Annotated in this window: 45 protein-coding genes (1 of these 45 only partly in view); 23 read left to right on the top strand and 22 right to left on the bottom strand. The window is 63.6% G+C overall.

Translation table 11 applies throughout. From position 1 onward, the window contains the following. The first annotated feature begins 48 nt into the window (after window positions 1-48). On the top strand, window positions 49-1710 hold the full coding sequence (betA, locus tag ACFOSU_RS14970; RefSeq protein WP_380690743.1) for a choline dehydrogenase: 1662 nt from the start codon (window positions 49-51) through the stop codon (window positions 1708-1710). A gap of 309 nt (window positions 1711-2019) precedes the next feature. Here the strand turns inward: betA and ACFOSU_RS14965 are convergent, their stop codons facing one another. Both ACFOSU_RS14965 and ACFOSU_RS14960 read right to left on the bottom strand, forming a co-directional pair. Next, window positions 2020-3795 carry an SLC13 family permease gene (locus tag ACFOSU_RS14965; RefSeq protein ID WP_380690742.1) on the bottom strand — a complete coding sequence of 592 codons (1776 nt, stop codon included), beginning with the start codon at window positions 3793-3795 and terminating at the stop codon, window positions 2020-2022. 217 nt (window positions 3796-4012) lie between these two features. After that, window positions 4013-4402, bottom strand: coding sequence for a rhodanese-like domain-containing protein (locus ACFOSU_RS14960; RefSeq protein ID WP_380690741.1), 390 nt, complete (start codon window positions 4400-4402; stop codon window positions 4013-4015). A 193-nt stretch (window positions 4403-4595) separates the two neighbouring features. Here ACFOSU_RS14960 and ACFOSU_RS14955 point away from each other — a divergent pair, with 193 nt between their 5' ends. The 10 genes from ACFOSU_RS14955 (at window position 4596) to ACFOSU_RS14910 (ending at window position 19625) form a co-directional block, all read left to right on the top strand. Further along, window positions 4596-6287 (top strand): NAD-dependent malic enzyme, encoded by a 1692-nt coding sequence (locus tag ACFOSU_RS14955; RefSeq protein WP_380690740.1) that lies wholly within the window; start codon window positions 4596-4598, stop codon window positions 6285-6287. A 687-nt stretch (window positions 6288-6974) separates the two neighbouring features. Then, window positions 6975-7928: an IclR family transcriptional regulator domain-containing protein gene (locus ACFOSU_RS14950; protein ID WP_380690739.1), complete on the top strand. Its 954-nt coding sequence runs from the start codon at window positions 6975-6977 to the stop codon at window positions 7926-7928. Between the two features lie 54 nt (window positions 7929-7982). Further along, on the top strand, window positions 7983-9137 hold the full coding sequence (locus ACFOSU_RS14945) for an acyl-CoA dehydrogenase family protein (RefSeq protein ID WP_380690738.1): 1155 nt from the start codon (window positions 7983-7985) through the stop codon (window positions 9135-9137). After that, a complete protein-coding gene (locus tag ACFOSU_RS14940; protein WP_380690737.1) occupies window positions 9134-11296 on the top strand; it encodes an acetate--CoA ligase family protein in 2163 nt (720 codons plus the stop codon). The genes ACFOSU_RS14945 and ACFOSU_RS14940 overlap by 4 nt, the downstream gene beginning before the upstream one ends. Before the next feature lie 147 nt (window positions 11297-11443). Continuing rightward, window positions 11444-12334, top strand: coding sequence for a tripartite tricarboxylate transporter substrate binding protein (locus ACFOSU_RS14935; RefSeq protein WP_380690736.1), 891 nt, complete (start codon window positions 11444-11446; stop codon window positions 12332-12334). A gap of 26 nt (window positions 12335-12360) precedes the next feature. Next, window positions 12361-12816 carry a tripartite tricarboxylate transporter TctB family protein gene (locus ACFOSU_RS14930; protein ID WP_380690735.1) on the top strand — a complete coding sequence of 152 codons (456 nt, stop codon included), beginning with the start codon at window positions 12361-12363 and terminating at the stop codon, window positions 12814-12816. 45 nt (window positions 12817-12861) lie between these two features. Further along, window positions 12862-14349, top strand: coding sequence for a tripartite tricarboxylate transporter permease (locus ACFOSU_RS14925; RefSeq protein ID WP_380690734.1), 1488 nt, complete (start codon window positions 12862-12864; stop codon window positions 14347-14349). A 58-nt stretch (window positions 14350-14407) separates the two neighbouring features. Then, window positions 14408-15397 carry a YhdH/YhfP family quinone oxidoreductase gene (locus ACFOSU_RS14920; protein WP_380690733.1) on the top strand — a complete coding sequence of 330 codons (990 nt, stop codon included), beginning with the start codon at window positions 14408-14410 and terminating at the stop codon, window positions 15395-15397. Window positions 15398-15525: 128 nt separating this feature from the next. Then, a complete protein-coding gene (locus ACFOSU_RS14915; protein ID WP_380690732.1) occupies window positions 15526-17274 on the top strand; it encodes a SulP family inorganic anion transporter in 1749 nt (582 codons plus the stop codon). Between the two features lie 665 nt (window positions 17275-17939). Further along, a complete protein-coding gene (locus ACFOSU_RS14910) occupies window positions 17940-19625 on the top strand; it encodes an AMP-binding protein (RefSeq protein ID WP_380690731.1) in 1686 nt (561 codons plus the stop codon). Window positions 19626-19652: 27 nt separating this feature from the next. Here ACFOSU_RS14910 and ACFOSU_RS14905 read toward each other — a convergent pair whose 3' ends face one another. The 3 genes from ACFOSU_RS14905 to ACFOSU_RS14895 all read right to left on the bottom strand — a co-directional run bounded on the left by ACFOSU_RS14905 (window position 19653) and on the right by ACFOSU_RS14895 (window position 21476). Further along, a complete protein-coding gene (locus ACFOSU_RS14905) occupies window positions 19653-19982 on the bottom strand; it encodes a chaperone modulator CbpM (protein ID WP_380690730.1) in 330 nt (109 codons plus the stop codon). A 2-nt stretch (window positions 19983-19984) separates the two neighbouring features. Further along, window positions 19985-20929 carry a DnaJ C-terminal domain-containing protein gene (locus tag ACFOSU_RS14900; protein ID WP_380690729.1) on the bottom strand — a complete coding sequence of 315 codons (945 nt, stop codon included), beginning with the start codon at window positions 20927-20929 and terminating at the stop codon, window positions 19985-19987. Between the two features lie 82 nt (window positions 20930-21011). Then, complete coding sequence (locus ACFOSU_RS14895; RefSeq protein WP_380690728.1) at window positions 21012-21476, bottom strand: DUF4442 domain-containing protein; 465 nt, start codon at window positions 21474-21476, stop codon at window positions 21012-21014. Between the two features lie 145 nt (window positions 21477-21621). Between ACFOSU_RS14895 and ACFOSU_RS14890 the strand changes: the two genes are divergently transcribed. After that, a complete protein-coding gene (locus ACFOSU_RS14890; protein ID WP_380690727.1) occupies window positions 21622-21960 on the top strand; it encodes a hypothetical protein in 339 nt (112 codons plus the stop codon). Between the two features lie 37 nt (window positions 21961-21997). Further along, a complete protein-coding gene (locus tag ACFOSU_RS14885; RefSeq protein WP_380690726.1) occupies window positions 21998-22756 on the top strand; it encodes a TSUP family transporter in 759 nt (252 codons plus the stop codon). A 19-nt stretch (window positions 22757-22775) separates the two neighbouring features. Here the strand turns inward: ACFOSU_RS14885 and ACFOSU_RS14880 are convergent, their stop codons facing one another. From ACFOSU_RS14880 to dinB, 3 genes are read right to left on the bottom strand one after another with little or no spacing between them, the layout of a single operon-like run. After that, window positions 22776-23432, bottom strand: coding sequence for a thiopurine S-methyltransferase (locus ACFOSU_RS14880; protein WP_380690725.1), 657 nt, complete (start codon window positions 23430-23432; stop codon window positions 22776-22778). Beyond that, complete coding sequence (locus ACFOSU_RS14875; protein ID WP_380690724.1) at window positions 23429-24181, bottom strand: glutathione S-transferase; 753 nt, start codon at window positions 24179-24181, stop codon at window positions 23429-23431. Before ACFOSU_RS14875 ends, ACFOSU_RS14880 begins: the two co-directional genes overlap by 4 nt. A gap of 29 nt (window positions 24182-24210) precedes the next feature. Beyond that, complete coding sequence (gene dinB / locus ACFOSU_RS14870) at window positions 24211-25284, bottom strand: DNA polymerase IV (RefSeq protein WP_380690723.1); 1074 nt, start codon at window positions 25282-25284, stop codon at window positions 24211-24213. A 138-nt stretch (window positions 25285-25422) separates the two neighbouring features. Between dinB and purU the strand changes: the two genes are divergently transcribed. Then, window positions 25423-26280 (top strand): formyltetrahydrofolate deformylase, encoded by an 858-nt coding sequence (gene purU / locus ACFOSU_RS14865; protein ID WP_380690722.1) that lies wholly within the window; start codon window positions 25423-25425, stop codon window positions 26278-26280. Between the two features lie 36 nt (window positions 26281-26316). Here the strand turns inward: purU and ACFOSU_RS14860 are convergent, their stop codons facing one another. The 5 genes from ACFOSU_RS14860 to ACFOSU_RS14840 all read right to left on the bottom strand — a co-directional run bounded on the left by ACFOSU_RS14860 (window position 26317) and on the right by ACFOSU_RS14840 (window position 31718). After that, window positions 26317-27075, bottom strand: a complete 759-nt coding sequence (locus tag ACFOSU_RS14860; protein WP_380690721.1) for an SDR family NAD(P)-dependent oxidoreductase — start codon at window positions 27073-27075, stop codon at window positions 26317-26319. A 420-nt stretch (window positions 27076-27495) separates the two neighbouring features. After that, a complete protein-coding gene (locus ACFOSU_RS14855; RefSeq protein WP_380690720.1) occupies window positions 27496-27702 on the bottom strand; it encodes a hypothetical protein in 207 nt (68 codons plus the stop codon). A gap of 182 nt (window positions 27703-27884) precedes the next feature. Beyond that, window positions 27885-28907 carry a histone deacetylase family protein gene (locus ACFOSU_RS14850; RefSeq protein ID WP_380690719.1) on the bottom strand — a complete coding sequence of 341 codons (1023 nt, stop codon included), beginning with the start codon at window positions 28905-28907 and terminating at the stop codon, window positions 27885-27887. Window positions 28908-29093: 186 nt separating this feature from the next. Continuing rightward, entirely contained in the window at window positions 29094-30548 is a 1455-nt protein-coding gene (locus tag ACFOSU_RS14845) for an NAD-dependent succinate-semialdehyde dehydrogenase (protein WP_380690718.1), read from the bottom strand. A gap of 150 nt (window positions 30549-30698) precedes the next feature. Next, window positions 30699-31718: a D-2-hydroxyacid dehydrogenase gene (locus ACFOSU_RS14840; RefSeq protein ID WP_380690717.1), complete on the bottom strand. Its 1020-nt coding sequence runs from the start codon at window positions 31716-31718 to the stop codon at window positions 30699-30701. A gap of 200 nt (window positions 31719-31918) precedes the next feature. Between ACFOSU_RS14840 and ACFOSU_RS14835 the strand changes: the two genes are divergently transcribed. Continuing rightward, window positions 31919-33163, top strand: a complete 1245-nt coding sequence (locus tag ACFOSU_RS14835; protein ID WP_380690716.1) for a pyridoxal phosphate-dependent aminotransferase — start codon at window positions 31919-31921, stop codon at window positions 33161-33163. Window positions 33164-33260: 97 nt separating this feature from the next. Here the strand turns inward: ACFOSU_RS14835 and ACFOSU_RS14830 are convergent, their stop codons facing one another. Then, the gene (locus ACFOSU_RS14830; RefSeq protein WP_380690715.1) at window positions 33261-34580 is read right to left on the bottom strand and encodes a glycine cleavage T C-terminal barrel domain-containing protein; all 1320 of its coding nucleotides are present in this window, start codon (window positions 34578-34580) and stop codon (window positions 33261-33263) included. A 754-nt stretch (window positions 34581-35334) separates the two neighbouring features. Between ACFOSU_RS14830 and ACFOSU_RS14825 the strand changes: the two genes are divergently transcribed. The 5 genes from ACFOSU_RS14825 (at window position 35335) to ACFOSU_RS14805 (ending at window position 42390) form a co-directional block, all read left to right on the top strand. After that, window positions 35335-36231, top strand: coding sequence for a methylenetetrahydrofolate reductase (locus tag ACFOSU_RS14825; RefSeq protein WP_380690714.1), 897 nt, complete (start codon window positions 35335-35337; stop codon window positions 36229-36231). A 168-nt stretch (window positions 36232-36399) separates the two neighbouring features. Next, complete coding sequence (locus ACFOSU_RS14820) at window positions 36400-39015, top strand: GcvT family protein (RefSeq protein WP_380690713.1); 2616 nt, start codon at window positions 36400-36402, stop codon at window positions 39013-39015. Window positions 39016-39032: 17 nt separating this feature from the next. Next, entirely contained in the window at window positions 39033-39983 is a 951-nt protein-coding gene (gene folD / locus ACFOSU_RS14815; RefSeq protein WP_380690712.1) for a bifunctional methylenetetrahydrofolate dehydrogenase/methenyltetrahydrofolate cyclohydrolase FolD, read from the top strand. A gap of 14 nt (window positions 39984-39997) precedes the next feature. Then, the gene (locus ACFOSU_RS14810) at window positions 39998-40678 is read left to right on the top strand and encodes a 5-formyltetrahydrofolate cyclo-ligase (RefSeq protein ID WP_380690711.1); all 681 of its coding nucleotides are present in this window, start codon (window positions 39998-40000) and stop codon (window positions 40676-40678) included. Beyond that, window positions 40675-42390, top strand: a complete 1716-nt coding sequence (locus ACFOSU_RS14805) for a formate--tetrahydrofolate ligase (protein WP_380690710.1) — start codon at window positions 40675-40677, stop codon at window positions 42388-42390. Before ACFOSU_RS14810 ends, ACFOSU_RS14805 begins: the two co-directional genes overlap by 4 nt. Window positions 42391-42563: 173 nt before the next feature. On the opposite strand, the gene ACFOSU_RS14800 is transcribed toward ACFOSU_RS14805, so the two are convergent. From ACFOSU_RS14800 to ACFOSU_RS14770, 7 genes are all read right to left on the bottom strand, one after another. Then, window positions 42564-44111, bottom strand: a complete 1548-nt coding sequence (locus tag ACFOSU_RS14800; RefSeq protein ID WP_380690709.1) for a BCCT family transporter — start codon at window positions 44109-44111, stop codon at window positions 42564-42566. Window positions 44112-44337: 226 nt separating this feature from the next. Next, a complete protein-coding gene (locus tag ACFOSU_RS14795) occupies window positions 44338-44880 on the bottom strand; it encodes a sarcosine oxidase subunit gamma (protein WP_380690708.1) in 543 nt (180 codons plus the stop codon). Beyond that, entirely contained in the window at window positions 44877-47945 is a 3069-nt protein-coding gene (locus tag ACFOSU_RS14790; protein ID WP_380690707.1) for a sarcosine oxidase subunit alpha family protein, read from the bottom strand. The genes ACFOSU_RS14795 and ACFOSU_RS14790 overlap by 4 nt, the downstream gene beginning before the upstream one ends. Next, window positions 47942-48202 carry a sarcosine oxidase subunit delta gene (locus tag ACFOSU_RS14785; protein ID WP_380690706.1) on the bottom strand — a complete coding sequence of 87 codons (261 nt, stop codon included), beginning with the start codon at window positions 48200-48202 and terminating at the stop codon, window positions 47942-47944. Before ACFOSU_RS14785 ends, ACFOSU_RS14790 begins: the two co-directional genes overlap by 4 nt. Before the next feature lie 9 nt (window positions 48203-48211). Beyond that, on the bottom strand, window positions 48212-49465 hold the full coding sequence (locus tag ACFOSU_RS14780; RefSeq protein WP_380690705.1) for a sarcosine oxidase subunit beta family protein: 1254 nt from the start codon (window positions 49463-49465) through the stop codon (window positions 48212-48214). 12 nt (window positions 49466-49477) lie between these two features. Further along, window positions 49478-50827, bottom strand: a complete 1350-nt coding sequence (locus tag ACFOSU_RS14775) for an NAD(P)/FAD-dependent oxidoreductase (protein ID WP_380690704.1) — start codon at window positions 50825-50827, stop codon at window positions 49478-49480. 157 nt (window positions 50828-50984) lie between these two features. Further along, on the bottom strand, window positions 50985-51899 hold the full coding sequence (locus tag ACFOSU_RS14770) for a LysR family transcriptional regulator (RefSeq protein ID WP_380690703.1): 915 nt from the start codon (window positions 51897-51899) through the stop codon (window positions 50985-50987). Window positions 51900-52059: 160 nt separating this feature from the next. Between ACFOSU_RS14770 and ACFOSU_RS14765 the strand changes: the two genes are divergently transcribed. Beyond that, entirely contained in the window at window positions 52060-53379 is a 1320-nt protein-coding gene (locus ACFOSU_RS14765) for an aromatic ring-hydroxylating oxygenase subunit alpha (protein WP_380690702.1), read from the top strand. Further along, window positions 53379-54839 (top strand): aldehyde dehydrogenase family protein, encoded by a 1461-nt coding sequence (locus ACFOSU_RS14760; protein WP_380690701.1) that lies wholly within the window; start codon window positions 53379-53381, stop codon window positions 54837-54839. Before ACFOSU_RS14765 ends, ACFOSU_RS14760 begins: the two co-directional genes overlap by 1 nt. Window positions 54840-54927: 88 nt before the next feature. On the opposite strand, the gene ACFOSU_RS14755 is transcribed toward ACFOSU_RS14760, so the two are convergent. Further along, the gene (locus ACFOSU_RS14755; RefSeq protein ID WP_380690700.1) at window positions 54928-55998 is read right to left on the bottom strand and encodes a GlxA family transcriptional regulator; all 1071 of its coding nucleotides are present in this window, start codon (window positions 55996-55998) and stop codon (window positions 54928-54930) included. Between the two features lie 337 nt (window positions 55999-56335). On the opposite strand from ACFOSU_RS14755, the gene ACFOSU_RS14750 reads away from it, so the two are divergent. Then, on the top strand, window positions 56336-57671 hold the 5' portion of the coding sequence (locus tag ACFOSU_RS14750; protein WP_380690699.1) for an L-serine ammonia-lyase. Its footprint extends 35 nt past the window's final position; the window shows 1336 of its 1371 coding nt (coding positions 1-1336); the start codon lies at window positions 56336-56338; the stop codon falls past the right edge of the window.

Below are 57671 nucleotides of genomic sequence, written 5' to 3'. Positions count from 1 at the left end.
TCATGCAGAATGGAGACAGACCCGACCTTTCTTATTGGCAGATTTTCCATGACGCCCAGCAAACGCTATGACTATGTGATCGTCGGTGCCGGTTCCGCCGGTGCCGTGCTTGCCAGCCGACTCACCGAGGACGCCAATACCTCGGTGCTGCTGATCGAGGCCGGGCCGATGGACTACAGCATCTATATCCACATGCCCTCGGCGTTCGCCTATCCGCTGGCCGACGACAAGTACAACTGGTACTACGAGACCGACGCCGATCCGCATATGGACGAACGCCGCATGTACTGCCCGCGCGGGCGGGTGCTCGGTGGGTCGTCGTCGATCAACGGCATGGCCTATGTACGCGGCAACGCGCTCGACTACGAAGGCTGGGCCGACGATTTCGATCTGGCCGACTGGCGCTATGCCAACGTGCTGCCGTACTTTCGCAAGGCGGAGGATTTCGACCAGGGCGAGAACGACTACCACGGCGCCGGCGGTCCGCTGCACGTGACCACGGGGCCGATGAAGAATCCGCTCTATCACGCCTTCGTCGAAGCCGGCATGGCCGCGGGCTATCCCTATACCGACGACATGAACGGCTACCAGCAGGAAGGCGTGGGCCCGATGTTCATGACCACCAAGGACGGCGTGCGCTGGTCCACCGCCAACGCCTATCTGCGTCCGGCGATGAAGCGCGACAATCTGCACGTCGCCACCCGAACCCTGACCCGCCAGATCCGCTTCGACGGCAAGCGCGCGGTCGGCGTGGAGATCGAGCGCCGCGGCGAGCGTTCCACGATCAGCGCGGACAAGGAAGTGCTGGTCTGTGCCGGTGCGATCAATTCGCCGCAGCTGCTCATGCTCTCCGGCGTGGGTCCGGCCGACGAACTGGGCAAACACAATATCCCCGCCGTGCATACGCTCGACGGCGTCGGCCGCAACTTGCAGGATCATCTCGAAGTGTATGTGCAGTACGAGTGCAAGCAGCCGATCACGCTGTACGGCTCGCAGCGCTGGCACAACATGGCCAGAATCGGCGGCCAGTGGCTGCTCACGCGCACCGGTCTCGGCGCGACCAACCACTTCGAGTCCGGCGGCTTCATCCGCAGCGAAGCCGGCGTACGCTATCCCGATCTGCAATATCACTTCCTGCCGATGGCCGTGAGCTACGACGGCAGCAGTTCCGCGGTCTGCCACGGCTTCCAGGCGCATATCGGACCGATGCGTCCGGAGAGCCGTGGCCGGCTGACGCTCGCCGATGCGGACCCGAAGAGCGCGCCGCATTTCGCGTTCAACTACATGGGCACCGAGCGTGACCGCTTCGAGATGCGCGAAGGCATCCGGCATACGCGTGAGATCATCGCCCAGGCGCCGTTCGACCGCTATCGCGGCAAGGAACTGGGGCCGGGCGAAAACGTACAGAGCGACGCCGAGATCGACGCCTGGGTGCGCCAGGCCGGCGAGAGTGCCTACCATCCCTGCGGCTCGTGTCGCATGGGCTCGGGCGAGGATGCCGTGGTCGACGGCCAGGGCCGGGTGCACGGAATCGAGGCCCTACGCGTGATCGACGCCTCGATCATGCCGCGTATCACCACCGGCAATCTCAACGCGCCGACCATCATGATCGCCGAAAAGCTCGCCGACGCGATTCGCGGGCGCGCCTCATTGGCCGACACGCAGGCGCGATGGTATGAGGCGCCGGACTGGCAGAACCGCCAGCGTTGAATGTCCGCTCTCGGCCTGGGTTACGCCGTAACCCGGACGCTGCGACTGGGATCCAGACGCCCGTGCCAGGCTTTGTCGTGACTCAGTTGCCGCGCCGTCGGCCGACCGGGCTATGGTGCCTGCGGCGGCTGTGAGGTCGTCGGTTTTTCACCGTGGTTAATTTTTGATCAGTGTGCGGCAAAGCCTTGCCATGACCGCCTGTAATCCAGTTGTCACGCGGTTGTCCACAGCCTTGTGCAAGGGCAGTGTGCACAACTACACAGGGCCGTTCCGGTCGAGGGGCGTTGCACGCTCAAGCCGGGCCGTTATTCAGCCGCCAAGTGGCCAGACCAGCGGCACCAGCGCGATCGTCATCAGCCCGACCAGCAGGGTGAGCGGCAGCCCCAGACGCATGAAATCGCTGAAGCGGTAACCGCCGGGACCGTAGACCATGAGGTTGGTCTGGTAACCGATCGGGGTGAGAAAACTGGCCGAGGCGCCGAATACCACCACCACCGCAAACGGCATGGCATCGGCCCCGAGTGTGTTTGCCAGCGACACCGCGATCGGGAACATGATCACCGCCGCGGCGTTGTTGGTGACCACGGCGCTGATCAGCACTGTGGTGGCGAACAGGGCACAGAGTGCGGCGTACTGGGTCGGCCCGGCGAGACTGATCACCAGTTGGGCGGTGGCCTGAGCCAAACCCGTTTCCTGTACGGCTGCGCCGAGGCCGATGGCGGCGCCAATGGCGATCAGCAGCGACCAGTCCAGCGTCTTGCGCGCCGAGGCCGTGGTGCAACAGCGCAGGCACAGCATCAAGGCCGCGCCAGCCAGCGAGGCCTGGAGGATATCGATCATGCCGAAGGCGACGCTGAGTACCATGGCGGCCACGATCGCGATCGCGGTATAGGCTTTCTGATGTTCTGGGGGCTGCGAGTCCTCGATCTGGCTGACCAGAAAGAAATCGCGTGAATGTCGTTGCTGCTGTACGAAGGACGGGCGTGCCTCGAGCAGCAGGGTGTCGCCCGGCTGCAGCTCGATATCGCCGATTTTGCGCTTGATGCGCTCGCCGTCGCGGGCCACCGCCAGCACCACTGCGTTGTACTGACCGCGAAAGCCACCGTCACGGATGCTCTTGCCGATCAACGGACAGCTGTGCGAAACCACGGCTTCGATGAGCACGCGCTGGGCGCGCGGCACGTCGAGCTTGAAGATCTGCTCGGTGGCCGGCAGCAGCCCGCGGATCTTCTGCAGGTCGACCACCGAATCGACGATGCCGACGAAGATCAGCCGGTCCCCGCCCTGCAACGGCTCGCGCGGCGACACGGCCGCCAGGATATGACCGTCGCGCTCGATCTCGGCCAGATACATGCCCGGCAGCTGGCGCAGGCCGGCGCCTTCGATGGTCTGGCCGGGTAGCGGGCCGTCGACCGCGACCAGCATCTCGACGCTGTATTCGCGCGCGTTGTCGAGTTCGGTCAGCACCGCCTCGCGGCTGGGCAGCAACCAGCGCGCGGCCAGCACGATGAAAACCGTGCCCGCGATCGCCACCGGCAGCCCGACCCAGGCCAGCTCGAACATGCCCAGCCCGTCGCCGATGTCCTGTTGCACGAGCAGGCTGTTGATCAGCAGGTTGGTGCTGGTGCCGATGAGCGTGCAGGTGCCGCCCAGAATGGCAGCGAAGCTCAGCGGCATCATCAGCTGAGAGACCGGCAGCCGGTACTTGCGGCACCAGTCGCTGACCACCGGAATGAGCGCGGCCACCACCGGCGTGTTATTCAGAAACGCGCTCATCAGCGTGGTGGGGAGCATGAGCTGAAGCTGCGCACCGCGCGTGGAGCGCGGCGGCCGCAGCATATGCGTCGCCAGCAGCTGGGTGGCGCCGGTGTCGCGCAGCCCCGCGACCACGACGTACAGCGCGGCGATGGTGATCACGCCCGGGTTGGAGAAACCGGCGAATGCATCCGCGGGACTCACGATACCGGCGAGCAGCAATGCCACGAGGCCGCCCATGAGCACCAGATCGGCGGCCAGACGGGTCAACGCCAATGCACCCAGCACGCCGATGAGTACGGCCAGAGTCGCGAGTGCGCTCAGCGACATGGCATTGCCCGGGTATTCGAGGACTTGGATCTTGCGGCGAGGGCCACAAATCGGGCCGGTCGGAGCCAGGCCGGCGCATGCGGTGCTCGAGGCAAGCGGATCATGGACAAATCAGTAATGGGGTCGGGGGTGGGCGCGCGTGATCATAACGGCCACGGCCGGTCCGCGGTAGCCGGATCGTGCCCCGTCGCAGTGGATAACGGCGGTGATGACCGCCTCAGCCCGGTTCGACGTCGCCGATCTCGTCGCGCCAGCGATCGAAGCCACCGGCCATATGGGCGACGTTGTCGCAGCCCATGTCCTGCAGCGTGGCCGCGGCCAGCGCCGAACGCCAGCCCTTGTTGCAGTGAAGAATGAGGCTGTCGGCCTCGGCCAGCGCGGGCTTGTGGTACGGGCTGTCCGGGTCGACCCAGAACTCGAGCATGCCGCGTGGCACGTGCAGCGCCCCGGCGATTGCGCCTTCGCGTTTGCGTTCGCGCACGTCGCGAATATCCACCAGCAGCACGCCCGGGTCGCGGCGGCGCTCGACGACTTCGGTGGGTGACAGCGCGGTGATCCGCGCATTGGCGCGCGCCACGAGTTCCTGGGCACTGACGTTAACGGGCATGGCATTGATTTTCTGAGGGTTTGCGAATTTATAGCACGGTGGACGCCGGCAGTAGAAACGGGCGCGTGAACACTACGCTACGCGGCAAGCGAAAATACGCCTGTTCAGAGACTTGCGCCGCCGACTCGCGCCCGACAGCGCTAGCGGCGTTATCCTTTCACCCCGACTGTGTTTCCCGACTGCTGGATGTGCGATGACCCAGGACGCCAAACGACCACTTTATATTCCCTACGCCGGCCCGACCCTGCTCGAAATGCCGCTGCTCAACAAGGGCAGTGCGTTCGACGGCGACGAGCGCGTGGCCTTCAATCTGATCGGGCTGCTGCCGCAGAACGTGGAAACCATCGAGGAACAGGTCGATCGTGCCTATCAGCAGTACAGCAGCTGTACCAACGATCTCGACAAGCATATCTACCTGCGCGGCATCCAGGACGACAACGAGACCATGTTCTTCCGGCTGCTGGAGGATCATCTGGAAGAGATGATGCCGATCATCTATACGCCCACGGTAGGGCAGGCCTGCGAGGAGTTCTCGGCGATCTATCGCAATCACCGCGGCATCTTCGTGTCCTATCCGGACCGTCATCGCATCGACGACATCATCCGCAGCGCGACCAAGCCGAACATCAAGGTGATCGTGGTCACCGACGGCGAACGTATTCTGGGGCTGGGTGATCAGGGCATTGGCGGCATGGGTATTCCGATCGGCAAGCTGTCGCTGTATACGGCCTGTGGCGGCATCAGCCCGGCCTATACACTGCCGGTGGTGCTCGACGTGGGCACCAACAATCCGGACCTGCTCGACGACGACATGTATATGGGCTGGCGCCACGAGCGGATCGGCGACGCCGAGTACGCAGAGTTCGTGGACCTGTTCATCCAGGCCATTCGGCGCCGCTGGCCCGACGTGCTGCTGCAGTTCGAGGACTTCGCCCAGCGCAATGCAATGCCGCTGCTGGCGCGCTATCGCGATGACCTGTGCTGTTTCAACGACGACATCCAGGGCACGGCGGCGGTGTGTGTCGGCTCGCTGCTGGCGGCCTGCAAGGCCAAGTCCGAGCGCCTGAGCGAACAGACGATAGCCTTTGTGGGCGCCGGCTCGGCCGGTTGCGGCATCGCCGAGCAGATCATCGTGGCCATGATTGACGAGGGCCTGAGCGACGCCGAGGCGCGCGCCCAGGTGTTCATGATCGACCGCGACGGTCTGATCACCGACGCGATGAGTGGCCTGCGCGATTTCCAGAGTCGTCTGGCCCAGCCGCAGTCTCGCGTCGATGCCTGGCCCGACGATACCCGCAGCGATGCGTTGCTGACCGTGATCGAGAACACGCAGCCGACCGTGCTCATCGGCGTGTCCGGCCAGCGCGGTCTGTTCTCGAAAGCCGTGATCCAGGCGATGCATTCACACTGCGCGCATCCGCTGGTGATGCCGTTGTCCAATCCGACCTCGAAGGTCGAAGCCACGCCGCAGGAGATTCTCGACTGGACCGACGGCCAGGCGCTGGTGGCCACCGGCAGCCCGTTCGGCCCGGCGACCGTGGGCGACGAGCAGCGCCCGATCGCTCAGTGCAACAACGCCTATATCTTCCCCGGCATCGGTCTGGGCGTGATCGCGGCCAAGGCCCGCCACGTCACCGATACCATGCTGATGGCCGCCTCGCGGGCGCTGGCGGAGAACTCGCCGCTGGGCGTGGCCGGCGAGGGCGCCTTGCTGCCGCCGCTGAGCCGGGTCCGTGAACTCAGCCAGTCGATCGCCTTCGCGGTGGCCAAACAGGCCCAGAGCGACGGCGTGGCACTCAAGTCCACCGACGAGGCGATCCACAGCCGTATCCAGCGGCATTTCTGGTACCCGCGCTATCGTCGCTATCGTCGGGCGGCTTTCTGACGCGATCTGGATAGATGGCACGGTCGCCGTTCGTGAATGTTCATTGACAATAGCCGCCGCGCTGCGAGCCCGTTGGGCCGCGGCCAAGGCCCGCGTGCGGTGCCTGGTCTTCCACTCATAGTGCTCTGAACGAGGGCGTGCCGCAGGACGGTTGGTAACTCGGCTAGGCGCCCGGCTTGGCTCAAGTGCCCGTTCTTTTCGAGCCCGGTTTGAGTCTGGAATTCGAGTGGACGCGTCTCCTGTGAATACTTGATCTCAGCGCTGACGCGAGGGGCCGATCGCGGTTTTGGCTGAACCGGGTCAGCGGCCTATGAGTCCATGGATTGTCATCCGGCGCTCAAGGCCGCATCACCGGCGCGAGGCGCTGAGTTCGCGTTCCGATGTGGCTGACATGGTCGTGTGCGGACAAGGCCAGCGGCCTTTAGTCGAAGCCAAACTCGGCCTATACCCGATGGCTAGTCTTTTCGTCGAGTGGCACCGGATTGGAGTGCGTGTCTTTTACACGTCAAACCGGCGCACCTATCGGTGAATAAAACTCCAGTACGAATGAGGTGAATCGATTCGAGGATTTGTGATTTCTCCTTCCAGACAACGAATTCGACCCCCCATTTTCGCATCTGGTCGTATGGCCAGTATTGACACACTCGAGACTATTATCTATAAACGAAAAAGTTATCGGAAATAGAAATGACAGATAAATATCAATTACAAACTGTAGCGCGGGCCCTCGACTGCCTGGCGATGATCGAGAAATCGTCGGCGCCGATGTCCTTGACGGAGCTATCCGAGGCGATGGGCGAATCGACCGCCATCGTCTATCGCATGGTTTGCACGCTGGAGGCGAAGGGCTATCTCCATCGCCGGCCCAGTGACAAGCGTTATGCATACACGGGACGATCGATGGGCAGTGGCGCGGTGACGCGAGCCGTCGACTTACTGCATGCCGTCGCGGCGTGTTCGCCGGCAGGAAGCAGCGTTGCAGAGCTCGCCATGGCCGCTGAGCTTGATCAGCACGTCGTCGAAGAGTTGATCGAGCCACTGGCACAAAAAGCGCTGATCGAATCGGTGGGGACGACGGAGCGCTGGCGTCTGGGGTTGGCGCTTCTGCAGATCGCGCGGCCGCTGTTGAGCAATGACGATCTGATCGCGTTTCTACAGCCGCTCATGGAGCGGCTTCATGCCGATACAGGTGAGACGGTCTCTCTCTTCTATCGTGTGAACGCAAGTCAGATCGTTGCCGTCGCCATGCCGAGCACGCACCCGGTGCGTTACTCGCTGGACGTGGGGCGTGTGTTTCCTCTTTATGTCGGCGCGGCCGGCAAGGCGGCACTGGCCGCAATGGCCGAGGACGACGTCAATGCGGTGATAAAGGATGCCGGGTGGGCTTCATTCACCGCGCATAAGCCGGAAGAACAGAGTCTGCGTGACGAGCTGGAAATCGTACGCCGCAACGGCTACGCGATTTCCGCTGGCGAGCGAGTTGAGGGCGCCAGTGCTGTTGCGGTTCCCGTGCGCGACGCCAGCGGCATGCATCGCGCCGTGCTGGGCTTGATGATGCCGTCTTTCCGGGCATCCCGAGAAGAGCTCGAAGCGCTGGGCGAGCGGATGATTTCGGACTTGCGCTCGTTCTCCAGATTTTAGTCATCGGACTCAAACGGTCATTCAGAAGAAATTCGGAATAACAAAGGACAACAGATGATTCGCGACGAAGAGAGATTTAATGGTTTGCTCGATGGCGTAAATCAGTGGGTTCGGCAAATCGCGATTCCCAATGAGGCCCGCGTCGAGACGCTGGACGAAGTTCCCGAAGAGCTCGTACAGGATATGCGGGACCGCGGCTTCTTCGGATGGAGCATCCCGGAAAACTACGGCGGTCATGGCATGACCTGCGAGGAGCTCGTTCGCGCTGCCATGGAATTGTCACAGTGCGCCGTTGCGTTCAGGGCGCGCGTTGGAACCAACACCGGTATTGGATCCGAAGCGCTGGTGGTGGACGGAACGCCGGACCAGAAAGAGTGCTATCTACCGCGCTTGGCGTCCGGAGAAATGACCGGATGCTTCGCACTGACCGAGCCCGATGCGGGTTCCGACGCGACGGCTCTCAAGACGACCGCGATCCGTGACGGAGACGACTACATTCTGACCGGCACCAAGTGCTATATCACGAATGCGCCGATCGCCGATCTGTTCACGGTGCTTGCGCGCACGGACCCGGAAGATCATTCAAGCAAAGGTATAAGCGCCTTCCTGGTAGAGCGCGGCACGCCGGGTCTGGACGTCGGAAAGCCCTACCGGAAAATGGGACAGGCCGGCTCGCCGGTTTCGGAGATCGAGTTCAAAGGCTGTCGGGTGCCGGCCGCGAATCTGATCGGCGACCAGGAGGGACAAGGCTTCAAGACAGCCATGAAAGTCTTGAACAAACAGCGCCTGCATCTGAGTGCATTGTGTGCCGGCCCGGCGATTCGGATGCTTGACGAGGCACTCGCATATACCCGCGACCGCCACCAGTTCGGCCGACCGGTCGCAGATTTTCAGCTCGTGCAGGCAATGATTGCCGATTGCCAGGCTGAAATTCATGCGGCGCGCGCGTTGATCCTGGAAACAGCCAGAAAACGTGACCTCGGCGAAGATGTCTCGCTCGAGGCGTCGATTTGCAAATACTTCGCATCCGAGATGTGTGGGCGGGTGGCCGACCGCGCGGTACAGATGTTCGGTGGTGCCGGCTATGTCGCGGACTACAGCAGCATCGAGCGGCTGTATCGCGATGTGCGTCTGTTTCGGCTCTATGAAGGCACGAGCCAGATACATCAGCTCAATATCGCCAAGCTCACCCTGCGGCGTACGGCATGAGCAAGCGCAAGCAGGATATGACCGCGACGAACGGCGTCGGCGAGGGTGCTCGCGATCTTGCAACGCTATTCAGTCCTCGTTCCATTGCCGTTGTCGGCGCTACCACCAATGCGGCGGCGATCGGGGGACAGCCGCTCAAGCACTTGGCTGATCATGGCTATGAGGGGACGATTTACCCAGTCAATCCAAAGTACGCGGACATTGCCGGTCTGCGCTGTTATCCGGATCTTGTGAGCTTGCCGGAGACGCCCGATCTGGTCGTTGTGGCTGTTTCTGCCCATCTCGTCCCCGATGTGATTCGCGTGGCCGGGCAGAAGGGCGTGCCGTTCGCGCTGGTGTTTTCGTCCGGGTTCGCGGAAGTCGGCGGAGACGGAAAAGACGCACAATCCCGACTCCAGGCCGTGGCCGAGTCCGCGGGCGTCACCCTGATCGGCCCGAATTGCCAGGGGCTGATCAATATCAGCGACGATATACCCGTGGGCTTCGGTGCCCCCTACGGCCTGACGTATTCCGCCGGCGCCGTGAGCCTGACTTCTCAGTCGGGGGCGTTCGGCAATTCGCTGCTCATGGCCCTGAATAAGGAAGGGGTCGGCTTACGGCATTACGTGTCCACCGGCAACGAAGCGGCGACGTCCACACTGGATTTCTTTTCGCATTTCATCGACGACCCGCAGACCCATGTGGTTGCAGCGTATGTCGAGGGGTTTCGCGATGCGCGCAGCCTGCGCGTTATCGCGGGGAGGGCGTTGCTCAAACGCAAGCCTATTATCGTCTGGAAGGTCGGCAATACGGTCGAGGGCGCGAATGCTGCGTCATCGCATACTGCCAACCTTGCGGGCGGTTCTACCTATTATCGAGCGGCGTTTCGGCAATTTGGCATCATTGCGGTCAACGATATCGCCGATATGGCGGATTGCGCACGTGCCCTGTTGACCGGGCGTTTGCCCTTCGCCGGACGTGGTGTTGCGATCCTGTCAATTTCGGGCGGTGCCGGTATCGCCATGACCGACCGTTGTATCGAGCTCGGGCTCGACGTTGTCCGGTTCGGTGACGATACCAGCCGTCGATTGAAAACGCTGATGCCGGACTTCGGAAGCGCCGGGAATCCGGTGGACATGACCGCAGCTGCGATGACCTCTCCCGAGGCATTCGGTGCCGCCCTGCGTTCAATACTTGAGGACCCAGCGGTTCATATGCTGGGTCTGTGTCTGGCGGCGCTGTCGGGACAGGCGGCTGTCGTCGTGGCACTCGAGATCGTGACGGTCGCCGCCGAATACAGTGCGCCGATCCTGGTCGCGTGGAATGCGCCGCATGACCTCAACGGCGAAGCCTACGGCGTTCTGGCGGAAGCCGGCATACCCGTGTATGACTCGCCGGTGCGCTCGGCCCGTGGGCTGTCGGCGCTGGCCGAATATGCTGCGGCGGTCAAACGATATGACGCTGCGCCATTCGATTCGAGCGCGCAAGGATCGCCGGACGATGTCGACCTGCCAGTTCAGACGCTCAACGAATTCGACTCGAAGCAGTTGCTGGCCCGCCATGGCGTGCCGATCTCACGCGAGGCGGTTGCGCACGATCGTGAGCAGGCGGTCGGCCTAGCCGAGGAACTCGGCTACCCCGTAGTACTCAAGATCCTGTCGGCAGACCTGCCGCACAAATCCGATATGGGCGGCGTCCGCATCAATATCGCCGATGCCGATGCGGTGCGGCTTGCGTACGACGCCATCCTGCAGGCGGTGGAGCAATTCGACTTGCCTATTCAGGTCGATGGAGTGCTCGTTCAGGAAATGGCGAGCGCCGGCACGGAAGTCATTCTGGGCGCGGTAAATGATCCGGCATTTGGCCCGGCGATCATGTTTGGTGCCGGTGGCATTTTCGCTGAGATACTCGAAGACGTCGCATTCAAGATTGCGCCGCTAAGCGCCGACGATGCTCGAGATCTGATTGCGCAGACGCGTGTGGCACGACTGCTGGAGGGCGTACGCGGTCAACCGCCGCGTGATGTCGAAGCACTGGTCGAATGCATTCTGCGGCTATCCGATTTTGTGATCGCCGAATCCCATCGATTTGCCGAAGTCGATATCAATCCCCTGATCGTCTCATCACATGGCCATGGGGTGAAAATCGTCGATGCACTGATCAAGCTTCGCCAGATATGAAAAATCCGGCATCGACGATGCCAAGACTCGAGCCAGGAACGTACGACCATTTAATAACGCAAAAGAATCTGCGAGGAGATAGCAATGCTGAAAATACTAAAACCATATATCGCCGGCCTGACTGTGGCCCTGTGCACGATGGGCATCATGACCGTGGCGGCGGCCGAGGATTATCCCAGTAAACCGATCACGGTCATGGTTCCGTTCGCCGCCGGCGGCAGTACGGATCTGATGGCCCGTGCCGCGGCACAGGGGATGACCACGTTCTTCAAGCAGAACATCGTGGTGAACAATCGCGGGGGCGGCGCAGGCACGATCGGGCTGGCTTCTCTCGCGCGGCAGCGGCCGGACGGCTACACCGTTGGCATCGTGCCCGCCGCGCCGCTTGTAAACCAACCGCATATGCGCAGAACGCCTTATGGCCTGGATAGTTTCGATTACATCTGTCAGCTGTTCTTCAGTCCTCAGGTGCTCGCGGTCAAGCCGGGATCTCCGTTCAAGGATCTGAAACAGCTGGTCGCATACGCCAAGTCGCATCCGAACGAGTTGTCGTACGGCAGCCCGGGCCCGGGCACGCTGCCGAATGTGGCCATGGAGCAGTTCCTGAAAAAAGCGGGTATCAAGATCAAGCATGTGCCCTTTACCGGCTCTGCACCGGCAGCGACCGCGTTGCAGGGCGGCCATATCGATATGCAGGTCACGATTGCGAACGTCGCCGTCGACCGCGGTTTCCCGACGGTGGCCGTTTTCAGCAAGGAGCCGCTGGAGTCGCTGCCCAACGTCAAGACCGCGATCGCCCAGGGGTATGACATGACCGCATCGTGGTGGGGCGGCATGATTGCGCCGAAGGGTCTGCCGGAAAACGTCAAGAATCGTCTGACGCAAGGCTGTGAATCGACCACCCAGTCCGATAGTTATACCAAGACGCTTCATAACCTTGGATCGATGTCCAAATATCGTGACTCCAAAGATTTCGAGCAATATGTGCGGGATGTCTCGAAAACGAACAAGAAGCTGATTGACTCGGTCTTCAAGTAGACCTGTTCTCTGCTGGATCGCATCACATGAATTCCCGAAAACTGGATCTCATTTACGGGGGGACGGTCGTGGTGGCCGTCCTGCTCGTCTACTGGACAAGTACTCAGGGTGCTCGGCCTCCTGTTCCCATCGCCAACGACCCGTTCTGGTATCCGACGATATTGCTCGTACTGATCGGCGGCTGCGCTGTGGTCATGTCGCTGCAAGTCATCCTGGGCCAGCAAGTCGAGGCTCCGGCTCCAGTTCGCTGGGGCAAACTGGCTGTCGCCATTGGCTTCAGTGTCTTTTACTTGCTGACCTACGAGCGTATCGGGTTCGTTCTCGATACGTTGGCGCTGATTCCGTTACTGGGCTGGTTCCTCGGTTTCCGGCGTCCAATAATCCTGGTGATCGTGTCGGTCGGATTCACGGCGGCTGTCTGGTACAGCTTCGATTTATTGCTCCATATAACGCCTCCGGGTCTGGGGTTGCCGACGTTTTGAAGTCGGTCTGCGCTTGAGTACAGGACTCGCGGAGAGATATTTCTTATGATCGATTTAATTGCGGCAGTGCATATGCTGCTCTCGCCGGCCATTCTCGTGGCCGTGACATTGGGCACGATGGTCGGCATTGTTGTCGGCGCACTACCTGGTCTCGGTTCGCTGCTGGCCATAACCATGGCGTTGCCTCTGACGTTCGTCCTGGGGCCGAATGCAAGCATCGCGGTACTGCTGGGGCTCTATTGCGGATCCGTCTACGGTGGATCCATATCGGCGATCTTGATCAATACGCCGGGTACGCCGCAGTCTGCGGCAACGGTGCTGGACGGGTATCCCATGGCCCGGGCCGGGCGAGCCGATCTTGCGCTCGGCTGGGCGACCAGTGCGTCGGCAATCGGCGGCATCATCGCCACCGTAGTGCTCGCCGTGGCAGCGCCGTTGCTGGCTCGGTTCGGCTTGCGGTTCGGTCCGGTCGAGTACTTTGCGTTGGGCATGTTTGCCCTGACCTGCATTGTGACGGTTTCCCGGGAAGCTCTTTTCAAGGGGCTTATCTCCGGATTGCTGGGGCTGTTTCTTGCGGCGATCGGACAAGACCCACTGACGGGCTATCTGCGTTTCGACTTCAATTCGTTTCAACTGTCGGCCGGAATCGGACTCGTGCCACTTTTGGTTGGTCTGTTCGCATTGTCGGAGGTTTTCTGGCGGGCCGCGGAAAAACCGGACGAGGGTGAGGAGCGGGTCATGCAATGCGGATTCACATTGCCGCCCCTCTCGGAGTTTCGAAAACGCGGGTTCCATATCGTCAAATCGTCGCTGATCGGCACATGGATCGGTACGTTGCCGGGCATAGGCGCGACCGCGGCGTCGATGATCAGTTATGCGGAAGGGAAGCGCAGTTCGCCCAACAAGGCGAAATTCGGCACGGGCGAGCCGGACGGCCTGATTGCATCGGAGGCCGCGAACAACGCGGTGACATCCGGCGCGATGGTGCCTACGTTATCGCTGGGCGTACCCGGCGATCCCGTCACCGCCGTGTTGCTGGGCGCGCTCGTATTGCAAGGCGTCACGCCCGGGCCACGACTGTTCGTCGAGAACCAGCCCCTGGTTCTGTTCATCTTTTTAACGTTGTTTCTGGCCAATATCGTGCTTTTCGTCTGTGGTGCACTGATGGCGCCGGTGTTCTCGCGGATTCTGAGAATTCCCGAGCCTATTCTGATGGCATGTGTTGTCGTGCTTATAGCGGTCGGCACTTATAGCATCAACTCCAATTCATTCGACCTGCTCGTGGCGTTCGTCGCCGGTATTGTCGGGTATCTGATGCGATATAACCGATTTCCACTGGCGCCGCTGGTGATCGGTTTCGTGCTGAGTCCGATGATTGAACAAAGCCTTCGGCAGGGTTTGATCCTGAACAACAATAATTTCTGGCTGTTCTTCACCCATCCGATTGCATTGGCGCTGTTTGCGCTCACGGCCGCGGCGTTGTTCTTCCCGCTGCTGAGACCGGCATTGCGTTCTCTGGGTAAGCACACCTGAAAAATACGGCAACGAAGATCAGTTTGATTGATCACGAATTTTCAATGGATACGATGATATGAATGACTTCAAGGCATTAAGAGTCTTAGAGCAGGGTCGTTTCGGCAAGGGTTCCATAGTCGACACGAGCCTCGACGAGCTTGATCCAGGCGACGTGGTAATCAAGACATCGTATGCGGGCGTCAACTACAAGGATGCGCTCGCAGCAATGGGGGCCGGGCCCATCATCCGCCGGTACCCGTGTATCGGTGGGATCGAGGTTGTTGGGGAAGTGACGGATTGCGAGGGCACGCGTTTCAAACCGGGCGATCGCGTGATCGTGCATGGTCGGGGTCTGGGTGTCAGTCACGACGGCGGTTTTTCCGAGTATGTGCGAGTCCCGGAAGACTGGGTCCTCGAGCTTCCCGAGGGGCTCGATATGCGGGAGGCTGCCGCCCTCGGTGTGGCCGGGCACACAGCGGCGATAGCCATCGATGTGATGGAACACAATGGTTTGATGCCGGCCAATGGGCCAGTAGCGGTAACCGGGGCAACCGGTGGCGTAGCAAGTTTGAGCATAAACATGCTGTCCAATCTTGGCTACGACGTAGTGGCCGTGTCCCGCAAGCAGGATAGCCACGACTATTTGAAGAATCTGGGCGCCGCGCGAGTTCTGGCAGCGCCGGATAACAACGGTGACGCCACGATAAAGCCGCTAGAAAAAGGCGAGTGGGCCGGTGCCGTCGATTCCGTAGGCGGTCCGGTGCTGGCGTGGTTGCTGCGCTCGATGATGGATAGCGGTGTCGTCGCCAGTTTCGGCAATGCGGCGGGTATCGACGTTCAGACGACCGTTCTTCCTTTCATTCTGCGCGGCGTACGCTTGCTCGGTGTGAATGCCAATACCGCGATGCCTTATAGGCGTGCGATCTGGCAGCGCCTCGCGTCCGACCTCAAGCCGAGCCATGTTCAGGATATCGCGACCTGGATTGAGTTCGGTCAGCTGGAGCAGGCGATGCAGAGTCTGATTCAGGGAACCGCGCGCGGACGATACGTACTGGATCTCACCTGATCGAGACAGAGCAGGTGAACAAACCGTCGAGGGACAAACTGTCAATACGCTTGCGCCGGAGCGTCCAGGCAGCGAAACCTGCATTGATAGGGTGAAAGAGTCTTGACCGCAGACGCAGGCCAGTGAAAATGCGAGTCCGGCTGGGGCGTTACGCGCCGATTGTGCGCTGGTTTCCGAAATACACGCCGACGCTTTTCGTCAATGATGCGTTGGCGGCGGCGGTTGTAACATTACTGCTGATTCCGCAGGCGCTCGCGTATGCCTTGCTCGCCGGTATGCCAGCGCAGACCGGCCTGTACGCGAGCATACTGCCATTGCTCGCGTACGCCGTGCTAGGCACCAGTCGGACGTTGGCAGTGGGGCCTTTTGCGGTGGTCTCCATCATGACCGCGACTGCCGTGAATCAGGTAGTTGCCCAAACCGGCCTGGATTATATTTCTGTCGCCGTTCTGCTTGCACTGCTATCGGGGATGATGCTCATCGCGCTGGGAATCCTGCGGCTGGGATTTCTGATCAATCTGCTCAGCCGTCCAGTGATATCGGGATTCATCGCGGCCTCCGGGATACTGATAGCGGCCAGCCAATTCGGGCAAATGCTTGGTATGCCGGTACAGGGCCAGACTCTCTGGGCGTTGGCTCAGAGGCTCTGGGAGCTTTACGGTGAGTTTGACCGCGGCACCCTTGCGATTGGGCTGTCTAGCCTCGCGACCCTGATTTGCCTCAAGCGCTATCTTTATCCCTTGTTGATCCTGATCGGGTTGTCGGACACAGCCTCTCGGCTCATGGCTAGGAGTGGCCCGATCGTCATCATCGTCGTTTCCATTTGGCTAAGCGTCAGGTGGCAGTTGAGTGAACATGGTGTCGCCGTGATCGGTCGTGTTGCATCCGGACTTCCCGAGCTCGCTCTGCCGCATATTACGTGGCAGGCGCTTGAGAGTTCGTGGTCGGCCGCGTTGCTGATCAGCATCGTCGCATTCGCGGAGTCGGTGTCCATGGCTCAGACACTCGCGAATCGCCGTGGTGAAAGGATCGATCCGGATCAGGAACTGATCGGACTGGGGGCGGCCAATATGGCCTCCGCTTTTTCGGGTGCGTTTCCGGTCAGCGCGAGTCTGTCGCGATCGGCTGTCAACGATGAGGCGGGCGCTGCGACCCCGGCCGCGGGCGCCATGACGGCGTTAGGGGTCGCTTTGGCGGCACTGTTTCTGATGCCGTTAATCAGCCAGCTGCCCCGGGTCGTGTTGGCCGTCATCATCATTCATGCCGTTGCATCGCTGGTGAATCCGTCATCCTTCGTGCGAGCCTGGAGATACTCCCGAAATGACGGCGTTGCCCAGATAGCAACTTTCTTGTTGACGCTGTTGGCCGGGGTCACCAACGGCTTGATACTGGGTGTTGTTCTATCGCTGGTTATGTATTTGTATCGGACCACGCTTCCGCACACGGCCATAGTGGGGCGCCTACCGGGGACCGAGCACTTCCGCAATGTGCGGCGGCATCGAGTTGAAACGAGGTCTAGACTGGCGATTCTGCGAATCGATGAAAGTCTGTATTTCGGTAATGCCCGGTTTCTTGAGGATACCGTGGCCCAGGTTGTTGCGGAGCAACCGATGCTTCGTGATCTGGTATTGATGTGTCCCGCCGTGAACTATATCGATATTTCGGCGATCGATAGCCTCGAGTTGATACAGAAACGACTCCACGACGGTCATATTTGTCTGCATCTGGCCGAAGTCAAAGGGCCGGTGATGGACCAACTGAAAAAAACCGAATTTCTGGAAAAGATCAACGGTAGGGTATTCCTTAGCACCTATGCCGCATGGAAAGAACTTCAGGCCGACGAGCCGGAGTCCGGCAGACGATCCGCACACTCGTAATTTGCCAAAAGCTGCTTCTGTCGATGTCCATACCGCAACAGTTCGATCCGAGAATTTTCGATTCATCCTTGAATATCGGGCGCAGTGCGCTGGGAGATATTCATCGAACAGTGCACACAACGGCTTGGATGTTTCAAAAGCTGTGGCGGTCGGGACACGATGTGTGCATATATCCAATGTGCATATATCCAACTTGAATCGATGGCTTCGAATGATCTGACGATCCGAGATCGAGTTTTTTCGTGACATCCGTGATTTCAGTACCCCACGGTCGCGTCCTGGTCGCCGAGTCGCAGGCTTCGCATCCATCATATGGTCTTTTGCCATATTCTTAACGCACCCATTGGCAATGAGATGTGAGTTCCCACGGTTGCGCGTTTTCGTTTTCGATGCGGGTGTACAGCCTGGCTAAGACGAAAGTCGTGCGAGCGGCCCCTTGATCCGTCGACACGCCTCTTCAATGCCGCTTAACAAGCGTTCTCGCCGAATGAATTCTTAGATATCTAGGCCTGGCCTATAGCATCGAGGTCGGGACCAAGCTGTTTGGCACCTTTCGATACTTGTGATTCGTACGCACTTTCTGCGTAATCGCTTCATAAAAATTGCGATAGCAGTCCTGCCGGTCGCAAGTCGTCTGACATCCACCAGGAATATCGGAGGAACCAATGAATACAGCTGTTTCCAGTTATGTACACGGCGCGAGCGCCAATCCGTTGCTCGGCGCGACCATCGGGCAGGCGTTCGATCAGGCGGCGCGCGACTGGGGCGACCGTCTGGCGCTGGTGAGTCGGCATCAGGATATTCGCTGGAGTTACGCCGAGCTCAAGGAAAAGGTGGATGCTTATGCGGCCGCGTTCGTGGCGATGGGCCTGGCGCCCGGCGAGCGCATCGGCATCTGGTCGCACAACTGCGCGGAATGGATCATCACCCAGTACGCGAGTGCCAAGGCCGGCCTGATCCTGGTCAACATCAACCCGGCCTATCAGCGCTCGGAGGTATCGTATGCGCTCGCCAAGGTGGGCTGCCGGGCGCTGGTGGTGATGCCGCGCCATGCTAGCAGCGACTATCTCGCCATGCTTCAGGAGATTGCACCGGAGCTTGCAGACGCCGAACCGGGCCAGCTGAAAAGCGCGGCCCTGCCGCAGTTGTCGACGATCGTGCGGCTGGGCACCGACAAGACGCCGGGCATGTTCAATTTTGATGATCTGCCGGCGCTGGCCGGCGCCGCCGATCAGCAACGCATACGCGAACTGGCACCGCTGCTGCAGGCCGACGAGCCGATCAATATCCAGTTCACCAGCGGCACCACGGGTCGGCCCAAGGGCGCGACGCTGTCGCACCACAATATCCTCAACAACGGCTATTTCGTAGGCGAGGGCATGCAGCTGGAGGTCGAGGATCGTATCTGCGTGCCGGTGCCGCTGTATCACTGCTTTGGCATGGTGATGGGCAATCTCGCCGCCGTCACTCATGGCTGTGCGGTGGTGTATCCGGCCGGCGCCTTCGAACCCACGGCCACGCTCGAGGCGGTCGCCGTGGAGCGCTGTACCGCATTGTTCGGCGTACCCACGATGTTCATCGCCGAGATGGGCCTGCCGGAATTCGCCGACTACGATCTGGGGTCGTTGCGCACCGGCATCATGGCCGGTTCGCCGTGTCCGCAGGCGGTCATGCAGCGGGTGATCGATGAAATGCATATGGATGAGGTCACCATCGCCTATGGCATGACCGAAACCTCGCCGGTCAGCTGCCAGACCGCGGTCGACGACGCGCTCGAAGCACGGGTGGCGACGGTCGGCCGCGTGCATCCGCATCTCGAGCTCAAGATTGTCGATGAACTGGGGCGCGTGGTGCCGCGCGGCGAGCCGGGCGAGTTCTGCACCCGCGGTTACAGCGTGATGCTCGGCTACTGGGACGACGATCAGCGCACGCACGAGGCCATCGACGCGGCGCGCTGGATGCATACCGGCGATCTCGCGGTTATGGACGCGGCGGGCTATTGCCGCATCGTCGGCCGGCTCAAGGACATGGTCATCCGCGGCGGCGAGAATATCTATCCGCGCGAGATCGAGGAATTTCTCTATCGGCATCCGGCGGTTGCCGATGTACAGGTGATCGGCGTGCCCGACGAGCGCTTCGGCGAAGAGCTATGCGCCTGGGTGCAGCTGACCGCCGACGGCGAGGTGGACGAGGCCGGTCTGCGCGCGTTCTGCGAGGGCGAGATCGCGCATTACAAGATCCCGCGGCATTTTCGTTTCGTCGAGGGCTTTCCCCTGACCGTTACCGGCAAGGTCCAGAAATACCGAATGCGCGAAGCGATGATCGAGGAACTGGGCATCGCCGAGCGCTGACCTCGCGTCGCCGGCCGGCATGCCGAGTCAATCGGCGTAGGGCAGGCGCTCGTCCAGCGCATCCAGGCGCGCCCGCAGGCTCTGGATTTCATCCATCAGATCCAGCGCCAGTGCGAGACCGGAAATATTGACGCCCAGATCGCGATGCAGATGCACGGCCGTGTGCACGCGCGGCAGGTGAACCGCGGCAAACTCCCAGCGCTCATGTCCGTGCTCGGGTTCGATCACGCCTTCCGCTACCAGCATCGCCACCCATTCCGCGTGCACGCCGCAGGAACGGCAAAGCTGACCGAGGGTGACGGTCGAATGCGTTTCCACGATTTCACAGACCAGTTGCTCGGTGTCTTGCTTGGACATGGTTACACTCCCAGGGCCGCGCGCGGGTTGAAGTTCATGCGCTCGGCCATCTGCTCATAGAGTTTGCGGGCGTCGTCATCCTCTGCCGGCGGCAGCATGATGCGCAGCACGACATAGAGGTCGCCGGCCTGCTTGCCGGGCATGCCGCGGCCCTTGAGTCGCAGGCGCCGACCGCCGTTCGAGTTCGCCGGTATCTTGAGGTCCACCGGGCCCGCGGGCGTGGGCGCCTTGACCGTCGCCCCGAGCGCGGCTTCCCACGGTGCCACGGGTAGATCGACGATCAGATCGCTGTCGTCGACGCGAAAGAAGCGGTGCGGCCGGAAGCCGATTTCCAGATACAGATCGCCGGCCGGGCCACCGCCCACGCCGGGCGTGCCCTGACCGGACAGCCGCAGTTGCTGGCCGGCGCGCACGCCCTTGGGAATAGTGACCTTGAGCGAGCGCTCGCGGTTGACCATACGCCCGTCGGGGCCGCGTTCGGGGGCGCGCATCGTTACCGTGCGTACGCCTCCGGTGAAGGCGTCCTCGAGGTCGAGTTCGACCCGCGCGGTATGGTCCTGGCCGCGCATGGCCGGGCCCGGGCCGGCATGGGGGCCGCCGCGACCGAACATCGATTCGAAGAAATCGCTGAAATCCGAGGCATCGGCGCCGGTGAAGCCGCCGCCGTGAAAATCGAAGCCCTGGCCGCCGGCCGACGCCGCACCGGGGCGCGGACCCGGGCCGGGGCGGGCGCCGCCGGGCGGTATCTGGTCATAGGCGGCGCGTTTCTCCGGGTCGCCGAGTACTTCGTAGGCTTCGCCGACGTCCTTGAAACGATCCTCGGCGCCGGCTTCCTTGCTCACGTCCGGATGATACTTGCGAGCCAGCTTGCGATAGGCGCGCTTGATTTCATCCGCCGAGGCGTCGCGGGCGACGCCCAGTGTCTTGTAGTAGTCCTTGTATTCCATCAACCCGGTCGCCGCTCGAAATCTTATGGTCCCAATCTATGTCCGGGGGTGGGCCGTTGCAATGCAGCGGCACATGATGTGTCTATTTGGCGCGGGTCTTGCGCTGCGGTTTGCGCCGGACATAGAGCTGTTTGCGCGTTCGTGCGATGACGGTGCCGTCGGCGGTGACGATATCGTTTTCGAACCAGCGCAGGGTCTTGCGCCCGGTGGCTGCCGACTCGATCAGTTCGTCACGAATGTCGTCGTCGAAGCGGAATTCGGTGTAGACCGTTTCCCGGCCCGGCGCGACAAACTGGATCTCGGCGGCGGCATCCCAGACCAGATAGCCGTCGCCCATGCGCCGGATCGCGAGAATCGCCCAGAACGGGTCGCCCATCTTGAACAGATTGCCGCCGAACTGGGTGCCCATGTAATTGCGATTCCAGGGCCGGAACTTGAGCGCCACGCGGGCATAGGACCAGTCGCTGGCGATTTCCTCCACGTGGATGCCGCTGGCGGCGAAGGGCGGCCAGACATTCATCATTCGGCGCAGCAGGGCAGCTTTCATCGGGTTTCCCGTCGGAGGCGATTGCCTTCATTCTAAACGCCGCGGCGGCGCCACTGTGCACGCCGCGGTAAAGGCCGTATCGTGAGTACTATCCACACTTGGTGCTCAGGGTCGGCGTGCGCCGGTCGGGCGAGATCGGTTTTGCATGCGCGCAATCATCGACTATCTCAGCGGGATCGCGGAAGCGCACTCGGTGAATCCGCTGCTGTTCGTGCTGATCTATGTGGTCAGCACGGTGCCGTTTCTGCTGGTCAGCGGCTGGCTGCTTCATCATATCCAGCGCGAACGGCCGTTGTCGTTTCTGGTGTTTCTCTGGGGCCTTTGCTACACCGCGCCGTATCTCTATGTGCTGGCCGTGGGGCGTGATCTGCCGTGGTGGGTCTATTGCATGGTCGCGTTACTCATCATAAGCGGCCTGACGCTGGCCGCGCGCGGTCTCAAGCGACGTATCCAGCAGGACAAGCAGCCAAATGACGAAGAATAGATCGGACTGCGGTCTGGCGAGACGCTAAACTGTATCGATGCCCGACGCTTCTCCGATAACGCTCGCCGTAGTGGGCGCGCTGCTGCTGATCTATCTGTTCGGCGGTTTCATCAAGGGCGCGGCGGCGTTCGGCCAGCCGATGATGACGATCCCCTTGTCCAGTTTCTTTCTGCCGGTGCCCACGGCGATCGCGATCTCGATTGCGCCGGTGATGATCGCCAACGTCGTCCAGCTGGTTCAGAATCGCCGTGCGATTGGCTCGACGCTCGTCTACTGGCCGTTCTATCTGACGCTGTCGATCAGCATGATGGCGGGGCTGGTGGTGTTCTCGAACGCGGGCCATGCGCAGCTGCTCACGTTCATCGGCGTGTTGATCATGGTTTTCGTGGTGGTCCAGCTCAGCGGCTGGCAGCCGCGTATCGTCACCCCGTTGCGCCTGCGCGTACAGCTGGTCTGCGGCGTGGTGTCGGGGTTGCTCGGTGGCATTACCTCGTTCGCGAGTTTTCCCTCGATTCCCGTGTTCGTGGCCTGTCGCATGGAGCGCCACGTCTTTTCCATGGTTGTCGGCGTCATGTTCCTGCTGGTGTCGACCATTCTCTCGACCGGCCTGTCGATGCTGGGTATATACGGCAAGGCCGAGATCGCGGTGATGCTGGCCTGCATCCTGCCCTCGGTCGCGGGCCAGATGATCGGCCAGCGCATGCGCGACCGCTTGCCCGAAGAGCGCCTGCGGCTGGTCGTGTTCAGCATGCTCGGCGCCATGGGCGTGAGTCTGGTGCTGCGCGGGCTGCTGTGAACCCGGCGGCCGTCGCGCCTCAGCGACGGGTCAGGCGATAGACGCGTTCGCAGGCCTGGCTGACGCCCTTGCTGCTCAGATGATCGCCGGGCGCGAGTGCGTCGCGCTCGCACAGCATGGCCACGTCGCAGGCATCACCGTAGAGACGCTGCACCTCCGCGTCGCTCACGGCGAACGGTGGGCCCTGCATTTCCCTTTGGCCGTAATCCAGGGCGATCAAAAATATCGTCGCGCCCGGGCGCAGCGCGGCCAGCAGATGGGCGCTGTAGTCGGCGCGCAACGCCGGCGGCAGGGCAATCAGGGCGGCCCGGTCGTAGACGGCGTCATGAGCCGCGATTCGGTCGGCGTCCAGATCGAAGAAGTCACCCACCAACAGTTCGATCGCACCGCTGCGATAACGAACGAAACGACCGATGTCATCCCGGCTCGCGTCGAGCTGCTGCTCGGCCAGAAAATCGCGCGCGGCGCGGTCGCTGAACTCCACCCCGGTGACGGTGTGCCCCTGGGCCGCGAGCCAGAGCATGTCCGGCGTCTTGCCACACAGCGGCACGAGCACCGAAGTGCCTTCAGCGAGTCCGAGCGTCGACCACCATTCCGCGAGCAGTGGCTGGCCCTGCGGCTGATGGAAGCCGATCTGCTGGTTGTCCCAGCGGTCGAGCCAGAAATCCCGGTTCATTGATCTGCTCCAGACTTGTGTTCTGGGTCCAGGTCGAGTTCCGGATAATGACGAAACACACCGTCCTGATTGAACGGCATGCGCCGCTCGCTGGCCAGATAGGCCGCCAGGCGCGGGCGCGCGGCGACGCGCTCGGCCAGGGCCATCACCCGTGGTACGTCCGCGGCCAGGTCGGCCAGCGCATTCGGAAACGCATGGGCCAACCCGGCGACAACCTGCAACAGCGACAGGTCGGCGGTGCTGCAGTGTGCGCCGACCAGCCAGTCGTGGTTCTGATTGGCGGTGAGCACCGCCTCGAAATACGCCAGGAACCGCGGCAGGCGTTGATGCACGAAATCGGCCGCACGTCGCCTGGCTTCGGTGCGCTGGTCTTCGTAATACCGGGACGATGCGATCGGATGATGGGTATCGTGGATTTCTGCGGTGAAATCGGTGAGCGTGAGTTGCAGACCGTGGCACCAGAGCCGGTCGGCCTCGCGCTCGGGGGCGAGATCCAGCCGCGGGCCGAGGAACTGCAGAATATTGGCGACGTGCGATACCTCGAAGCCGTCCACGCGCAGAAACGGCGGCGCAAACGGCGGCCGTGGATTCTCACTCGCGTCGAGCCCGGCGCTGACCGCCGCCAGCCCATGGCCCGGGGCGGTGCTATAGGCGATATCCACATAGTTGGCCCCTGCATCCTCGAGGGCCAGACGCACGAATTCACCGCGGCCGGGAATGCCGGGCCAGTAATAGAGTTCATAGCTCATGGACGAGTACCTCGTGCGTGGCCGTGGGTTCAAAGAAGATTGGATTGCAGCGGCTGCTCGGCTGCGTCGACGAAGCCCGACAGGCCCACGCCCACGAGCCGGTAACGCGCACCGGCGCCGTCGTTCACACGATCGCGCAGCGCGCAGGCGATCGCCGCGACCGCCGCGGCCGAATCCGGCGGCGCCTGCGGGGTGAAACTGCGGGTCAGCGTACGAAAATCCGATGTCTTGAGCTTGAGCACGACCGTGCGTGCCACCCGCGACTGCTTGCAGCGGTGATTGGCCCAGGTCTTTTCCGCCAGTCGTTGAATATGTTCGGTCAGCTCGGCCAGGGGCAGATCCTCGCGCAGGGTATCCTCGGCAGATACCTGCGAGGCGGCGCGGCGCGGCTGAACCGGGCGCTCGTCGATGCCGTAGGCAAGCTCGTGCAGCCGTTGTCCCCAGCGGCCGAAACGCGCGACCAGCACGGCCGCCTCGAAGCCGCGCAGATCGCCGACGGTGGTCACGCCCATGGCATGCAGCTTGGCCTTCATCACCTTGCCCACGCCGGGCACCTTGCCGATATCCAGCGGGATCAGGAACGCATCCACGCGCCTGGGCGTGACCACGAACTGCCCGTTGGGCTTGCGCCAGTCCGAGGCGACCTTGGCGAGAAACTTGTTGGGCGCGATGCCGGCCGACGCGGTCAGGCCGGTTTCGTCCCGGATCGCCGCGCGTACCGCTTCGGCCGTCGCGGTCGCCGACGGCAGGCCGCCGCGTACGTTGGTGACGTCGAGATAGGCCTCGTCCAGCGACAGTGGCTCGACCAGATCGGTATAGCGCAGAAAGATCGCACGGATCTGCTGCGAGACCGCTTTGTAGCGGGCGAAGTCGGGGGCCACGAAGATGGCGTCGGGGCACAGCCGCTCGGCGCGAACCGCGGGCATCGCCGAGCGTACGCCGAACACACGCGCCTCGTAGCTCGCCGCGGTGACCACCGAGCGCAGCCCGCGTCGGGCCACCACCACCGGCTTGCCGCGCAACGCCGGGTCATCACGCTGTTCCACGGAGGCATAGAACGCGTCCATATCCACATGCACGATCTTGCGCGGCGCATCGTTCATGGCAGGAATCGTGCGCAGGTGACCGCGGTCACCGGCGGGCGCCCTGCGGCAGCCGTGGCCGGGCGCGTTACCATAGGCGGCTTTACGGCCGTGCGGTGGGTCCGTGCGGTATTCAATTGTCTGGGTAGCCACTGCATCATGGATCGTCCGCGATATTACACTCTGCGTTTTTCCTGCCCCGATCGGGTCGGCATCGTCGCCCGCGTGGCGAGCTTCTTCGCCGAGCACGGCGGCTGGATCCTGCGCTCGAGCCAGCATTCCGATGAAGACTCCAACCGCTTCTTCATGCGGGTGGAAGTGCGCGCCGATTCGCTGTCGTTTCATCTGAGCGAACTGCGCCGGCGTTTCGAGCCCGTGGCCGAAGAACTCGACATGGACTGGCAGATCAGCGACAGCGCGGTCAAGAAACGCGTCGTGATTCTGGTCTCGAAGCAGATGCACTGTATCTACGACCTGCTGGAGCGCTGGCAGTCGCGCGAACTGGAGATCGAGATTCCCTGTGTAATCTCCAATCACGCTGAAGCGCGCGGACTGGTCGAGTGGCACGGCATCCCGTTTCACCACGTGCCCGTCTCCAAGGATAACAAGCCCGAGGCCTGGGCCGAGATCGAACGACTGTTCGTGGAATCCGGCGGCGAGGCGATGGTGCTCGCCCGCTTCATGCAGATTCTGCCGGCGGATCTGTGCGACCGCTTTACCGGTCGTATTCTGAATATCCACCACAGCTTCCTGCCCAGCTTCGTGGGTGCCTCACCTTATCTGCAGGCCTACCGCCGCGGCGTCAAGCAGGTCGGGGCGACCTGTCACTATGTCACCGCGGATCTCGACCAGGGCCCGATCATCGACCAGGACGTCACCCGCGTGGATCATGGCGACACCGTCAAGGACCTGATCCGCTACGGCAAGGACATCGAGAAGGCGGTGCTCGCCCGCGGCCTGCGTCATCATCTGGAAGACCGCGTGCTGATCAGCGGGCGGCGCACGGTCGTACTCTAGCGACCGTTCGCTGCGAGGCGGACAAGGCCGGCCGCGTCATAGCGACTGGCCGCCCGTGAGCTCGATGCGCTGGCCGTTGAGCCAGGCGAAATCACTCGACAACAGACCGGCGACGGCCGCGCCGATGTCATCGGGTTTAGCGGTACGCCCCAGCGGCGTGATCGAGGCGAAATGCGCGTTCAGTTCCGGATTGTCGCGTACCGCGCCGCCGGCGAAGTCGGTCTCCACCGCGCCCGGCGCGATTGCATTCACGGTGATCTGGCGGTCGCCGAGTTCCTTGGCCATATAGCGCGTGGTGACCTCCATCGCGCTCTTCATTGCCGAATAGGCGCAGTGGTTTTCGAGCACGAAGCGGGTCGCCGCGGTAGACACGTTCAGGATGCGCCCGCCGCGCGCGATCATCGGCAGCAGGGTCTTGCTGAGCAGATACGGCCCCTTGAAATGCACGCGATATAGCGCGTCCAGATCGTCCTCGGTGGTTTGCTCGTAGGGCGCGAGGATGCCGTTGCCGGCGTTATGGATGACGAAATCCAGGTCGCGGCGGCCGAATCGGTCTTGCAGCGTCTTTGCCAGATCGCTTTTCAGGGCCTCGAAAGCAGTGCTGTCGCCGACATCGAGCTTCAACATGGCCGCCTTGCCGCCGGCCGTCTCGATCTCCTGCACCACGGCCTCGGCGTCGTCGGCATGGCTGTGGTAAGTGCCGATCACGTCGACACCGGCCCTGGTCAGATGCAGGGCCATGCTGCGCCCCAGGCCGCGACTGGCCCCGGTGAGGAAAGCAATCTTGTTGGGCATGGGTGGCTACTGGAACAGGAAAGGTGAGCACGCGTATAGGGCCCGCTCCTGTGCCGGGTTGTGCGGGCGAATGACGCCGGATCGAGCGCAGGCACGTGGAAAACGCGATTTGCTCGTAGTCGCGCCGCCCGGCTTCAGCGGTTCGGCCGATGTAAGAACGAGGTCCGGAAAGCGGCGCGGCGTTGCCGAGCGAAGGCATGCCTCCTGCCGTTGAAAAACCGCGGACCGACGATGTCGAGCACGAGCGATCGTATCGGGCTTCTGTCGGGGCCGGGCGCATCGGGCGACGCGGTGGCCATCGGTCTGTCACGCGCGAACGCGGGTTGTGTAGCCCATGTTTGCCTGAAGAATGCTCAGGGCAGGCGGGCCAGCCGCCCAGCTCGCGCGAGGCGTATGCAGTGCGACCCGACCGCGCGTGCTTCAGCCCATCTTGGCCAGTTCCTGGCCGGTTGTAATGGCTTCTTCACGGGTCTTGGGCATCCGATCGGCCGCGGGCCGTTTCGGCGCTTCTTCGTTGTCGAAGCGCACTTCAATTTCCCAGCCGTTCTCGACTTCGCGGCCGAGAGTCTGAAATCCACGCGTATCGTCGCTTTCGAGGGTTTCCCAACCGGTCATGTTCTTGGTCATGGGTGATGGCCTCTCTAGTGATTGAGGCCGCACATGCTAACAGTGGAGCAGCGATTTGCAGGTCAGTATTAGTGCGGGGTTTTCCGGCCTGACGAGTCGGCCCGCATGCCGAGCCCGTGACCGCGCCCGGTGCGACCAAACACGGCCCCGGGCGTCGCGATGCGGCGCCCGGAACCTGACGATCATTGGCGCCCGAGCAGACCGGTGAAAAACTGGGTGGCGTTGGTTTCCAGGCTGTCGATATCGTAGCCGCCTTCCTGGATCACGCAGACCGGCATGTCGAGTTCGGCCATGGCGCGGCCGATCCGATTGAAGCCTTCGCTGGTGACCGCGACCTTGGCCTGCGGGTCGTCCTTGTAGATATCGAAGCCCAGCGGCAGCACGAGCACGTCGGCGTCGAACAGCTTGATCGCGGCGATCGCTTCGTCGAGTTTCTCGAAGAAGGTTGCCTCGGGCGAGCCGTGCGGCATCGGCAGGTTGATGTTATAGCCATAACCCGGGCCGGCGCCGCGTTCGTCGGCATGACCGGTGACCACCGGATAGAAGTTGGTGGGGTCGCCGTGAATGGAGATATAGAGCACGTCATCGCGCTCGTAGAAGATTTCCTGGATGCCCTGACCGTGGTGCATGTCGGGGTCGAGGATGGCAACGCGGTTGTATTTCTCGCGCAGGGCCTCGGCGGCGATCGCGGCGTTGTTGAGATAGCAGAAGCCGCCGGCGCCGTCGCGGCGGGCGTGGTGCCCCGGCGGGCGGCACAGGCCGTAGGCGGTGTCGGCACCGTTGAGAATGTCGTCTGCGGCGCTGAGCGCGGTCTGGGCGGACTGATAGGCCGCGGCCCAGGTCTTCTCGCCGATCGGGCAGCTGCCGTCGGCCTGATAACGCGCGGATTCGGCGAGAATACCCTTGAGCGGATTGGGCGAGCGCACGAAGATATTGGACATCACTTCGTTGCCCCAGTCGTCGGGGATCTCCATCCAGCGCCGGTGGGCGGATTCCAGAAACCGCAGATAGCCCAGGTCATGCACGCGCGAGATCGTGGCCATGCCGTGATCGACAGGCGTGGACACTTCAATGCCCAGTCCCTCGAGCGCGGCGAGCAGCGGCGGGGTGCGGGCCGGGATTTCCTGGGGGGCGCGCATCTGGCCGCGGGTGAGATAGCTTTGCGGTATATGCCCGTTCTGGGCTTCATCGAAATAGGCTTTCACGGTGTCGATCCCGTCGCTGGTGAATGAAATAAGCCGAAGGCAGGCAACATACGCCCTGTATCTATTGTCCTGCAATATGAATGCCGCTCGAGGCGGCGAGCGATAAGCCGCGTTCGACCGAGTTGCGCATAAAAAAGCCGGCAGGGGACAACCTGCCGGCTTTCTCTACCACAACAAACGCGCAGATCAGCTGCCGTCGGGCACGGTCTGCAGTTCGACGTATTCCAGCAGGCCGTCGTGGCCGCCCTCGCGGCCGATGCCGGACTGGAGCATGCCGCCGAACGGGGCGTGCGCGGCCGGGCCGGTGCCGGTGTTGTAGCCACAGTGGCCGAAATGCAGCTGCCCGATGATCTTGTGGGCGCGCTTGGCGTCCTTGCCGAACACATAGGCGGCCAGGCCGAACTCGGTGCGGTTGCCGAGGGTGACGGCTTCCTCGTCGGTGTCGAACTCGATCATCGGCACCAGCGGGCCGAAGGTCTCGTCCGTGCAGCACTTCATGTCGTGGGTGACGTCGGTGATCACGGTCGGGGTATAGAACAGGTTCTTGTCGGAATCCAGTTCATCCGGGTGCTTGCCGGCCACCAGCTTGGCGCCCTTGGACAGCGCGTCCTTGACATGGTCGTGGACCTTGTCGAAGCCGGCCTTGTTGATCAGCGGACCGACGTCGACGTCATCGTCCATGCCGTCGCCGACCTTGAGCGCCTTGACCTTGTCGACGACTTTTTCGCTGAATTCCTTGTACACGCCTTTCTGCACGAAGATACGGTTGGCGCAGACACAGGTCTGGCCACCGCCACGAAACTTGTTGGCGATCAGGTTCTCCGCGGCCGCATCCAGGTCGGCGTCGTCGAGCACGATGAACGGCGCGTTGCCGCCCAGTTCCAGACCCAGCTTCTTGACGTTGTCCTTGGACTGGTCGATGAGCAGCTGGCCGACGCCGGTCGAGCCGGTAAACGAGATCATCGGCACGTCGGGCGAACTCATCAGTTCGCCGCCGATCTGCGAGGACGACCCCATGACCAGATTGATCATGCCCTTGGGCAGTTCCAGGCGCTCATGCATGAGCTGGAACATGGCGATCATGGTCAGCGGCGTTTCGGTCGCCGGCTTGATCACCACCGGGCAGCCGGCGGCAAGTGCCGGCGCGATCTTCTTGGCGATCATGCCGATCGGGAAGTTCCAGGGCGTGATCAGACCGGCCACGCCGATCGAGCGCTTGTGAACCGTCCATGTGCAGCCCTTGGCCTTGTCGGCCAGTTCTTCGGGCGCCAGCGCGGCTTCCATGCTCTTGGCGTAGTAGTCGAAAAAGCTCGCGGCGTATTCGACTTCGCCCTGGGCTTCCTTCCACGGCTTGCCGTGCTCCAGGCAGAGGATGCGACCGATTTCCTCTTTTTCATCGAGCAGCGCGTCGCGGGTGTCTTCGAGCCACTCGCGGCGTGTTTCCACATCCGGCACAGAGGGCAGGGCGGCGTTGGCCGCAGCGATCGCGCGTGTGGTCTCGTCGGTCCCCATCTTCGGGATTTCGGCCAGGGTCTTGCCGTTGGCGGGGTTGAGTACTTCGATGGTCTCGCCGGAGTCGGCACCGACCCACTGGCCGTCAATATAGCCGGCGAGATTCTTGAGCAAATACGATTCGATCATGCGTGTCCTCGGTCCTGTCGGTTCGACGAAAGCTGGACTGGTGCAGCGCGCGGCACGGCGCCCTGCAGCGGTTGATTCATTCCACGGTTATCGGGGCGATAACCCGGTTTTAAAGCCGTTCGCCGCGCGGTCACGGCGCACGTCGGCATTTCAGGCGCCACCCGGCGCATAGCCGTGCCGCTTGCTGACTTCATTGAAAAGAGGCTCGCCCGCGCGCCAGTGCGCGAGGTTGTCCAGAAACTGTTGCATGAGCGCATCGCGCCAGCCGATGAAATCGCCGGCCATATGGGCGGACATCAATACGTTGTCCATCGTCCACAACGGATGCTCGGACGGCAGCGGCTCCTGCTCGAACACGTCCAGTGCGGCACCGGCGATCTCGCCGCGGGTCAAGGCGTCGACCAGCGCGTCGGTGACCACGATCGGGCCCCGACCGATGTTGATGAAGCGTGCATGTGTGGCCATCGCGGCGAAGCGGGGCGCATCGAACCAGCCCTCGGTGGCGTCGGTCAGGGGCGCGGCCACCACCACGTAATCGGCGTCGCCCAGGTGGGTATCGATATCCGCCGCCGCGTACACGGCTTCGAATACTTCGTCGGCGTCGCGCGCTCTGCGGGCGATGCCGCTGACGTGCATGCCGACCGCCTTGCACAGCGCGCCGATCTGGCGGCCGATCGAGCCCGCGCCCACGACCAGTACGCGCTTGTCGCGGATGGACTCCGTATCGCGGTGCACCCAGCGGCGTTCCTGCTGGTAGCGGATGTTGTTGCGGGTGTCCTTGGCGAACAGGAGGATCGCGCCCAGCACGTACTCGGCGATGCAGCGATCGAAGATTCCCTGCGCATTGGTCACCGGGATATTCGAATCCACCAGGGCATCGAACATCAGCTGATCGACCCCGGCGCTCGCGGCGTGGACCCATTCCAGGCTGTCGGCCGCGTCCCAGGCCGCCTCGAGCGATTCGGTGCGGAAATCGGTGACCAGCAGAATCCGGCTGCCGGGCAGAGCAGCGCGCAGGCTGGCTTCATCGTGGGCGACCTGAACATCCGCGTGCTCGCGCAGGCGCGCGAGACTGTCCGGCCCATCGGGTCCGTCGCTGAGAACGGTGATGCGAGGTCGCGGCTCGTCGCGATCGCTGTCGGCCGCGCTCGGCTGGTTTTCTTGGGTCATGAACACAGGGCGGCAGCAGGGCGCGCGTTGCGCGCGCGGACAGTAAACAATGAGGCACGTTACCCAGACCCTGTTGCAGGCGTCAATAGGCGTGCGCAAGCTCGGTGCAGCCTTGTCTTGACCGGGGTTGCCAGACCTGACTACGCTCGCGCAATCGGCTGCGTCGGCGCGGCCCGGGTTTTCCCCTAACAGAGGTAGGCATGGCCGTAAATCTGGAAACAAGCAGTCAGGTTCTGGCGACCGACCCGGACAAGCGCTATGTGCGCGATCGAATGGTCTGGAACCCGGCGATGCATGCCATCCCGATCTCGGGCATCCGCCGGATGGTCAATCGTGCCGCCGAGCTCGACGACGTGGTGCATCTGTCGATCGGGCAACCGGATTTTCCGACCCCGCGCCATATCATCGATGCGCATATCCATGCCCTGGAAGCGGGCCAGACCGGCTATACCATGGACGCCGGCCTGCCGGAACTGCTGACGGCGCTCAAGGAGTACTACAACGCCAAGTACCGCAGCACACTCACCGAAGACAATTTCCTGATCACCACGGGTGCCACCGAAGGCATCTATCTGATGATCACGGCGATGGCCGCGCCCGGGCGCGAATTCATCATCGCCGACCCGACGTTTCTGCTCTACGCACCGCTGATCCGCATGAACGGCGGCCAGGTGCGCACGGTGCCGACCAAGGCCAGCGAGGGTCATCAGATCGACCCGGAACGCATCATCAAGATGATCGGGCCGAACACCCACGCGATCATCCTCAATTCGCCGAGCAACCCGACCGGCACGGTATATCCGCGCGAGACCATCGAATGGCTGTGCCAGGAAGCGGCCTATCGCGGCGTCGAGATCCTCTCCGACGAGGTCTATGACCGCCTGATTCTCGACGATATCGACTATCCGAGCGTGCTCTCCTGTGCCACCGATCTCGACGGCGTGGCCGTGGTGTCGAGCTTCTCCAAGACCTACGCGATGCCGGGTCTGCGGGTCGGCTGGATCGTGGCCGACCAGAACACCATCCGCACCCTGCGGCGCTACCACATGTTCACCACCACGGTGGCGAGCACGCCGGCGCAGTGGGCCGGGGTTGCCGCGCTGCTGGGCGATCAGCGCTGTGTGGATGACATGGTCTCCGAATATGCGCGCCGGCGTGATCGCGTGGTCGAACTGGTTGCCGATACCCCGGGGCTGACCGGCTATTGGCCGCAGGGCGCGTTCTATATCGCGCCGTCGCTGCCGCACAATGTCGATGCCGCCAATATCGCCATGCGCATGCTCGAGGAAACCGGCGTGTGCGTGATTCCGGGTGACGCCTTCGGCGAGGAATCGAGCAATCTGCTGCGGATCAGCTATTCCACCTCGATGGAGAATATCGAGGAGGCATTTGCGCGCTTGCAACCGTGGATGGCGCGCCAGCCCGAGATCGCCGGCCACGGCTGAGGCAACCGGGCGATCGCCCGACCTGCGAACTCATGGGTTCGCAGGCCAACCCGGCAGGAACGGCTTGTCCTGTGGGGTTGGCCGCTTTGGATACGACTCAATAGGCGTAGTCGCGCCCGTGGGCCTTGGCCTGCTCGCGCGAGCTCTTGTTGACCGACTCCCGGAACGGCATGTCGACCACTTCCGCGGCCACCGGCTCGCCCGGATGCGGCAGATATTCTTCCGGTAACCAAGCCACGAAGCGGCTGCCCAGCGCGCTATCGGCCACCGGCACGTAGGCCATGGCGATATTGGTATCCAGCTCGGGCGAATACCACGGCGAGGTGATATAGCCGCAGGGATCGCTGTCGGCGCTTTTACCCACCAGCCAGAAGTCGGAGGCATAGTCCTCGACCGGCTTGCCACCGAGCCGCAGGCCGACCAGCTGGTGGCTGAACGGCGGATTGCCGTTCTTGATCAGTTCACGCGTTCTTTCCAGTGCTTTCTTGCCGATGTAATCGGCGCTTTTCTTGCGCGGCACCATATGGCCGAGATTGCACTGGAACGGGTTGGTTTCGTGATCCAGATCCTGGCCATACGACAGGATGCCGGCGGCGATGCGTCGATGGTGGGCCGGGGCGACGACCATCAGGCTGTGTTTCTCGCCGGCCTCGAGAATCGCGTTCCAGACCGTCTCTGCGTACACGCTCGAGTCGTAGGCATAGACCTCGTACCCTTTTTCGCCGGTGAAGCCGGTCTGGGACACCAGGACATCGACGCCGTCGATGACAGCCTGCATCAGGCCATAGAACGGCACCTCGCGAATCGCCTCGCCAACGAGGTCGACCATCAGCGCCTCGGATTTCGGGCCCTGTATCTGCAGCGGCGAGACGTCGATCTCGTCGATGGCGACATCGAAGCGGCCATCCACGTTAATGCCCTTGAACCAGTACGCCAGATCCGAATCGCTGATGGTGAACCAGAATTCGTCCGCCGCCAGCCGCAGCATCACCGGGTCGTTGAGCACATGCCCGTCGTTGTCGCACAGCACCACGTAGCGACCCCGCATCGGCGCGACACGGGTGACGTCGCGCGTGCAGACATAGTCGCAGAAAGCTTCGGCGTCCGGTCCCTTGATCCGAATAGGGCGCTCGACGGCGACGTTCCAGAGCGTGACGTCATTGACCAGCGCCCGATATTCCACCATCGCGCCGCCATCTTCGGGACGGATGTAGCCGCGCGGGTGATACATGCGGTTGTAGACGGTCGCCCGCCAGCAGCCGGCTTCGACCGAGAGATGCCAGTACGGTGATTTGCGCACCCGCGTGGACATCAACATCCGGATGCCGGGATCACCGGTCTGGCGAAGATTGTAGGGCACGTGTCGATCGCTCTGATCGATGCTCTGCTGATAGTTCGGATGATTTGAACTGGCCATGGCGTCGGCCTCCTGAATAATGGGTCGCTGTATGCGGCGCTTCGGCTCGGTCTGCATGCGCGAAAGATCAGGTTTGTCACGGGCCTCGGTTGATGACACCGCCGGTCCGGTGCGCCAGGCGAAGGTTGGCACCCGGCAAGCCGATAGCGACGCGCGGCATCGAACCATGCCGATACGTCCTGAACGCTACCCGGCCCGCTGACAGGCCAGCGTTCCGAGCACGACGCCGGATTAGCTCACGGCGACATTCGCGGCCCGGCGGAGCCGCCTCTCAAAGACCGCTAGGTGTCGCGAGCCGGATCCGTAGGCGCGGCTTTTCCGGTCCGCCGGCCGTATCGTCAGCAGTCATGCGAATAGATGTCCGCGATGGCGCAATTTCGATTGTGATAGTCGCTATTGGGCCTTTGTCGCCGGCAACGGCCGCGTAGTTTTTATGCAACCCGCCGTTTGTGAAGACACATTCAATAGCAAGGTTCGACGGCGGGCCGCTGGCCGGCGACGCCCTGATTGCGACGCCGTTCATGCAACAAACCAGGAGTGAGGTGTTCGTGCGACAGAAAGCGGTCGATATCGTCACGACCAAGCCGTCCGGTATGTATTCACGACCACGCGCGGCTTGCTGCGGGTACTTGAGCAATGAGGTTTTCAAAGCGGAGAGGGGCTCGCTTGCCCCCTGGCTCGCGCTCGTGAGTGCATACCGCGAGCGCAATATATATTCGATTGCGAAGCGGACCATCCTCGCGGGGTGAACGCCATGACCTGCACCAACCAGAGCGCGTTGCGCCGGGCCCTGCTTCGGCCGCGCTACGAGATCATCCCCATGCGTGGGGCGCTCGACCAGGCACGCAAGCTTGCGGCCGGCGCGGTGGTGACCGTGACCTGCTCGCCCAGCCGTGGCGTGCAGCCCACGATCGAACTGGCGGAGCAGCTGGCGGCCCTCGGCCATGTCGCGATCCCGCATCTGGCGGCTCGCCGTTTTCGCAGCCGCACGCATCTGCAAGACACCATGGCACGGCTGGACGCGGCCGGCGTGCAGGACGTGTTCGTGGTCGGCGGTGATGGCACGGATTCATCGGGCGCGTTTACCCGCGGCGCGGATCTCGTTGCCGCGCTCGCCGAGATCAGCCCCGGTCTGCGCAGCGTCGGTATTCCCTGCTACCCGGAAGGGCATGCCTTCATTTCGGCCCAGGTGCTGGACGATGCGCTGGATGAAAAACGCTTTTTCGCGGGCCACATGATCACGCAGATGTGTTTCGACCCGGCCGTCATCCGCGGCTGGCTCGAGCGCAGCCGCGCCCGTGGCATGGCATTGCCGGTATATATCGGCATCCCGGGGGTGATCGAACGCCGCAAGCTGCTGAGTATCGCCCTGCGGATCGGTCTGGGCGACTCGACCCGGTTTCTCAGGAAGAACGGCGGTGTCATGGGTCGTCTGGCGGGCCCGTCATGCTTTACGCCGGATGCCTTGATCGACGGGCTCGGCGACCTGCTCGACGATCCGCGGCTGAACATCGCGGGGCTGCATATCAACACCTTCAATCAGATCGATGCCACCGAAGCATGGCGGCGGCGCTGGCTCGATGCGCTGATCGATACGGGTCGCCACGACGAAGCGCGGACGCTGCAGGCAGCCCAGGGCCGGTCGACATGACAGCTGTTCGAGAAACAGCAGCGCTATTGTCCGGCGTGACCGGCAAGACGCGTTGCCGAGCCGGCGTCCGGATAACGACGCGGCCCGACAACGCCGCCGGACGTGTCGACGGCCGAAGCGGATGCCGGGCTATTTGCGTTACAGGTTATTAGCCACAGGAGAGTGGTCATGGCGGGTCTACCCAAACAAGCGGATGTCGTAATCATCGGTCAGGGCGGCATCGTTGGCGCCTCCGTCGCCCATCATCTGATCGAACAGGGCTGGTCCAACATCGTGGGGCTGGACAAGTCCGCGATTCCGACCGACATCGGCTCGACGTCGCATGCCTCGGACTTCTGCTACATGACCTCGCACGACAAGATGTCGTGCTATACGACGGTCTACAGCCGCAAGTTCTATGAATTGCTGGGCCATTACAGCCGTGTCGGCGGCATGGAAGTCGCCCGCGTGGGCGATGACGAACGCATGGCCGAACTCGAACGCAAGGTCGGTTCCGGCAAGGCGTTCGGCACCAATGTGTCGCTGATCATGCCGGCCGAGGCCAAACAGCGCTTCCCGCTGCTCGATGAACGCATCATCCAGGGGGCGTTGTGGGATCCGGATGCAGGTCTCGTGGTGCCACGCTCCCAGCGTGTCGCCGGGGAACTGATCGAACGGGCGGTGGCCGGTGGCAAGCTCCAGACTTTCGCCAACACGCCGGCACTGTCGATCGACGTGCAGAACGGGCGCGTCTGCGGCGTCGAGACGCGCAAGGGCTATATCGCGACCTCGGTGGTGGTGCTGTCTGCCGGCATCTGGGGGCCGCCGATCGCGGAAATGGCGGGGGCAATGCTGCCGCTGATGCCGTTCGAACACCCGCTGATGTTCTTCGGCCCCTACGACGAATTCGCCGGCACCGGCAAGGAGATCGGCTACCCATTGTTTCGCGATCAGGGCAACTCCTCGTACATGCGTGATACCGGCGATCCCCGGACCAGCGAAGGCGGCAAGCTGGAGTGGGGCTACTACGAGCAGGCCAGGCCGCGGCTGGTGTATGCCAGGGATATCGCCGAGCCCAATGAGGCTCGGATGTCGCCGTCGATGCGCGATCTCGATATCGAACAGGTGATGAGCGCCTACGAGCGCGCCATCGAGATCATGCCGATCCTGGCCGACCTCGGCTGGGACGAAAAGAACTCGTTCAACGGCCTGATGTCGATCACCGGCGACGGCGCGTCGTTGCTGGGCGAATCGCCTGAAACCCGCGGCCTGTGGTTCGGCGAAGCGGTCTGGGTCAAGGACGGCCCGGGCATGGGCAAGGTGCTGGCCGACTGGATGACTACGGGCCGGGCCGAAATCGACCCCTGCGGCATCGATATCGCCCGTTTCTATCCGGTGCAGAAGACCCCGCACTATGTTTACGGGCGCGCCTACGAGGTGGCCAGGAAAATCTACGATCCGGCGGTACATCCGCGCGAGCCCTTTGCCAGCGGCCGCGACCTGCGGCGCGGGCCGTTCTGGCCGCGCGAAAAAGAGCTGGGCGGCTATTTCATGGAAGCCGCCGGCTGGGAGCGCGCCCACGGCTATGCCGCCAACGAGCACCTGCTGGAAACGTACGGCGAGCGCGTGCCCGAGCGCGCCGCCGAATGGGATGCGCGGCATTTCTGGCGGGTGTCGAACGCCGAGCATCTCAAGCTGTCGGACGACGTCGGGATGATCAATCTGTCCCACTTCGCCATCTTCGATGTCTCCGGCGCGGACGCCGAGTCGCTGCTCGAGTACCTGTCGGTGGCCAAGGTCGGTGGCAAGACACCGATCGGCAAGGGCGTGTACACGCATTTCCTCGACGCTGAGGCCGGCGTGCATTCCGATCTGACCATCATTCGTCTGGACGATGCGTGCTATCGCGTGGTCTGCGGCGGTGACACCGGGCACCGCGATCTGGTCTGGATCCGGCGCATGGCCGAGCAGCGCGGCGCGCATATCCATATCGAGGACCGCACCGATACGCTCGCCACGCTCGGTCTCTGGGGGCCGAATGCGCGCCGTGTGCTCCAGACCCTGGCCGACGACCCGCAGGGCCTCGACGATGATCGCTTCCCCTTCGCCACCGCACGCGAGATCCGCGTACGCGGCATGCCCGTGTGGGCGTTTCGTATCTCCTATGTCGGCGAACACGGCTGGGAACTCTACATGCCGTTTTCCTACGGCCTGTCGATCTGGGATCTGCTGTTCGAGGCCGGCGTCACCCCGGTCGGTATCGAGACCTATGCCAACAGCCGGCGGCTGGAAAAGAGCTTGCGCCTGCAGAACGTCGATCTGCTGACCGAGTACAATCTGTATGAGGCAGGTCTGGCGCGACCCAAGGTCAAGCCTGCCGATTTCCATGGCAAGGCCGCCTACCTGGCCCAGCGCGAGCGTGAACGCCAGCCGGCCTATCTGTGCACGATGGTCATGCGCGACAACGTCGATGCCCACGGCGTGGCGCGCTACCCGGTCGGCCAGTGGCCGATCATCGACCCCGATACCGGCGAGGTCCCGGTCGACGAAATCGGGCGGCGCTCCTATGCGAGCAGCATCGTCTATGGTCCATCGATCGGCTGTAATATCGTGCTCGCCTATCTGCCCTGGCAATACGCACAGGAAGGCCGTGAGCTGGTGCTGGAATATTTCGGCCGTCATTACCCGATCCGGGTCGAGGCGGTCGGCTGTGTGGCGCTCTACGATCCGGACAACGCGCGCCTTAAGTCGCCGGCGCCGGACACGACATCGGGCGCGGTCGATCCCGCCCGGCGCAGGGCCTGACAACGCAAGGACGAAGCATGACGCAAGCGAGCAACAGCAAACGTATCGACGGCGAGGCTCTGGCCGGCCAGCGCCTGGCGCGTGTGGCCGGTCAGGTCGCCACGCTGGTGGACGCGCATGCATTGACGCCGGGGTTGGCCGTGGTCCTGGTTGGCAGCGACCCCGCCAGCCAGATCTACGTGCGCAACAAGCACCGCCAGACCGTCGCGGCCGGCATGCACTCCTATCTGCACCAGCTGCCGGATACCACGTCGCAGGCGCAGCTGCTGGCTCTGATCGCCGAACTCAACGCCGACCCGTGCGTGCACGGCATCCTCGTTCAGTTGCCGCTGCCGGCCCGAATCTCGCCCGCCGCAGTGCTGGCGGCGATCGATCCGGACAAGGACGTGGACGGCTTTCACGAAGTCAATATCGGGCGTCTCTGGCGCGGTGACGATGGCCCGGTGCCTTGTACGCCGATGGCCTGCCGGCTGTTGCTGCATCATGTTCTGGGCGAGAATCTGTCCGGGCTCGAGGCGGTCGTGCTGGGCCGCTCCAATATCGTCGGCAAGCCGCTGGCGAATCTGCTGCTGCGCGAGGACTGCACCGTGACCCTCGCGCACTCGAAAACACGCGATCTGCCCGCGCTGTGCGCGCGTGCGGATATCCTCGTGGCCGCGGTGGGGCGCCCGGAAATGGTGACCGCCGAGTGGGTCAAGCCGGGGGCGACGGTCATCGATGTCGGTATCAACCGCATCCATGACGACGCGGCCACCAAACCGCGTCTGGTCGGCGACGTGGCCTACGACGACGTCAGCCGCGTCGCTGCTGCGATCACGCCGGTGCCTGGCGGCGTCGGCCCCATGACCATCGCCTGTCTGCTGGACAACACCGTCGCGGCCGCTTGTCGTCAGCACGGCCTGACCGTCCCCGACGCGGATCAGACCCAAGCGCCCACCGACGATGCGCGTCGGCACTATTGCGCATGAGTGGGGCACGAGCCATGGATTCCGTTATCCAGCCCTCGCTCCGGCAATGGCGCCGCGAGCAGCGCGTCGAGCTGCTCGATCGGCGCATGGCCATCGCGCCGCGACAAAGAAAACGCTTTGATACGGCGATCGAGGCCACGCTGTACGCACTGCTGCGCGAATCGGGCGCGCGCAGGGTCAGCCTGTACTGGCCGTTCAAGGGCGAATTCAACACGCGCGGCCTAATGCAGAAGCTGGTCGCCGACGGCGTCGGCGTCGCGCTGCCCGATGTCGTCGCAACCGGGGCGCCCCTGGTGTTTCGTCCCTGGCATCCGCAGGCGCCGATGCGCCGCGGTGTCTACGCCATCCCGGTACCGCAGACCGAGGCCGTGGTCGCTCCCGACGTGGTGGTCGCACCCCTGGTGGGCTTCGATTCTGGCGGCTATCGTCTCGGCCATGGCGGCGGCTACTATGACCGCACCCTGGCGGTACTCGAACCGGCGCCGCTGGTCGTCGGGGTGGGCTACGAGCTGTCCCGAATACAAACCATCCGGCCACGGGCCCACGACGTACCCATGGACCGGGTGGTGACCGAAGCCGGTCTGTATGTCCGGCCCGCTGCCGGCGGCCTAGTGCCCGCGCCTGCAGGTATTGCCGAGCCCACGACTGCACCCGATTCGACCCATTCGCACCCCGCGACCCAGGAATCATCATGACTGCCAGAACCAATTTCGAGAAGGCCGCGGTTACGCCATCGCAGCAGCGCTCCGATATCGATATCGCGCGCGCTGCCGATATTCGACCGATCGCCGACATCGGCGCGGCGCTGGGCGTGCCGTGGGAAGCGATGGTGCCCTACGGGCATACCAAGGCCAAGATCGGCCTGGACTATATCGACTCGCTGGCCGATCGCCCCGACGGCAAGCTGATCCTGGTCACCGGCATCACGCCGACGCCGCCCGGTGAAGGCAAGACCACGACCACCGTCGGCCTGTGCGATGCGCTCAATCGCCTCGGCAGTCGGGCGGCCGCCTGCCTGCGCGAACCGAGCCTCGGCCCCTGTTTCGGCATGAAGGGCGGGGCCGCGGGCGGCGGCCAGGCGCAGGTGATTCCCATGGAGGACATCAATCTGCATTTCACCGGCGATCTCCATGCCATCGGCATGGCGCACAATCTGCTGTCCGCGCTCATCGACAACCATATCCACTGGGGTAACGCGCTCGGCATCGACCCGCGCCGCATCACCTGGCGACGGGTCATGGACATGAACGAGCGCGCGCTGCGCGAGATCGTGGTCGGGCTCGGCAGCGGCAACGGCATGCCGCGTGAGGACGGTTTCGATATCACCGCGGCCTCTGAAATCATGGCGATCCTCTGCCTGGCCAACGATCTCGACGATCTGCAGCAGCGCCTGGGCCGGATCGTCGTCGCCGAGACCTTCGAGCGCACACCGGTCACGGCCGCCGAGCTGGACGCCGATGGCGCCATGACCGTACTGCTCAAGGATGCGCTCATGCCCAACCTGGTGCAGACGCTGGAGAACAATCCCGCGTTCATCCACGGCGGGCCGTTCGCCAACATCGCCCACGGCTGCAATTCGGTGATGGCGACAAAGACGGCGCTCAAGCTGGCCGACTATGTCGTCACCGAGGCCGGTTTCGGCGCCGACCTGGGCGCGGAAAAGTTCTTCGATATCAAGTGTCGCAAGACCGGTATGCAGCCGGCCGGCGCGGTAGTGGTGGCCACGGTGCGCGCCCTCAAGATGCACGGCGGCGTTGCCCTCAAGGACCTCAAGACCGAAAACGTCGCGGCGGTGCGTGCCGGTTGCGTGAATCTCGCCCGGCATCTGCGCAATATAAAACTGTTCGGCGTGCCCCCGATCGTGGCGATCAACCGTTTCGATACCGATACCGATGCCGAACTCTCTGCCATCCGCGAAGCCGGTCTGGCCCATGGTGCGGAAACCGTGATCTGCACGCACCATGCCGACGGTGGCCGTGGCGCCGAGGAACTGGCGCGCCGGGTGGTCGCGCTGGTGGGGCGCGGCGAGGCCCGCTTCAAGCCGCTCTACGAAGACGACCTGTCGCTCTGGGACAAGGTCAGGACGATCGCCACACGCCTCTACGACGCCGACGACATCGTCGCCGACAAGAAGATCGTGCAGCGCTTCAAGGCGCTCGAGAAAGCAGGGTTCGGGCATTTTCCGGTGTGTATCGCCAAGACCCAGTACAGCTTCTCGACCGACCCGACGCTACGCGGCGCACCGTCGCATCACACCCTGCCGATCCGGGAAGTCCGCCTGTCGGCCGGCGCGGAGTTCGTGGTGGTGGTCTGCGGCGAGATCATGACCATGCCCGGTCTGCCGCGAACGCCGGCAGCAACCGACATGGGTATCGGCGCAAAGGGCGAAGTGCGCGGCCTGTTCTAGATACCATCTTGCCTACCAGATACCAAGGGGCTTATTGAGCCACTTGGGCTTGATACGGTGTTTGAGTTTTAAGCACGCCGTGGGCGATATGCATGAGCTTGCGCATGCCCGGCCGCCGACGCGTCCGATCGCTGGATCGAACGCGCCGGCGGCGGATTATGGCCCTCCGGCCTCTATCGCGGTTCGTTTTTCAACCCGATATAGGTGCTGTAGCACATCACCAGCAGAACCAGCGCGAACGGCAGACCGGTAGATACCGCGGCCGCCTGCAACGACGCCAGCCCGCCGCCGAGCAGCAGGGCAATCGCCACCAGGCCTTCGAAGATGGCCCAGAACGCACGCTGTGCCACCGGTGCTTCGAGCTTGCCGCCGGCGGTGATGCTGTCGATGACAAGAGAGCCCGAGTCCGACGAGGTCACGAAGAACACGATCACCAGAACGATGCCGATGAATGAGGCAATGCTGGTCAGCGGCAGCGGTTCGAGCATGGCGTACAGCGACAGCTCCGGTGTCCAGTTCGTGACCATGTCGGTGACGCCGGTATAGCCGGTGTCGACGTACTGGCTGATCGCGGAGCCGCCAAACGCATTCATCCAGAGCACACAGGCGATGGTCGGCACGATCAGCACGCAGAGAATGAACTCGCGCACACTGCGGCCGTAGGACACACGGGCGATGAACATGCCGACGAACGGCGACCAGGAAATCCACCACGCCCAGTAGAAGGTGGTCCAGTCGTGCATGAACGCCGTGTCTTCACGGCCGAACGGATTGCTCAGCGGCAGGACGTCCATGAGATAGGCGCCGGTGCTGGTGAAGAAACCGGTCAGGATCGCGCCGGTCGAGCCGAACACGATCACGAATAGCAGTAGCAGGCCGGCGAGGCACATATTGAGTTCGCTGACCTTCTTGACGCCGCCGTCCAGCCCGCGTAGTACGGAAACAAGCGCGGCGCCGGTGATCAGGGCGATGAGAACGACCTGAGTCAGAATGGTCGCCGGGATGTTAAACAGATAATGCAGCCCGCCAGCGGCCTGCTGCGCACCGAAACCCAGCGACGTGGCCAGCCCGAACAGCGTGGCAAAGACCGCCAGCACGTCGATGATATGTCCGGGCCAGCCCCAGACGCGATCGCCGAGCAACGGAAAAAACACCGATCGCATGGTCAGCGGCAGGCCGTGGTTGAAGCTGAAGAAAGCCAGCGACAGGGCCACTACCGCGTAGATGGCCCAGGGATGAAGACCCCAGTGGAAGATGGTGCCGGCCAGCGCCATCGAACGCGCGGCCTCCAGATTATCGGGGTTGACGCCAAGCGGCGGAGTCAGGAAGTGGTTGACCGGCTCCAGCACGCCGAAGAACATCAGCCCGATGCCCATGCCGGCCGAAAAGAGCATGGCAAACCAGCCGAAGTAGCCCCACTCCGGCTTGGCGTCCTTGCCACCGAGGCGCACCTTGCCCAGCGGCGAGAGCATCACGAACAGGGCGAACAGCACGAAGATATTGGCGGCCCCCATCAGGAACCAGTCGAACGTGGAGGTCAGCCATGGTCTGAGCGCACCGAAGAATTCGGCGGCGGCGTCCTGGAACATCAGGGTGATGAGCACGAACGCGATGACGGTCAGGCTCGAAATCGCAAAAACCGGATTGTGGATATCCAGCCCGAATAACTGGACATTGTCCTGGCCGATCTCGTAATTGGTCTGGATCGCTTCGTTTTCCAAACTGTCCGCATTGTTTCCTGGATCTGTCACTGTCGTCACCCCTTTTTATTTTTCGAGGCCCGGATCTGTTGTTGCCGCCAGATCAGGCCAGGATGATGGGTCGCCGGTGGCCGAGTCACGTCCGGCGAATGCGTTTTTCAAGGCCCCGTTTAAAACTAGCACTGACAAAACCGCTTCGATAGGACAAATATATATGCGTGGTGCGTGCACTAATGAGCGCGGCGGTTCAACCATGCCGACCGGTTGCCGAGCACAAGCGCGTCTTGTCGGGAGCGGGTAGCGGCATCAGCACCGTGGCCAGATAGTCGCCGTAGCTGCGCGGACAGTAGAGATCGAACGTATGTTCTTCCACGCGGTGCATCACCACGGCAACGTCGGCCAGCCGGCAACGCGTGCAACGTCCGACCCCGAACGTTCGTAGACGCAGGTCGAGGGCGCAGGCCTGGCTGAGGCGCTCGACGACGCCGGCGCCGCGCAGGCGCAGGATGCGCTGCCCGGGCGAGATATCAAGGCTTGATCCGCGCGCGATGGCCTCCGCCAGCAATGCGTCGCCGTCTCGATGCGGATCGCCGTTGCCTACGATCCACCACGCGTTCGGCTGCAGGCAAAAGAGGGTCGAGCTGCCCAGGGCCGCCGTTTCACCCACGGCCGGGGCCTGTGTGCGTGCGAGGGCGTTGGCCAGAGCATGGCGGGTCCGTGCCGTGCCCTGCAGCAGGGTGATGGCCGCCGCGGGCTGTTCATCGCAACGATAGTCCGCCCGATTGTTCATTGCCGTAGCCGCTCGCCGTCGGGGTCGATGAACACCGGCGCCTTCACGCTGACGCGTACGCATTCTCCGGTCAGTGGTGCCAGTGCGAACAGTTGCTCGCCGTGGCGCGCGCGTCCATCGGCGAGCAGGGCCAGTGCGATGGGGTGCCCGAGTTCCGAGCTCACGCAGGCCGAGGTGACATGGCCGAGTATGGGATTGGGCATCGGATGATCGGGATCGGCGACCAGCTGGGCGCCGACCGGTATGCGGCCTTGCGCCATATCGGCGCTCAGGCCCACCAGCTGCTTGCGTCCGGATGCCTGCAGCGCGCTCAGCGTATCCAGCGCGCGCCGGCCGGAGAAATCCGCCTTGCGGCGCAGGAGCCCGCCCAACCCCAGATCGTCGGCAGTAGTACGGCCGTCGATTTCGGCGCCAACCGCGACATGGCCTTTTTCGATGCGCAGCGCCGACATGGCCTCGGTGCCGTAGGGACACAGGCCGAACGCTTCGCCGGCCGCCAGCAGTCGTTGCCACAGCTCGGGTCCGCGGTCCGCAGCCACCGCGATCTCGAATGCCAGCTCGCCGGAATAGCTGTTGCGAAACACGCGCGCGGGCAGCTCGTCCCCCAGGGTGACATCGCGCAGGTGCATGAAGGCGAGACTGTCGTTGTCCACTGCGGTATCGACGTCGAGCCGGGTCAAGACATCACGCGCGCGCGGACCGGCCAGGGCCACCACGGCCCATGCATCGGTGACGCTGGCGATGAACACTTGCTGCTGCATGTGATGGCGCTGCTGGTGATATGCCAGATGGGCGAACACCTCGGTGGCATGCGCGGTCGTGGTGGTGATCTGGAAATGGTCAGCGGCCAGACGCGCCACGGTGCCGTCGTCGAACACGCAGCCATCCGTGCGCAGCATCAGTGCATAGGTCGATTTGCCCACCACCAGCTTGCTGACCCGGTTGACATAGATCGCGTCCAGAAAGGCAGCCGCATCGGCGCCCTGGATCTCGATACGCCCGAGCGTGGATACATCGACCATGCCCACAGCACGGCGCACCGTGTTTGCCTCGCGCCGAATAGCGGCCGTGGCGGTCTCGCCGGGGCGCGGATAATACAGCGGCCGGCGCCACGGGCCGACATTGACGAACTGGGCGCCGGCGGCTTCGTGGCAGGCGTCCAATGGCGTACGTCGCCAGGGCCGGAACGGCGCGCCACGGCGATGGCCGGCCAGGGTGCCCAGAGTCACCGCCGTATAGGGCGCCCGGAAAGTGGTGGTGCCGACCTCGGGGATCGGTTTGTCCAGCAGGCCGGCCAGAATCGCCAGGCCGTTGACGTTGCTGGTGCGGCCCTGGTCGGTGCCCATGCCCAGCGTGGTATAGCGCTTCACGTGTTCGACCGAGTGATAGCCTTCGCGCACCGCCAGGGCGATGTCGTCGGCGCCGACGTCGTTCTGCAGATCGACAAAGCGCTTGCCGTGACCCTTGGCGGGCCGGGCCACGGCCCAGAGCGCTTGCAGGGGGGCGGCCTGCGGTTCGAGCTCTGTGCTCGGTGGCTCATCGGCCGGCGTCGTAAAGCCGCAGCGGTCCGCTGCCTCGCGGCCTATGCGCCACCCCTCGTCAACGCAGACAGCGAGGGCGTGGTGGCCGTTCAAGGCGCCGGCACACCGGGTGGCCTGGGCAGGATGGCCGGGCAGAAACGCCTGCAGGCGCTCATCGAAGACGATCGTGCCCTGTGACTGCGAGAACAGATGTACGGTCGGGTTCCAGCCGCCGGCGGTGGCGACGCTGTCGCAGGCCAGGGGGGTGACGCGGCCATCGGCGGCCACGACGTCGAGGCCGCGTACGGCGCGCCGGCCGCGTGTGCGCAAGGGCTGATGTTCGTACAGACAACGGATGCCGGCGGCGTGCACGCGCTGCTGGGCGGACGAATCCGCGGCGGCCCGGCTATCCAGTACCGCGGACACGCGAACGCCGGCGCGGTGCAGATCGAGCGCGGCTTCGAACGCGCTGTCGTTGTTGCCGGCAATCACCACCTGGCGACCGACGGCGACCGCGAACTGGTTGGCGTAGCGGCGCGCGGCCGAGGCCAGCATGACGCCGGGGCGGTCGTTGTCGGCGAATACCAGCGGGCGCTCGATCGCGCCCGTGGCCAGTACAACCTGTGCGGCCCGGATCTTCCAGAGCCGCTGGCGCGGTCCGGCGGGCGCCTCGATCTCTGTGCCTTCGAACAATGTCTGGACCACGGTCAGCAGGTTGCCGTCGTAGTAGCCGGCCGCGCTGGCACGGGTGATCAGCGTGACGTTTGCCAAGGCGGCGAGTTCTGCCAGGCGTGCGTCGATCCACTGCGCCGGGCTGTGTTCCCCGATCGAAGCCGCGCGCGCCCGGAGTCCACCGCCGCACTGTGCGCCGTCGTGAACGAGGATGACGTCGGCGCCGGCACGGCCAGCGGCCACGGCCGCGGTCAGGCCGGTCGCACCGCCGCCGACCACCAGCACATCGCAGTGGGCGAAGCGGTGCTCGTATTGATCCGGATCGGGCCGGTCGGGGGCTTCGCCCATGCCGGCGGCGCGTCGGATACCGCGTTCGTAGGCGGGCCACCAACGTGCCGGCCACATGAAGGTCTTGTAATAGAAGCCGGCCGACAGCAGGGCGCGCAATCCGTCGTTGATCGCGCCTACGTCGAAATCCACCGATGGCCAGCAGTTCTGGCTGGCCGCGGTCAGGCCGTCATACAGCGCGATCCGGGTGGCGCGCCGGTTCGGTTCGGCGCGGGCGCCGGTCTCGAGCCGCACCATGGCGTTGGGCTCGGCGGCGCCGGTGGCGAACACGCCGCGCGGGCGGTGGTACTTGAAACTGCGGGCCACCCGGCGCACGCCGTTGGCGAGCAGCGCCGAGGCCAGGGTATCGCCGGCATAGCCCTGGTAGGTCCTGCCGTTGAAAATGAAACGCAGGGGGCGACTGCGATCGATCAGACCGCCCTCGGCAAGCCGATATGGTTGGCCCGCCGGCGGTGCCGCGGCCGGCGCGCCGTCAGGGGCACGATCGTCGCGATCCGCGTGCGTGGGGCGCGGGTTGCCGGTCATGTCGTGCTCTCCGTCAGGGCCGTCACCGATTGCACGGCATGGGTCACGGTATCGCGCTCGGCCACCAGCCACTGGCCACAACCGTCGCGGTGATACCACAGTTCGTGGTGCGGACCCTTGGGATTGTCGCGATAGTAGAGCGATTCGAACCCGTCGCCTGTGCCGCTCGCGGCATCGGCCGAACGCGTCGCGTCACCGCCGTAGCTGAACTCGGTATGGGGGCGCGGACCACAGTACGGACAGGCGAGTTGCAGCATGGCCGGGCGCTAGTGATGCCAGGGCGCAGCACCGGCGCCGTGCTCGTCGAGCACCGCGCCGCGAGCGAAGCGCTCCAGCGCGAAAGGCGCGATCAGCGGATGCGGCCTGTCGTGGGCGATGGTGTCGGCAAAGGCCCAGCCCGAACCCGGCGTGGCCTTGAAACCGCCGTAGCACCAGCCGACGTTGAGATACAGGTTCTTAACCGGGCTCAGGCCGATGATCGGACTGCCGTCCATGCTCATGTCGACGATGCCGCCCCAGCTGCGCATCAGGCGCAGGCGCGAAAAACTCGGGAACATCGCCAGCACGGATGCGGCCACATCTCCGGCAACCTGGGGGCTGCCGCGCTGGGCATAGGAGTTGTAGCCGTCGATATCGCCGCCCATGACCAGCTCGCCCTTGTCGGACTGATTGATATAGCAATGGGCGGCACCCAGCGTGACCACGGTATCGAGCACCGGTTTGACCGGCTCGGTGACCATGGCCTGCAGCACATGCGACTCGATCGGCAGACGCAGGCCCGCCATTGCGGCGGCCACGCCAGCATGGCCAGCGACCACCAGGGCAACCTGGTTGGCGGCGATGGCACCGCGATTGGTCTCGACCCCGGTGACCCGGTCGCCGTCGCGGCTGATGCCGGTCACTTCGCAGTTCTGGATGATATCCACGCCCAGCGCGTCGGCCGCGCGCGCATAGCCCCAGGCGAGCGCGTCATGGCGGGCGGTGCCGCCTCTGCGCTGCAGCAGGCCGCCGAACACCGGAAAGCGCGTATCGGTGCTCACATCCAGCAGTGGCACATGGGCCGCGACTTGTTCGCGCGAGAGCAATTCGGCGTCGATGCCGTTGCAGCGCATGGCGTTGCCGCGGCGCGCGAACGCGTTGTACTGGGCCTCGGAGTGGGCGAGATTCAGCACGCCCCGCTGGCTCAGCATCATATTGAAATTGAGTTCCTGGCTCAGCCCTTCCCACAGCTTGAGCGCGAATTCATAGAAACGCGCGTTGGCATCGAGGTAATAGTTCGAGCGCACGATCGTGGTGTTGCGCCCGGTGTTGCCGCCGCCCAGCCAGCCTTTCTCCAGCACGGCAATATCGCGGATGCCGTGCACCCTGGCCAGATAATAGGCGGTGGCCAGACCGTGGCCGCCGCCGCCCACGATCACGACGCGATAAGACTTTTTGGGTTCCGGGTAGCGAAAAGCGCTGGGCCAGTTGCGGTGCCCCTTGAGCGCCTGGCGAGCCAGACTGAAGATCGAATAACGCATGACGGTTACCCGCTAACTCCAGGGATAGGGGCTGTGCGAGGTCGGATGCAGTTCGCCGCGCTCGTAGCGGCCGAAGCGAAACGGTGCCAGTAACGCCGACTCGCGACCCAGGATCTCGTCGGCGACCAGACGGCCGACGCCGATCATCTTGAAGCCGTGATTGGAATCGGCGATGACATAGCAGTTGTCATGAAAAACGTCGAAAACCGGAAAGCTGTCCGGGCTGAAACAGCCCAGGCCGCCACTGCGTTCGCTGGCCTTGAACTGGTCCGCCTTGCCGGCAAACCGACCCTGGCAGGCGGCCAGGGCCGCGCACCACATCTGGCCGAATTCGCCATTGACGCCGAATTCCTCGGAGTCCGCGCCGTAGGGGTCGACCGCGACCTGCTCCGCCGGCTGTTCGACCCGCAGCGGTACGGAGCCGCCCTGGATACCGCCGAAATGATAGTCGGGCTTGTAGTAGATGCCCCACATCTGGTCGGTGATCAGGCTGCCGTCCTCGGCGAGCAGGGGCGCGTCGGTGTCGACATGAATGACCGGCGGCGGCGCGCCCGTGTTGGTGCGCTGCATGGCAGGGTCGACGCCCAACGTGCCTTCCTGCAGGTTCCAGTAGGTCCACATGGGGACGTCGTCGCGCGTGTTGTTGCCGCCTTGGCCATTGCTGTCGTTCACGCGGATCGTGGCGGGCAGCGACAGCATGTCCCAGATCGGCTTGATCCAGGGGCCGGCAGCGATCACCAGATAATCGCAGGCCTCGCGGCCGTGGTCGGTTTCGACACCGCTTACGGCGCCACCCTCGAACTCGAAGCCGGTTACCCGCACGCCGGTGCGGATGTCGACGCCGGCATCGCGCGCCTTGCGCTCGAGCCCGGCGACGGTGACGTTGGCGTTGGCATAGCCGCCTTTCTTCTCGTGCAGCACCGAGGTGATGTTTTCGGCTCGCCAGTCGTCGAACAGATCCTGCATATAGCGCCGGCTGTCCTTTTCGCCTTCGATGAAGGTCGAGGGATAGCCAATGGCGCGCTGCTGCTCGGCGACCTGGGCGATATCGGCATGCATGGGCTCGCAGCTGATCTGCATATAACCCACAGGGTGATAGCCGTAGGCCTGCGGGTCCTCTTCCCAGACCGAGACGCTGTGTGCCATCAGTTCGCGCATCGCGGGCTGGAAGTAATTGTTGCGAACCACGCCGCAGGCGATGCCGGTCGCGCCCGCGCCGGGGCGGGACTTCTCCAGCACGACGATATTGCGGCCGTCGCCGCGCCCACGCCGACGTAGGCCCGCGGCGAGATTGATGGCGGTGCTCAGGCCGTGGATACCGCCACCGAGAATGACGTAGCGCGCCGGCGCTGTTGAGGTCATGGCAAACACTCCGGTGTGACTTTACAACCCGCCTGTCGGTCGGGCGTTTCCCGGCGGTGGCTGTCGGCGTGTTTCCGGCAGGTCATCGCTGTAGTCACACACTAGCGCTGCCTTTTTTATCTATCCAATATTATTTTTAGACAAATATTGATTGTTTTTACGAACTAATGGTCCAGTCGCTCTTGGCCAGATTCTTCGCCGCAGTCCGTAGTTCGTGACGGAAATTGTCCAGCAGGACCGACCGCTCGCCGTCGAGCTGCACCATGGCCAGCCAGGTTTCGGTCTCCGGCGCGGCGAGCGGCCGATAGACCACGCCGTCACGGCGCAGATGCCGGCTCGATCCGGGTAGTACCGACAATCCCAGACCGCTGGCGACCAGGCCGATGATGGTCTGAAGATGCAGCGCGCGCTGCACCACCTGGGGCGGGTGGCCGGCGGCCTGGAACAGCTGCAGGATATGGTCGTGAAAGCCCGGCACGTCCTGGCGACGAAAGAAGATCAGCGGCTGGGCGGCGATGTCCTCCATCGTCAGACGATCCTTCGAGGCCAGCGTGTGGTGTTCAGGCAGGGCTACGACCAGCGATTCGCGCAGCAACGGCTCTATATGAATACCCGGCGCGCTGAGTGGCAATCGCAGCAGGCCGAAACGGATACGGCCGTCATAGAGCGCGTCGACCTGGTGACCGCTGGCGATCTCGTTGAGCTGCAGGTCGACCGCCGGATAGCGTGCGCGAAAGGCGCGCAGGGCGGGCGGCAGAACGGTCAGCGTTGCGGAACTGATGAAGCCGAGCTCGAGACGGCCCTGCAGGCCGGATTCGGCGTGGCGGGTCACCTGCTTGGTATTTTCCAGCTCGGCCAGAATGGCTCGCGCGCGCTCGAGAAAAACCCGGCCGGCATCGGTGAGCGCGACCTGGCGCGTGCTGCGGGTGAGCAGGGCGATGCCCAGGGTCTCTTCGAGCTGGCGAATCTGCATGCTCAGCGGCGGCTGGGTCATGTGCAGACGCTGCGCGGCGTGGCCGAAGTGCTTTTCCTCGGCTACGGCGACGAAATAGCGTAGCTGGCGTATTTCCATGGTGATTGGTTTAGCGAACCAATAGAGGGCTTAAAAATATATTAGACGTGTTTATGGCGTCCCGCTATTTTCGACAGAACAGCGAACATGCGCAGTGCGCTACCTGTCGTGCGCGTCGCTTGCGAACAGTCACCGCATCGCGGCGCCGAGGAGTTGTCCCATGACCAGTCTCGAGTCGAGTCAAGATGAAGTCGGTCCGCTGCCACGAACGGCGCCGCCGGACTATACCGACCAACGCCTGTATGCGCGCACGCGAGCGGCGGTCGAGCGTGCCGTTACCATTATTCCCGACGCCTACCGCGAACAGGCGTTCTGGCAGGTCGAGCGTGAACAGGTGTTTGCCCGAAGCTGGGTGCCCGTGACCTGTTCGTCCCGGGTCGGCGGCAAGCGGATCGCCCAGGTGGTGGAACTGGCAGGCCGCGAGGTATTGATCTGGCGCAACCGCGATGGGCAACTGCGGGCCTTTCACAACGTCTGCCGGCATCGCGGTACCCAACTGCTGCCCCCGGGCTGCCACGAGCTGGCATTCAACGGCGTGCGTTGTCCGTACCACAGCTGGGCCTACGATCTGGACGGGCGCTGCATGGGCACGCCTTACTTCGAAGGCTCGGGTATCCCGCCCGAGATGAAGGCCGCCTTCGATACCGATGCCGCCAGCAATTTCGACAAGCGCGACTACGGCCTGCTGTCGGTGCATGTTGCCGAATGGGGCGGGCTGATTTTCATCAATCTGGCCGAAGAGACGGCGCCGCTCGAGACCCAGCTCGGTGATCTGCCGGGCCGGCTGGACCACTACCAGCTCCATGACTGGACCATCCAGGCCGATCGCGAGTATGAGGTCAACGCCAACTACAAGCTGATCGCCGAGAACTTCATGGAGTGCTACCACTTGCCCTGGGTACATCCCGAGCTGGTGTCGGTCTCCCCGGTGGAGAACCACTACCGCTGGCAGGGCAGGGGTTTGTATACCGGTATGTGCACCACGCCGATCAGCGCGGATACGCCGGCCGGCGGCTGGCAGAGTCTTCCTGCCTTCTCGGGCATCGGTGACAGGGATGCCGACACCGGCCGTTTCGTCCTTCTATTCCCGAATACGGCCATGGCGATCCTGCCGAACCACGTGTTCGTGCTCATTGCCCATCCGCTGGGCCCGGACAGGACCCGCGAAGAGACCTTCATCCTGTCGCATCCGGAATGCGTGGGTGACGGCGAGCTGGCCGCCCAGGGCATCGCCCAGCTCCATAGGTTCTGGGATCTGGTCAACCAGCAGGACATCGATATCGTCGAACGTGTCCAGCGGGGCTTGAACGGGCCCGCGTTTCCCGGCGGCCGGCTGTGCTATCACTTCGAGGAGCCGGTGCATCGCTTCCAGAACATGATCATCGACAAGATGGTCGGTATCGAGCGCATTCCCGAGGGCGACACCGAAGAGGCGATGCCGATGTTTCGTCCGCGTCGTACCTCGGTGCGGACAGGCTGATGGGATTGGCCGAACTATTGGCTCCGGCCCAGCCGCGCCTGTTCATTGGAGGGGGTTGGTGCGACGCCGCGGATGGGGCCACCTTCGATACCCGTGACCCGGCTCATGACGACTGCGTGCTGGCTGACGTGGCGCGCGGCGGTGCGCTCGATATCGATGCCGCCGTGACGGCCGCGCGCGCCGCTTGGCCGGCGTGGGCTGCTACGGCGCCGGCAGACCGCAGCGCCTGTCTGCGCCGCCTGGCCGACGCGGTGGAAGCGGCTGCCGAGACGCTGGCCACGATCGAGGTGCTCGACAACGGCAAGTCGTTGACACTGGCGCGCGCCGAGGTGGCCGGCTGCGTGGCTTATCTGCATTACTACGCCGGTGCGGCCGACAAGATTCAGGGCGAAACCGTGCCGCTGGGCGATGGTTATCTGGACTATGTGCAGCGCGAACCCCTGGGCGTAAGCGCGCATATCGTGCCCTGGAACGCGCCCTTGAGCATGCTTTGCCGCAGTCTGGCGCCGGCGTTGGCAGCGGGCAATACGGCGGTGGTCAAACCGGCCGAACAGACTCCGCTGAGCGCGCTCAAGCTGGCTCAGGTTCTGGCCGATGCCGGTCTGCCGAACGGCGTGTTCAATGTGGTGACCGGTTTTGGCAGCGAGGCCGGCGCAGCGCTGGCCGCCCATGCCGGCATCGATTCGATCACCTTCACCGGATCTGTGGCTACCGGGCGCGCGGTGTTGCGCGCGGCTGCCGAGCACGTCAAGCCGGTGGTTGTGGAACTGGGCGGCAAATCGCCGCAGCTGGTGTTCGCCGACGCCGGCCTGGAGCAGGTTGCACGGGAAGTCGTGAAGGGTATTTTCACCAACAGTGGCCAATACTGCGACGCCGGTTCGCGGCTGCTGGTCGAACAGTCGGTCGCCGAACCCCTCTGCGAGCGGGTCGTCGGCATCGCCCGCGAACTGAGCGTCGGTCCGGGTCTGGACGCGCCGGACCTCGGTCCCCTGGTTTCGCGCGAACACTTCGAGCGGGTATGCGGTTATATGACGCTGGCCCGCCAAGAGGGCGCGCGGGCGCTGATCGGCGGTGCGCCCCTGGATCGGCCCGGCTGTTTCGTGCCGCCTACCATCTATGCCGACGTGTCGCCGGCGATGCGTATCTATCGCGAGGAAATCTTCGGCCCGGTGCTCACCGTGACCCCGTTTGCCGACGAAGACGAGGCGCTGGCGCTGGCCAACGACTGCGACTACGGGCTTGCAGCCGGGGTGTTCACCGCGGATATCGACCGCGCGCTGCGCCTGGCATCGCGCATCGAGGCGGGCTATATCATGGTCAACGAGTATTTCGCCGGTGGCATCGGTGCCCCGTTCGGCGGCTGCAAGCTCAGTGGCTATAGTCGCGAACGCGGTCTTGTCGCGCTCGAAAACTATACGCGCACGCGCAACGTGGTGATCCGCTGGAAGACCGACCGGTGAGCCGGTGTCCGGCCATTGCCGACGGCTATGTGCCCAGCCCGCCGAAGGCGAGGAGATCTAATAGCCACCGGTCCTGCCTGACAGATGGCTATTTCTCGGACGCTTGCTGAAACAGGATCGCGCCGGGTTCGTTACGGATAGCGCGCGACGGCAGATCGGGCGGTGTCGTCTGCTTTCTGACCTTGGAGGGCTGATAGCCGAACAGCTTCAGAAAATGACGCGAGAAGTGGGCATTGTCGGAGAAGCCGCATTCGCTGCTGACTTCTGCCACGCTCCGATTCGTGTGCGACAGCAGCCAGAAGCCGTAGCGCAGGCGCAGGTCGCGGCCAAACTGGCTCGGGCTCATGCCCAGTTCGTCACGAAAGCCGCGTTCCAGCTGGCGGCGGGAGACGTCGAGTGCCGCAGCCAGTTCGTCCGTATGCAGCGGGTCGCTCAGCCGCTGCTCGATCATGAGCAGTGCACGACGTACGCGGTTGTCGCTCACGTTGTCATAGAAGGCCGGCTGCGGCTGGGCGGTGCTACCGCGGCGTGCGCGGTCGATGAGCATGATGCTCAGGCTCTTCTGGGCCCAGGCGCGGCCGATATGACGCTCGACCATCCAGGCGGCCAGATCCGCGGCGGCGATCCCGCCCGAGCAGGTGATACGGTCCGCGTCGACCACGAACAGCCGATCGGCCACGGGGATGACGTCCGGAAAACGCCGCGTCAGATCGTGATAGTGGTACCAGCTCACACAGCAGCGCCGCTTGTGCATGAGCCCGGCCTGGATCATGGCGAACGGCCCCGTGCACAGGCCGACCAGCGGCACGCCGGCGGCCGCGGCGCGACGCAGATACGTCACAGTCGCCGCATCCGCGGCCGGGCCGTCGGGCAGCAGGCCGCCCGAGACCACGACATAGTCGAATTGCTCTGGTGCCTGGAACGCTACACAGGGACCGACGGTGGCACCGCAACTCGACAGTGCCGTGGCGCCGTCCGGAGTCATGAAGGTCCAGCGGCAGTAGATCGGCCGGCTGGTATCGCCTTCGTCCGCGGCCAGTCGCAGACAATCGACGAATGCCGCGAATGGCAGCATGGTGAACTTCGGCATCAGCACGAAACCTACCGACAGCTGTGCCTGCGATAACGGGGCATGGCGGTCGGCGTGCGTCGGTTTCATTGGCTGGCAACCCTCGGCGCCTGCGTTGTTGTCCAGTCTAGCCCGGAGTATTCATCCATTGCACACGCCTTTGCTCGACTGCTGATTCCATGGGCCACGCCGGTCAGCCTGTGGCGAAAATTCTCGACGCATGTCGCAAACGTTCAAGTAATAGCGGCCGTGGCGGTATTCAATGGATCCGGTCAGGCATACAGCGTTGCGTTCTATCCGCGACAGGTTATCGGCATGCGCAGTTCAAAACTCGAAACAGGCGTGCCGGATGGAGAGATCGGCCCCCGCTCGATCAGCGCTCGAGGCCTGGTGTCAGAGTATCGGCTGTGTGCCGACGGAATCGGTCATGGCCGTTAGCCTGTTCGAATTGTTCAAGGTCGGCATCGGCCCGTCGAGCTCGCATACGGTCGGGCCGATGCGCGCGGCGCGCCGCTTTGCCATGGGCCTTGCAGACGACGGGCTGCTGCCCCGGGTCGCCGATGTGCGGGTCGAGCTGTATGGCTCGCTCGCCGCCACCGGGCGTGGGCACGGATCGGACAAGGCGGTGATGCTGGGGCTCGAAGGCGAGGACCCGGAAACCGTCGACGTCGAGAGCCTGGATGCCCGTGCCGAGGCGATCCGGGAGAGCCGCCAGCTGCGGCTGGCCGGACGGCAGCCGGTCGGTTTTCAGAACCGGCGCCAGCTGATCATGAACAAGCGCCACAGCCTGCCGGCCCATCCCAACGGCATGTGCTTCATCGCCCTTGATCGGGCCGGCGAGGTCATGGCCGAGCGTATCTTCTACTCGGTCGGCGGCGGTTTCGTGATCGAGCCCGATGCCGAGGGCCGCGCTCGTATCGTCGAGGATACGACCCCTCAGAAATACCCGTTTGAAAGTGCGGTCGAGCTGCTGGGTCACTGTGACCAACAGGACATCGCGATCAGCGATGTCATGCGCGCCAACGAACGCGCCTGGCGCAGCGACGCGGAAATCGACGCGGGCCTGCTGCAGCTGTGGTCTGTGATGGCCGCCTGTATCGATCGCGGTTGCGCGCAGCAGGGCACGCTGCCGGGTGGGATGCATGTCCGTCGGCGTGCCTTTCGCCTGGCCGCAAGTCTCAATGACAAGGCCGCCCAGGGCGATCCGCTGGATATTATGGATTGGGTCACCCTCTACGCGCTGGCGGTCAACGAAGAAAACGCCTCGGGTGGACGGGTGGTGACCGCGCCCACCAACGGGGCCGCCGGCATCATTCCAGCAGTGCTCAAGTATTACATCGTCTTTCGGAACGGCGATGACGAGGGGATCGCCCGCTTTTTGCTTACCGCGGCCGCCATCGGTCTGCTCTACAAGAAGAATGCCTCGATTTCCGGCGCCGAGGTCGGCTGTCAGGGCGAGGTCGGCGTGGCCTGTTCCATGGCGGCCGGCGCACTGGCGGAAGTACTGGGCGGCACGCCGGCCCAGGTCGAGAACGCCGCCGAGATCGGCATGGAACACAACCTGGGCCTGACCTGCGATCCGATCGGCGGCCTGGTTCAGGTGCCCTGTATCGAGCGCAACGCCATGGGATCGATCAAGGCCATGAGCGCCGCGCGCATGGCGCTGCGCGGCGACGGCGAGCACTACGTGTCGCTGGACAAGGTGATCAAGACCATGCGCGACACCGGCGCCGACATGAAGACGAAATACAAGGAGACGTCCC

It is taken from the genome of Salinisphaera aquimarina (genome assembly GCF_042643355.1).
Taxonomy (GTDB): Bacteria; Pseudomonadota; Gammaproteobacteria; order Nevskiales; family Salinisphaeraceae; genus Salinisphaera; species Salinisphaera aquimarina.
The sequence above is the reverse complement of the archived record's forward strand: the minus strand, read 5'-3'. Positions and strand labels throughout refer to the sequence as shown.

Excerpts from the sequence above, each read along its gene's own strand:
- betA (WP_380690743.1), top strand. The coding sequence starts at position 49 with ATGACGCCCAGCAAACGCTATGACTATGTGATCGTCGGTGCCGGTTCC.
- ACFOSU_RS14965 (WP_380690742.1), bottom strand. The coding sequence starts at position 3,795 with ATGTCGCTGAGCGCACTCGCGACTCTGGCCGTACTCATCGGCGTGCTG.
- ACFOSU_RS14960 (WP_380690741.1), bottom strand. The coding sequence starts at position 4,402 with ATGCCCGTTAACGTCAGTGCCCAGGAACTCGTGGCGCGCGCCAATGCG.
- ACFOSU_RS14955 (WP_380690740.1), top strand. The coding sequence starts at position 4,596 with ATGACCCAGGACGCCAAACGACCACTTTATATTCCCTACGCCGGCCCG.
- ACFOSU_RS14950 (WP_380690739.1), top strand. The coding sequence starts at position 6,975 with ATGACAGATAAATATCAATTACAAACTGTAGCGCGGGCCCTCGACTGC.
- ACFOSU_RS14945 (WP_380690738.1), top strand. The coding sequence starts at position 7,983 with ATGATTCGCGACGAAGAGAGATTTAATGGTTTGCTCGATGGCGTAAAT.
- ACFOSU_RS14940 (WP_380690737.1), top strand. The coding sequence starts at position 9,134 with ATGAGCAAGCGCAAGCAGGATATGACCGCGACGAACGGCGTCGGCGAG.
- ACFOSU_RS14935 (WP_380690736.1), top strand. The coding sequence starts at position 11,444 with ATGACCGTGGCGGCGGCCGAGGATTATCCCAGTAAACCGATCACGGTC.
- ACFOSU_RS14930 (WP_380690735.1), top strand. The coding sequence starts at position 12,361 with ATGAATTCCCGAAAACTGGATCTCATTTACGGGGGGACGGTCGTGGTG.
- ACFOSU_RS14925 (WP_380690734.1), top strand. The coding sequence starts at position 12,862 with ATGATCGATTTAATTGCGGCAGTGCATATGCTGCTCTCGCCGGCCATT.
- ACFOSU_RS14920 (WP_380690733.1), top strand. The coding sequence starts at position 14,408 with ATGAATGACTTCAAGGCATTAAGAGTCTTAGAGCAGGGTCGTTTCGGC.
- ACFOSU_RS14915 (WP_380690732.1), top strand. The coding sequence starts at position 15,526 with ATGCGAGTCCGGCTGGGGCGTTACGCGCCGATTGTGCGCTGGTTTCCG.
- ACFOSU_RS14910 (WP_380690731.1), top strand. The coding sequence starts at position 17,940 with ATGAATACAGCTGTTTCCAGTTATGTACACGGCGCGAGCGCCAATCCG.
- ACFOSU_RS14905 (WP_380690730.1), bottom strand. The coding sequence starts at position 19,982 with ATGTCCAAGCAAGACACCGAGCAACTGGTCTGTGAAATCGTGGAAACG.
- ACFOSU_RS14900 (WP_380690729.1), bottom strand. The coding sequence starts at position 20,929 with ATGGAATACAAGGACTACTACAAGACACTGGGCGTCGCCCGCGACGCC.
- ACFOSU_RS14895 (WP_380690728.1), bottom strand. The coding sequence starts at position 21,476 with ATGAAAGCTGCCCTGCTGCGCCGAATGATGAATGTCTGGCCGCCCTTC.
- ACFOSU_RS14890 (WP_380690727.1), top strand. The coding sequence starts at position 21,622 with ATGCGCGCAATCATCGACTATCTCAGCGGGATCGCGGAAGCGCACTCG.
- ACFOSU_RS14885 (WP_380690726.1), top strand. The coding sequence starts at position 21,998 with ATGCCCGACGCTTCTCCGATAACGCTCGCCGTAGTGGGCGCGCTGCTG.
- ACFOSU_RS14880 (WP_380690725.1), bottom strand. The coding sequence starts at position 23,432 with ATGAACCGGGATTTCTGGCTCGACCGCTGGGACAACCAGCAGATCGGC.
- ACFOSU_RS14875 (WP_380690724.1), bottom strand. The coding sequence starts at position 24,181 with ATGAGCTATGAACTCTATTACTGGCCCGGCATTCCCGGCCGCGGTGAA.
- dinB (WP_380690723.1), bottom strand. The coding sequence starts at position 25,284 with ATGAACGATGCGCCGCGCAAGATCGTGCATGTGGATATGGACGCGTTC.
- purU (WP_380690722.1), top strand. The coding sequence starts at position 25,423 with ATGGATCGTCCGCGATATTACACTCTGCGTTTTTCCTGCCCCGATCGG.
- ACFOSU_RS14860 (WP_380690721.1), bottom strand. The coding sequence starts at position 27,075 with ATGCCCAACAAGATTGCTTTCCTCACCGGGGCCAGTCGCGGCCTGGGG.
- ACFOSU_RS14855 (WP_380690720.1), bottom strand. The coding sequence starts at position 27,702 with ATGACCAAGAACATGACCGGTTGGGAAACCCTCGAAAGCGACGATACG.
- ACFOSU_RS14845 (WP_380690718.1), bottom strand. The coding sequence starts at position 30,548 with ATGATCGAATCGTATTTGCTCAAGAATCTCGCCGGCTATATTGACGGC.
- ACFOSU_RS14840 (WP_380690717.1), bottom strand. The coding sequence starts at position 31,718 with ATGACCCAAGAAAACCAGCCGAGCGCGGCCGACAGCGATCGCGACGAG.
- ACFOSU_RS14835 (WP_380690716.1), top strand. The coding sequence starts at position 31,919 with ATGGCCGTAAATCTGGAAACAAGCAGTCAGGTTCTGGCGACCGACCCG.
- ACFOSU_RS14830 (WP_380690715.1), bottom strand. The coding sequence starts at position 34,580 with ATGGCCAGTTCAAATCATCCGAACTATCAGCAGAGCATCGATCAGAGC.
- ACFOSU_RS14825 (WP_380690714.1), top strand. The coding sequence starts at position 35,335 with ATGACCTGCACCAACCAGAGCGCGTTGCGCCGGGCCCTGCTTCGGCCG.
- ACFOSU_RS14820 (WP_380690713.1), top strand. The coding sequence starts at position 36,400 with ATGGCGGGTCTACCCAAACAAGCGGATGTCGTAATCATCGGTCAGGGC.
- folD (WP_380690712.1), top strand. The coding sequence starts at position 39,033 with ATGACGCAAGCGAGCAACAGCAAACGTATCGACGGCGAGGCTCTGGCC.
- ACFOSU_RS14810 (WP_380690711.1), top strand. The coding sequence starts at position 39,998 with ATGGATTCCGTTATCCAGCCCTCGCTCCGGCAATGGCGCCGCGAGCAG.
- ACFOSU_RS14805 (WP_380690710.1), top strand. The coding sequence starts at position 40,675 with ATGACTGCCAGAACCAATTTCGAGAAGGCCGCGGTTACGCCATCGCAG.
- ACFOSU_RS14795 (WP_380690708.1), bottom strand. The coding sequence starts at position 44,880 with ATGAACAATCGGGCGGACTATCGTTGCGATGAACAGCCCGCGGCGGCC.
- ACFOSU_RS14790 (WP_380690707.1), bottom strand. The coding sequence starts at position 47,945 with ATGACCGGCAACCCGCGCCCCACGCACGCGGATCGCGACGATCGTGCC.
- ACFOSU_RS14785 (WP_380690706.1), bottom strand. The coding sequence starts at position 48,202 with ATGCTGCAACTCGCCTGTCCGTACTGTGGTCCGCGCCCCCATACCGAG.
- ACFOSU_RS14780 (WP_380690705.1), bottom strand. The coding sequence starts at position 49,465 with ATGCGTTATTCGATCTTCAGTCTGGCTCGCCAGGCGCTCAAGGGGCAC.
- ACFOSU_RS14775 (WP_380690704.1), bottom strand. The coding sequence starts at position 50,827 with ATGACCTCAACAGCGCCGGCGCGCTACGTCATTCTCGGTGGCGGTATC.
- ACFOSU_RS14770 (WP_380690703.1), bottom strand. The coding sequence starts at position 51,899 with ATGGAAATACGCCAGCTACGCTATTTCGTCGCCGTAGCCGAGGAAAAG.
- ACFOSU_RS14765 (WP_380690702.1), top strand. The coding sequence starts at position 52,060 with ATGACCAGTCTCGAGTCGAGTCAAGATGAAGTCGGTCCGCTGCCACGA.
- ACFOSU_RS14760 (WP_380690701.1), top strand. The coding sequence starts at position 53,379 with ATGGGATTGGCCGAACTATTGGCTCCGGCCCAGCCGCGCCTGTTCATT.
- ACFOSU_RS14755 (WP_380690700.1), bottom strand. The coding sequence starts at position 55,998 with ATGAAACCGACGCACGCCGACCGCCATGCCCCGTTATCGCAGGCACAG.